This is a genomic window from Bradyrhizobium sp. 62, from assembly GCF_023073035.1.
Lineage (GTDB): Bacteria > Pseudomonadota > Alphaproteobacteria > Rhizobiales > Xanthobacteraceae > Bradyrhizobium.
In genome coordinates, this window is record NZ_JADPIT010000013.1 from 1 (window position 1) to 56,633 (window position 56,633).

The following is a 56,633-nucleotide window of genomic DNA, read 5'->3' on the forward strand; positions in this document are numbered from 1 at the left end:
AATCAGGCGGCCTTCGTCGTATGCGTACTGTCTTTCCGATTTGGCTCGAGGAGTAACGTCAGGTTCTCAACTTCCGTGTTCACACGAATTGAAAATCGTTAGCCGTCAAGTTGACCTTCGACACGTGGTTGAGGGTAATTGTGTCGTTGGCATCATAGGTGATGACCGTATTGCCGTGGCCATCGTCAGCAGTATGGGAGAGCACGCTCGCAAAGTTCGCGAACAGCGCGTGATCGAACTGGATCACGTCGCCGACAGCCGGGCCAGCCTGGAAATCGGTAATGGTATCCTTGCCGAAGTTGGCACTAAACACAAACGTATCGTTACCGGCTCCGTCGCCTGAGCCGGCGCCTTTGCCCCAGGCGGCATACGGAGCGAAGGACGTGCCGTTGGAAAGCCACACGTAAGAGGTGTCGCCCGAGAACTGAATAATGTCGGTTTTGCCGTCCCCATTGAAGTCGCCAAACTTGTCATTGGGCGAGAAACCGCTCCCCCAGAGGGCGTAGTTGTTGAACCCCGCGCCGTTTGAGATCCAAACATAGGCGTTGCCGCCAGAGAACTGAAGGACATCGGTTTTACCGTCGCCATTGAAGTCGCCAAACTTGTCATTGGGCGAGAAACCGCTCCCCCAGAGGGCGTAGTTGTTGAACCCTGCACCGTTGGAGACCCAGACATAGGCGTTGCCGCCTGAGAACTGAATGGCATCGGCTTTATGGTCGCCGTTAAAGTCGGCGAACTGGTCGTTGGGCGAGAACCCGCTGCCCCAGAGGGCGTAGTTGTTGAACCCCGCACCGTTGGAGATCCAGACATAGGCGTTGCCCCCAGAGAATTGAAGGACATCGGTTTTACCGTCGCCATTGAAGTCGCCAAACTTGTCATTGGGCGAGAAACCGCTCCCCCAGAGGGCGTAGTTGTTGAACCCTGCACCGTTGGAGACCCAGACATAGGCGTTGCCGCCCGAGAACTGAAGGACATCTGTGTTACCGTCGCCATTAAAGTCGCCAAGTTTGTCGGACGGTTGAGACCCGTTGCCCCATTGAGCATAGTTGTCCAGCCCACTCCCGGTCGATAACCACACGTCCAGCATTCCGTTCTGGTTGAGTTGTATGACATCGGCCTTGTTATCGCCATTAAAGTCGGCAATCCGATCGACTGCGCCGTTTGAGCCGAATGAGAGGACCGAGACATCGCCAGATAGGATGTCGTTGCCGCCGCCGCCGGTCAGCGTATCGTTGCCGGAACCGCCGTTCAGTGCGTTGGCGATAGCATTGCCGACGATCGTGTCGTTGCCGGAGCCGCCGATGGCGTTGTCGATGTAGGAACGCGCGTCGTTGTTGTAGAGATAGGAATTGTAGACGTTACCCGACGCGTAGTGACCGTTTCCGAGATTGGCGAGTTGAACCGACGAGAACACGGACGACGCACCTGGATTGAGATTGATGCTCAGGTTCGTCGTGTAGTTCGAAAGGTCATAGGTATCGACGCCGCCCCCATCCCAGATCGTCTCGTAGATGCGATTGGCCGAGCCACCGGCACCGCCATTGTCGGCCGGCTGGCCAGCGCCGTTGATGAACTCCTGCCCGGTGGTGGAGCTCCATGAATAGACGGTGGTCCCGCTCTGGGTGGCGTAGTCCGCGCCGTACATCGTCTGCAGCGCGAGGATATCGTTGGCCATATAGGTCTGCGAATATCCATAGGCCTCGTTGGTGTAGCCGCTCGAGGTCGAAGCACCGACATAGCTGCGATAGCTCATGACGGTGTATTCGCTGTCGTCATGCGCGCTCGGCACGGCGACGTTGGCGGGACCGCCCGCTTCCTGACTGTGCTTCAGGCCAAGGGCGTGTCCGAGCTCGTGCAACGCAGTCGTGAAATAGTAATTGCCGAGCGCAGCCAGCGAATAGTTGTAGGCGGTTCCGAACCACACGTCGCCGCCGGACGCGTAGTTGCCGGGGTAATAGGCGTAGGAGGTCGGATTGGCCGAGGGCGACTGCGCGACCATGATGTCGGCGCCGTTCGTCCCGGCGTACTGGATGTTGGCGTTGGTGTAGCCGAGGATCAGTCCGATCGCGTAATTGATCCCCGCCTGCATCTGACTCGGCGCCGGGGCAAAACCCGAGGTCGTCGGCTCACCGCTGCCGCCGCTGTAGGGACTGGCGTAGTCGCTTGCAGCGTCCGGAAAGCTGTAGGTGATCGCGCCGGTCCATTTGTAGCCCGACAGCAGGCCGTCGATCTCGGCATTGTTGGTGGCACTGACGTTGACAGCGGTAGCCAAGGGAATCTCCGAAGCAGCAAACCCCGTTCGATTCGGGGCGCGACAGGTGATTCTAGCTTGAGAGTTGAACGTTTGGTTTAATTTTGGCGAACCGGTCCAGACTCCTTCCGTAAGGCCGTGTTAGCCATCAAATCCCGTAGTCATACGGGCCAGACCAAGGGATGTCAGTTCCGGCGACTTACTTGTTGCGAGTGAAATCATGAAACGAGGTCTACTCTCGGCCGGTCTGTTCGGCGCCCTGATGGCGCTCGCCGGGCCGGGCCATCTACCCTTCGGAGGACTGCCTGTCATGGTCGGCAAAGCCAATGCGGATGAGAGCGGCAAACAAGGCGGCACCGCGGGGCGCGCGCCCTCCGTTCCGATGGCCCGCGACCCGTCGGCTGCGGTCGCGGAGGAGTACGAGTCCGCCCGGCGCAAGGGAACGCGCGAGGCGTTCGAGCTGTTCATTGCGCGCCACGGCGATGACCCGCTGGCCGAGCAGGCGCGTGCCGAGCTGAAAAGGCTGGCGCGCTGAACCCCTCGCGGAACCGCTCAAGCATTGCATTTCGACAGGCGGCATCCGCGCGGCCCTGACCTGCCGCGCGACGTCTTGCTGCATGGTCTTTCGGCACTATGGTAGGCCCGCAATCTGTCCCGGAGCCCATCAAGATGCCCTTTCCGCATGCCTCGGAAGCCCTGTCACGCTTTACCGTGCTCGATTTGACCCGCGTCCGGTCCGGGCCCACCTGCGTGCGGCAGCTCGCGGACTGGGGCGCCAACGTGATCAAGATCGACGCGCTCACCGAGGATGCCGGCGGCGAGCAGCCGGGCGGCCCGCGGCGCGGCTCCGATTTCCAGAATTTGCATCGCAACAAGCGCGCGATGACGCTGAACCTGAAGGACGAGCGCGGGCTCGCCGTGTTCAAGCGCCTCGCCGCCAAGGCCGACGTTGTGGTGGAGAATTTCCGCCCCGACGTGAAGAAGAAGCTCGGCATCGACTATGAGGGCCTCGCCAGGATCAATCCGCGCATCGTCTACGGCAGCATCTCCGGCTTCGGCCAGGACGGCCCCTATCACAAGCGGCCGGGCTTCGATCAGATCGCGCAAGGCATGGGCGGGCTGATGTCGATCACCGGCGCGCCGGGCGAAGGCCCGATGCGGGTCGGCATCCCCGTCGCCGACCTCACCGCCGGTCTGTTCTGTGCCATGGGCATCCTCACCGCGCTGCTGGAGCGCGAGGTCTCGGGCAAGGGCCAGTGGGTACAGACCTCGCTGCTGCAGGCCCAGATCTTCATGCTCGACTTCCAGGCCGCACGCTGGCTCATGGAGAAGGAAGTGGCAAAGCAGGCCGGCAACAACCACCCGACCAGCATTCCGACCGGCGTGTTCAAGACCTCGGACGGCCACATCAACATCGCCACCACGGGCGGCCGGATCTGGGAGCGCTGCGCACAGGCGATCGGCGCGCCGGAACTCTACAGCCATCCCGACTATCTGACCGCGCCGGCCCGCTCCAAGAACCGCGATGCGCTCAATGCCGAGATCGAGAAGCGTACCTTGACGAAGTCCACCGAGACCTGGGTTCGTGAACTCAATGAGGCCGGCGTGCCCTGCGGGCCGATCTACGCCATCGACCGGATGTTCGAAGACGAACAGGTCAAGCATCTCGGCATCGCGCAGGAGGTACCGAATGACGAGGATCGCGACATCCGCCTGGTCGGCCAGCCCGTGACGCTGTCGCGCACGCCGAGCAGGATGGTGGCGCGACCGCCGGAGTTCGGCGAGCAGACCGACGAAGTGCTGAAGGAGTTCGGCTTCGGCACGGACGAGATTGCCAAGCTCAGGGACGCAAGGGTGGTGTGACCACTGGGCGCCGCGCCACACAAAGAAGAAGCCCGGCGTGCGCCGGGCTTCCACAGACTGAAGTTTCAGAAGGTCTTAGTACTTGGCGACGACGGGGCCGCCGAACTTGTAGTTCACGCCAGCCCGGAGGATGTTGTCCGTGATCCGCGAACTGTAGTTCGTTGTAAGCACGCCGCCGCCAAGCGCGCCAGTCGTCGTCGTGAACCCACCGGAGGTGCGGCCGAGATCGACCCAGAGATACTCAAGCTTCGCGGTCCAGTTTCCGCTGATGACACCTTCGACGCCGGCACCAACCGTGTAACCGAGGCGCGTATCGCTCCTGGAGAACACAGCGGCGGCCGCACCGACAGTCTCCGTCGTCTTCACCTCACCATATGCGAGACCGCCGGTACCGTAGAACAGCACCGTTGGGGTCGCCAAGATTCCGACGCGACCGCGTACAGTACCGAACCACTCCAACTTCTGATCGATGGTAGCGGGCACCGCGGGCCCCGGAAATACTGCAATAATGCCGAATGGCGGGGTGCAGACACCCGTCGGGCAGGTGAAGCTGCGGCTGCCCTTCTGATCGCTCCCCTGGAGATCGGCCTCAAGGCCCCAGACCCAGTTCTGCATCTGCCAGTTGTAGCCAATCTGGCCGCCGCCAATCACGCCGTCCATGTTGGCACGATCACTGCTGCCAAACAGCACGACACCGGCGGGCGTGGTCAACGTCGAGTCGTCCCGCGAGCGGCCCCAGCTGTAGCCGATGTTACCGCCGATATAGAAGCCAGTCCAATTGTAGGCTGCAGCAACCATCGGCGGGGCCTTGACGTAGGGCCGCGCTGCCAAGTCGGCAGCCATTACGTTCGTCCCAAGCAGCGAGATCGCCGCTGCCATTCCCATCACAATCCGCTTCATGGAAATTTCCTCCGCACCAAAAATCATGGTCAAAGCATATGCTACGCTTCGCCCAAAAACTGTGCCGCACCAGCAACAGGCTGAAAGAATCGACCCATAGCTTGGCCAGGAGCTCTATCCACCCCCGCTATATGTTTGATCTAAAAAGACAAACTGCCCTAGTTCTGAGTCAATTTGGTGCCTGGCCTCGATTCCGGTGGCGCAGCAAGCCGTCGATCACAGGCCAAAACAGCAGCACGATCGCCAAGGTCGTGATCGAGCCTACCAGGCCATTCGACCAAAACACCTTGAGGTCGCCGCCGGCGCCGATCATCGACAGACGGAAGGCATCCTCGGCGCGGTTGCCCAGCACGAGCGCCAGCGTGAACGGAGCGAGCGGAATGCCGATCTTCTTGAAGACGTAGCCGACGACGCCGAAGCCGAGCATCAGCCAGATATCGAACATCGCATTCTGGATCGCATAGGCGCCGATCGCGCATGACACCACGATCATCGGCGCCACCGCGGCGAACGGCACGCGCAGGATCGAGGCGAAGATCGGCACCGTCGTCAGCACCAGCACGAGGCCGACGACATTGCCGAGATACATCGAGGCGATCAGGCCCCAGACGAAGTCCTTGTGCTCGACGAACAGCAGCGGTCCCGGATTGAGCCCCCACACCATCAACCCGCCGAGCAGGATCGCGGCGGTGCCCGAGCCGGGAATGCCGAGCGCCAGCATCGGCAGCAGCGCCGCGGTGCCGGAGGCATGCGCCGCCGTCTCGGGCGCGAACACGCCCTCGATGCGGCCCTTGCCGAAGCTCTCGGGATCCTTGGAGAAACGCTTGGCGAGATTGTAGCCCATGAAAGAGGCCGCGATCGCGCCGCCCGGCGTAATGCCGAGCCAGCAGCCGATGAAGGAGGAGCGCAGCAGCGTCACCCAGTATTTCGGCAGGTCCTTCCACACAGCAAGCACGACGCGCAGCGAAATGCTCGCCGCGTGTCCGCGCAACGCGAGGCGCTCCTCCATCGTCAGCAGGATCTCGCTGATGCCGAACAGGCCGATGACGGCGACGAGGAAGTTGATGCCGCGCAAAAGCTCGGACGAGCCGAAGGTCATGCGCAGATTGCCTGACACCGTGTCCATGCCGATGCCGGCGAGCAACAGCCCCAGCGACATCGAGATGACGGTCTTGTGCTTGGCCTCGCGCCCCAGCCCGACGAAGGAGCAAAAGGTCAGCAGATACACCGCGAAGAACTCCGGCGGGCCGAACTTCAACGCAAAGGACGAGATCATCGGGGCGAGGAAGGTGATCAGGAGCACCGCCACCAGCGAGCCGATGAAAGAGGACGTGAACGCGGCGGTCAGCGCTTCCGCCGCCCTGCCCTGCTGCGCCATTGGATAGCCGTCGAAAGTGGTCGCGACCGACCAGGCTTCGCCCGGGATGTTGAACAGGATCGAGGTGATCGCGCCGCCGAACAGCGCGCCCCAATAGATGCAGGACAGCATCACGATCGCCGAGGTCGGATCCATCGTGAAGGTGAGCGGCAGCAGGATCGCAACGCCGTTGGGCCCGCCGAGGCCGGGTAGCACGCCGACGAAAATGCCGAGCACCAGCCCGACCATCATCAGCGCGAGCGTCTTCCACGTCAGCAGGACGGCGAAGCCGTGAAGCAAGAGACCGAGAGCTTCCATCGCGGGTCCGCCTAGTAGCCGAAGGCCGCTTCGAGCGGCCCTTTCGGCATGATGACGTCGAAGGCGATGTCGAAGGTGACGAACATGATCGCCGTGAACACGACAGCGGTGAGCAGCGACTTCCACAGCGCGATCTTGCCGACGAGGCGCATGAAGCCCGCGATCAGCAGGAAGCTCGCGACATAGAGGCCGAGGAACTGCGTGGCCAGGCAGAACAACAGCGTCGGCACGAACACCGCCATCACGCGGCGGGCTTGCGCGCATGTGACGAAGGTCTCAGCCGCCTTGCGGTGCGCGACCAGCGCCACGATCAGGCCGTAGAGGCTGCCGCCGCCGAGAATGACGCAGAGATAGAACGGGAAATAGCCAGGCTCCGGCCCGGTCGAATCCCACGAGGCGCCGGTGCGCCAATTGTCGTAGCCGAGCGTGGCGGCGAGCGCGAGCAACAGGAGACAGACGAATATCTCGACCGTGCCGGAGGAGACGACGGAAGGCGAGTCGTCTTCGGGCGCGGTCGGATCGTCGACGACGATTTCAAGATCGGTTTGGGACATGAGCTCCGCAAGATCAGATTGCGTTGTCATCATCCGCGAATGCGGATGATCCAGTACGCCATGCAGAAGCCGTCTTTCGTCGAGCTCTGTGCAATACTGAATGCCCCGCCTTCGCGGGGCATGACATCGAGGGTGGCTACTTCGCGACGAAACCGGCTTCTGTCATCAGCGACTTGTTGACTGCATCGTCCTCCTCGAGGAACTGCACCATGTCCTTGCCGGTGAGGAAGATCGGCTTCAGTGCCTGCTTTTCCATGTAGTCCTTGTATTCCGCGGTCTGCGTCACCTTGTGGAACAGCTCGACGTAGAACGCCTGCTGTTCCGCCGTGACCTTGCCGGGCAGGAACATCGCGCGCAGCATCAGATACTGCACATCGACGCCCTCCTCCTTGCAGGTCGGGATGTCGGCCCAGGACTGCGTCTCCGTCACCTTGCTCGTGTAGGAGATCCGCTCCTTGTCGAACACGCAGAGCGGACGCACCTGGCCCGCGCGCCAGACTTCGAGATTCTCGGATGGGTTGTTGACGTTGGATTCGGTGTGGTTGCCGACGAGCTGGGTCGCGGCCTCGCCGCCGGACTTATAAGGCAGATAGGAGAATTTCGCGCCGGTCTTCTGCTCGAGGAACACGGTCAACACGTGATCCTCGCGCTTGGAGCCGGTGCCGCCCATCTTGAACGGCGCGGCTGCCGCCTTCGCGGCCGCGACGAACTCCTTCACCGTCTTGGGACCCGCGCTGTTGTCCCACAGCACGAACTGGTCGAGCGCGATCACCGAAACCGGGGTCAGCTCACGCCAGTTGAACGGGATCTTTGCCGACAGCGGCAGCATATAGATCAGCGAATAGGCGATCAGCACCTTGTTGGGGTCGCCCTCGCTGGATTTCATGTACATCAGCGCTTCGGCGCCGGAAGCCCCGCCCTTGAGCGAGACCACAATCGGTTGCTTCATCAGATTGTTCTTCTGGATGGCGGCTTGCATCATCCGCGCCATCTGGTCGGAGGCGCCGCCCGCGCCTGCCGCGACCACGATCTCGACCGGTTTGGTCGGCTCCCAGCCGGCAAAGGCCGGCGTGCTCAACGATAGCGCTGCTGCGACGCCAACAGCTTGCATTAGAATTCGCACGAGTTTCGTCCCCTGGATTATTGGCTTTGTTTGCCAGGAATTTATCGACACATTGTGCGGACTATTGCGAGCGAGTTCAAGCAGGCGAGGATGCCGCTACCTATGACTTTAGGACGAAGCCAGCCTAGCTCGCGCTACCTGCCCTTCCAGTTCGGCGTGCGCTTGTTGAGGAAGGCGTCCATTCCCTCGCGGAAATCTTCGCTCATATAGGCCTTGAGGATCAGATCCTCGCCCTCTTCGCGCGACAGCGTGCGGCGGATGCGGCGGACTGCCTCCTTGGTCGCTTCAAGCGTCAGCGGGGCGTGGCTCGCCACGAGCCTGGCGGTCTCGTCGGCGCGGCGCTGCAGCGTCTCGACGTCGGGAACGATCTCGTTGAGAAGGCCGAGCGCCAGTGCTTCCGGCGCTTCGACGAGGCGTGCCTTGAAGATCAGATCCTTGGTGCGGGCGGGGCCGACCAGCGAGACGACGCGGCTGATGTTCGACATCGACAGGCAGTTGCCGAGCGTGCGCGCGATCGGAAACCCGATGCGCGTCGTTTCAGTCCCGATGCGCAGGTCGCAGCAAGCCGCAATTCCGGCGCCGCCGCCGGTGCATGCCCCCGCGATCGCCGCGATCACGGGCACGCGGCACTGCTCCAGCGTGCCGAGCACGCGGTCGATGCGGGCCTCATAGTCGAGCGCATCCTGCGCGGTTTTGAACGCACGGAATTGAGAAATGTCGGTGCCGGAGGCAAACGCCTTGTCGCCGGTGCCGGTCAGGATCAGCGCCTTGATCGAGCGGTCGGCGTTAATCTCCTGGCAGATCTCCGCCATGCGCTCGTACATGGCGAAGGTCAGTGCGTTGCGCGCCTGCGGGCGGTTGAAGGTGATCCGCGCGATGCCGTCCGTGACGGAGTAGAGCAGGTCTTCGTTGGCGGTCGTTGGTGCGTTCATCGCGCGCTCTCTCTTCTCGAAGTCAGTTCAGGCTACCTGAGCCTTCAGGCCACCTGAGCTTTGGCCATCGGCACCGCATCGCGTCCCTTCAGGACGTCCATGGCCGCCAACACGCCGCCGCTCCGGTGCGGAATCTTTGCAAGATCGAGGCCCATCTCGACGCCGGCGAGCGTGCCCATCAGCATCAGATCGTTGAAATGGCCGATGTGGCCGATGCGGAAGACTTTGCCCTTGACCTTGTTCAGGCCGGTGCCGAGCGACATGTCGAAGTTTTCCAGCACCACCTTGCGGAAGGCATCGGCGTCATGGCCATCAGGCACGCGCACGCCTGTCAGCGCCGGCGAATGCGCGGCAGGATCGGCGCATTGCGTCTCCAGGCCCCAGACCTTGATCGCGGCGCGCGTCGCCGCGCTATGGCGCTTGTGGCGGGTCCAGACGTTCTCGAGCCCCTCCTCTTCCAGCATCTTGATCGCCTCGCGCAGGCCGTAGAGCAAATTGGTGGCGGGCGTATAGGGGAAGGTGCCGAGCTTGTTGAAGGAGATGACCTCCTGCCAGTCCCAATAGGAGCGCATGCCGGGGTTGGCCTTGGCCACCGCGAGCGCTTTCTCCGAGACGGCGTTGAAGCCGAGGCCCGGCGGCAGCATCAGGCCCTTCTGCGAGCCGGCGACCGAGACGTCGATGCCCCAGGCATCGTGCTCGTACTCGATCGAGCCGAGGCCGGAGATGGTGTCGACCATCAGCAGCGCGGGATGCTCGACCGGGTCAAGCAGCTTGCGCACTTCGAGCGGCGGCGTCACGCAGCCGGTCGAGGTCTCGTTGTGGACGACGCAGACCGCCTTGATGGTGTGCTGCTTGTCGGCGGCAAGGCGCTTCTCCATCTCGGCGAGGTCGGCACCATGGCGCCAGTCGCTCGGGATGAAGTCGACGTCGAGCTTGAACTTGTCGGCGATGCCGCGCCACAGCACGGCGAACTGGCCGGTCTCGCACATCAGGACCTTGTCGCCGGGCGCGAGCACGTTGACCATCGCAGCTTCCCAGGCGCCGGTGCCGGACGAGGGGAAGATGATCACGGGCTGCTTGGTGCGGAACACCCGCTGCATGCCGGCGAGGACTGCGAAACCGAGCTCGGCGAACTCCGGACCGCGATGGTCCAGCGTCGGCATGTCCATCGCCCGCAGCACCCGATCGGGCACGTTGGTCGGTCCTGGAATCTGTAGGAAATGCCTTCCAGTATGCACGGTCATCGGCGTCCTTCCCGGTCTTGCCTTGATTTTGATGGCCGCCGAATAGCACCATTTGACCGGCTTGTCCCCTCTCCTTAGGGCGACTCCATGCATAACGGCCGGCGACCGCCCCTACTCGGCGGCCACCACCTTGCCGGACGGCAGACGCCCCTCGGCCTCCGTGAACGGACGCTCCGGATGCATCAGGAAGGCGGAAAAGCCGCCGAGCAGCAACAGGCCCATCGACATCAGGAACGGCAGGTACCAATTGCCGGTCGCGTCGATCACGAAGCCCGCGACCAGCGGGGATACGATGGCGGCAAAGGCCGAGCCTGTGTTCATGAGTCCCGAGGCGGTCCCGGAATGTTTCGGGGCGATGTCCATCGGAATCGACCACATCGGGCCGATCACCAGCTCAGCACAGAAGAAGCCGGCCGACAGGCACAGCGCGACGATCGTGACGTCGTGGACGAACAGGATCGGAAACAGCGAGAGCAGCGCCCCCGCAAATCCCGCGACGGTGACGCTCAGCCGCGCCAGCCGGACATTGCCGGTGCGGTCGAGGATCTTGTCCGACAGCACGCCGCCGACGCTGTCGCCGATCACGCCGGCGAAAAACACGCCCGAGGCAAACAGTGCCGAATTCTTGATGTCGAGATTGTAGTTGTTCTTGAAGAACAGCGGCAGCCAGTTGAGATAGAGCCACAGGCACCACCCGTAGCAGAAATAGGTCAGCGTCACCGGCCACATCCGTCCCAATAGCTGGCCCCAGGGCACGCTCGGCCGCTCGCCGGTTGCGCGCGGCGGCAGCGCGGCGAGCTCGGCCTCCGTGATGGAGGCGTGCTCCTTCGGCTCGTTGCGGAAGTACCAGACCCAGATGACGCCCCAGACGAGACTGACGAAGCCCAGCACGACGAAGGCGCCGCGCCAGGTCAGCCAGAGGATCAGCAGCGCCACCACCGGCGGCGTCACCGCATTGCCGAGCCGGGCGAAGGAGTGGGTCAGCCCTTGCGCAAAACCGCGGCGGTTCGCCGGCGTCCAGTATTGCATCGCACGCGTCGCGGTCGGAAAGGTCGCGCCTTCACCGAAGCCGAGCGCAAAGCGGACGATGAACAGCGCGGCGAGGCCATGCACGAAGCCGGTCGAGATGGTCGCCACCGCCCAGATCATGCCGCACCAGAACAGCGTCTTGCGCGGTCCGAAGCGATCGCCGACCCAGCCCCCGATCACCTGGAACAGCAGATAGGGATAGGCGAAAGCGGAGAAGACGAGGCCGAGCTGGGTGTTCGACAGACCGAGCTCCTTCTGGATCTCGCTCGCCGCGGTGCCGATGTTCACCCGGTCGACATAGGTGATGAAATACATCGCGCAGAGCATCGCCAGCACGACATGCGTCGCCTTGAACCGAACTCCCATCGCCATCCCACCCTGAATATCTTTTGTGGTTGTCGTCCGCGTGTCCCGCGCGGTTAAGTGCCGACCACTTTCAGGTGCGGCGATGCATTGCCCTGCGGGCGCTGCTCCAGCAGCTTCATCGCGGCGTCGACGCCACCGGAGCGGTGGGGCACGCCCGCGACCGACAACCCCATCTCCACACCGGTGACCGCGCCGAGCAGCGTCAGCGCATTGCATTCGCCGAGATGGCCGATGCGGAAGACTCTGCCGGCGACCTTCGACAGGCCCGAGCCGAGCGACATGTTGTAATTGTCCAACACGATCTTGCGAAACTGATCGGCATCATGTCCCGGCGGCATCAGCACTGCCGTGAGCACCGGCGAGAACTCGGCGGGCTCCTGGCAGAGGATCTCGAGGCCCCAATGATTGACGGCCGCACGGGTCGCAGCAGCCAACCGCTGATGCCGCGCAAAAACGTTGTCGAGCCCCTCTTCGAGCAGCATCGCGATCGCCTCGCGCAGGCCGTAGAGCAGATTGGTCGCCGGCGTGTAGGGGAAAAAGCCGTTGGCGTTGGGCTTGAGCATCTCCTCCCAGTCGAAATAGGAGCGCGGCATCCTGTTGGTCTTCGCAGCAGTGCGCGCCTTCTCCGAGATCGCGTTGAAGCCGAGGCCGGGTGGCAGCATGAAACCCTTCTGCGAGCAGCTGACGCTGACATCGACCTTCCACTCGTCATGCCGATAGTCGACCGAGCCGAGCGAGGAGATGGTGTCGACCATCAGCAGCGCCGGATGGCCCGTGCGATCGATCGCGGCGCGGATCTCGGCGATGCGGCTGGTCGCCCCGGTGGAGGTCTCGTTGTGCACGACCATCACGGCCTTGATCGCGCGCGCGGTGTCGTCAATGAGTCTTGCCTCGATGATGGCCGGATCGGCGCCGCGGCGCCAATCGCCAGGAACGAAATCGACCTCGATGCCGAAGCGCCGCGCCATCTGACGCCACAGGGTGGCGAAATGGCCGGTCTCGACCATCAGCACCTTGTCACCAGGCGACAGCGTGTTGACGATCGCGGCCTCCCAAGCGCCGGTCCCCGACGAGGGGAAGATCACCACCGGGCCGGCGGTCTGGAAGATTTTCTGGCTGCCCTCCAGCACGGCCCGGCCGAGCTCGCCGAATTCCGCGCTCCGATGATCGATGACAGGCATGTCCATGGCGCGCAGGACGCGCTCGGGGACCGGGCTCGGGCCGGGAATCTGAAGGAAATGGCGTCCCTGATGCATGAAAACCTCCCTGTCGGCGGATCTTGGCCGGCTCTGAAACCTATTTTGCATTCATTTTTTGCACTTTCAACCGATTTTTGGTATTCGATTGCGGACATCGACGCGACCAGACAGGCAAACTACTGTGCTGCAAATGAAATCCACGATTCCCGACACCGGGGTTCCGATTGCCCCGCCCGCCGCAAATGGCGGCGACCGCCAGGAGGCGTCGCTTCACGGCGAAATCCTGCTGCGGCTGCGCGACTACGTGGTCGAGGGCAACATTCCCGACGGCGCGCGCGTCCCCGAGCGTCAGCTCTGCGAGATGTTCGGCATCTCCCGCACGCCGCTGCGCGAGGCCTTGAAAGTGCTCGCCGCGGAGGGGCTGATCGAGCTGCTGCCCAACCGCGGCGCGCGGGTCCGCCAGCTGAGCCAGCGCGACCTCGAGGAGCTGTTCGACGTGATGGCGGGGCTGGAGAGCCTTGCCGGGCGCCTGGCCTGCGAAGCCATTACGGATGCGGAAATCACCGCGATCGAGCAGCTGCATTACGAGATGTACGGCCACTATCTGCATCGCGACATGCACGGCTATTTCCAGATCAACCAGCGCATCCACGAAAGCATCGTCGCGGCCGCGCGCAACGAGACGCTGAAGACCGCCTACGCCAACTTTGCCGGCCGCATCCGCCGCGTCCGCTTCTCCGCCAATTTCGCCCGCAAGCGGCAGCGCTGGGCGGAAGCGATGCGAGAGCACGAGGCCATTCTCGATGCGCTGCGCCGCCGTGCCGCGAGCGAGCTCAGCGACATCCTGTTCCAGCACCTGCGCAACAAGCGGACGGCCGCGATCGAGCACCTCACCGAGCCCCAAGAGGACGCCCCGGCCTCCCCTTGAGGGCAGCTGGCTTGCTCATTTTGAATTCATAATATAATCGATCAGAAACAAGAGTGAATACTCCAGCCCGGCCGAGCGCCTCGCTGGATCAGTCCGGGACCAGGGATGACAAACGCCTCCTCGCTCGAACGGCGCCTGCGCGCGGAAATGACCGGCGACGTCCTGTTCGATCGCTTCAGCCGCGGCCGCTACGCCACCGACGCCTCGTTCTATCAGATCGTACCCGCGGGCGTGGTCGTGCCCAAGACCATGGACGAGGCCTTGCGCGCACTGGCAATCGCCCGGGACGACGGACGGAAGGTCACGCCGCGCGGCGGTGGCACCTCGCAATGCGGCCAGACCGTCAATGACGGTCTCGTGGTCGATCTCTCGAAGCACCTGAACCGGATCCTGTCGCTCGACGTCGAAGGACGCACCTGCGTGGTCGAGCCGGGCATCGTGCTCGACGACCTCAACCGCCAGCTGAAGAAACACGGCCTCTGGTTTCCGGTCGACGTCTCTACGGCCTCGCGCGCCACAATCGGCGGCATGGCCGGCAACAATTCCTGCGGCGGCCGTAGCCTGCGCTACGGCACCATGCGCGACAACACACTGTCGATGGAGGCGGCCCTTGCCGACGGCACACTGAACCGTTACGGCGAGGTATCGCGCGATCTCTCGGATCTCGATGCCAACGATAGCGCGCGCGCCCTGTTCCGCGACATGCTTGATCTCGGCGCCCGCGAAGCCGGGGAGATCGCCGCGCGCTTCCCAAAGGTGCAACGCCGTGTCGGCGGCTACAATCTCGATGCGCTGGTGCCGCGCAATGCGCGCAACAACATGGCGCACCTTCTCGTCGGCTCCGAGGGCACCCTCGCTTTCACCACCAAGGTCGAGCTGAAGCTGTGGCCTGTCATCCGCAACAAGGTGCTCGGCATCTGCCATTTCGGCAGTTTTTACGAGGCGATGGACGCGGCCCAGCATCTGGTCAAGCTCAAGCCGATCGCGGTCGAGCTGGTCGACCGCACCATGCTGGCGCTCGGCCGCGACATCGCGATGTTCCGACCCATCATCTCCGCCGCGATCAAGGGTGATCCGGATGCGGTGCTCGTGGTCGAGTTCGCCGAGGAGGATCTGGCGGATAATCTCGTGCGCCTGAAGCAGCTCGGCGAGCTGATGGGCGATCTCGGCTTCGGCTGGAACAACGACAAGCGCAAATGGGGCGGCGTGGTGGAAATCACCGAGCCCGCGCTGCAGAGCGGGATCGCCGATTTCCGCGCGGCCGGCCTCAACGTCATGATGTCGATGAAGCAGGAGGGAAAGCCGGTCTCCTTTGTCGAGGACTGCGCCGTGCCGCTGCCGCATCTCGCGGACTACACCGCGCGGCTGAGCGAGGTGTTTGCCAGGCACGGCACCAGCGGCACGATGTATGCTCACGCCTCCGAAGGTTGCCTGCATGTGCGGCCCGTGCTGAATTTGAAGCTGGAGAAGGACGTCAAGGCGATGCGGGCCATCGCCGAGGAAGCCTTCGAACTGGTGCGCGAATACAAGGGCTCGCATTCCGGCGAGCACGGCGATGGCCTGGTGCGCTCCGAATTCCACGAAACGATGTTCGGCGAGCGCCTGGTCGCCGACTTCCGGGACGTGAAGCAGCGCTTTGATCCCGAGGGCGTGCTCAACCCCGGCAAGATCGTCGACGCACCGAAGATGGACGATCGTTCGCTATTCCGCTTCAAGCCTGAGTATCGCGTCGCTGAGCTGAAGACAAAACTCGACTGGTCCGCTTATCCCGGAGCCGGCGGTGGTTTTCAGGGCGCGGTCGAGATGTGCAACAACAACGGCGCCTGCCGCAAGCTCGAGGGCGGCGTGATGTGCCCGTCCTACCGCGCGACGCGCAACGAGAAGGACGTGACGCGAGGCCGCGCCAACACGCTGCGCCTCGCCATCTCCGGCCAGCTCGGCGCGGGCGCACTCTCCTCCGACGAGATGATGGAGACGTTGAAGCTCTGCGTGTCCTGCAAGGCTTGCCGCCACGAATGCCCGACCGGCGTCGATATGGCCAAGATGAAGATCGAGGTGCTCGCCGCGCGCGCGGCCTCGCATGGCCTGACCTTGCGCGATCGCCTGGTCGGCTACCTCCCGCGCTATGCCGGCCTCGCATCGCGCTTCGCGCTGCTGGCGAATTTGCGCAACCGCAGCCCGCTGCTGCGAAAGCTGTTCGAGCGCTTTGCCGGCATCAGCGCGCGCCGCGCCCTGCCCGCCTTCCGCAGCGATGTGTTCGTGCCGCCGGCCGAAACGGTCGGGCCGGAAACCGGCCGCGAGGTCGTGCTGTTCGCTGACACCTTCAACCGCATCTATGAGCGCGAAAACGTCGAGGCCGCGTTGCGCGTGCTCGCGGCCGGCGGCTATCGCGTGCATCTGCCGAAACCTCCAAGCGGCGGCCGTCCGCTGTGCTGCGGCCGCACCTTCCTGTCCGCCGGTCTCGTTGACGAAGCCAAGGTCGAACTCGATCGTCTCGTCGCCGCATTCGCGCCCTTCGCCGCGCGCGACGTCCCGATCGTCGGCCTCGAGCCAAGCTGCCTTTTGACCCTGCGCGACGAGCTCGCCGCGCTGCGCCAGGACGATGACGCCAAGGCCGTCGGCGCCCACGCGCTGACCTTCGAGGAATTCCTGGTGCGGGAGGCCGAGGCCGGCCGACTGCAACTGTCGCTCGGCACCGTCGCCGACAAGGCCGTGGTGCACGGCCATTGCCATCAAAAATCCTTCGGTGCGTTTAAGCCGGTCGAGCAGGTGCTGCGCCTCGTTCCGGGCCTGAAGGTCGAGACCATCGAGTCGAGCTGCTGCGGCATGGCCGGCGCCTTCGGTTATGGCGCGGACACCTACGATGCCTCGATCGAGATGGCCGAGCTCTCGCTGCTACCCGCCGTGCGGCGCGCGGACCAGAATACGCTCGTTGTGGCCGACGGCACCTCCTGCCGGCACCAGATCCACGACGGCGCCCAGCGCGAGGCGCTTCACGTTGCACGCGTGCTGGCGATGAGCCTTGATCGCGCCGAGACCCAATCCACAACCACTCCCATTGCAAAGGAAACCAGCCATGGCTGACCTCACGCTCGACACCGCCCGCAAGATCCTCGATGCCGCCTTCGCGAAATCCGCGGAGCTGAAGCTGAAGCCGCTCGTCGTCACCATCCTGGACGCCCGCGGGGTGCTCAAGATCGCCGCGGCGCAGGACGGCACCAGCCTGATGCGCGCCGAGATCGCGCACGGCAAGGCCTATGGCGCGCTCGCATTGGGCATGGGCTCGCGCGCCCTATTCCAGCGCGCGCAGGAGCAGGCCTATTTCATCGACGCCGTGAACACCATGGCCAAGGGCGCGCTGGTGCCGGTCCCCGGCGGCGTGCTGATCATGGACGGCACGACGCTGCTCGGCGCCGTCGGCGTCTCCGGCGACACGTCGGACAATGACGAGGCGTGTGCGATGGCCGGCATCCAGGCAGCGGGGTTGAAGGCCAACGCGGGGTAGTGATCGTCCACGCACCCAGAGCTCCTGCGCTTGACAAGACGTTATGGATTGCGCCGCGAAGGATCGCTTGTCGGGGGTTCGAGTCCCTAGATCGCTACATGGCTAAACCCACTACTGTGGCGACGCTGTTCTCTTATCGGAGGGCAGCTCGTTCGAGGCCAAACCCCGACGGGCCGCCCTGCCTGTATCCGAGTCTGGCGACACGACATGCGCCAGCATGACGTTGACCGAGAGTTCTCTTGAATATTCGGCCGCCATTACCCGTTTAAGGTTCTTCACGATGCTCGCAAGGGCGCTGCCGTGGTTGTCGAACTGCTCTGCGCAGTAGCGGACCCCTTCGCGACGCTGGATCCGAAGACCACTTCGGCCTTCGTCCGCATAAGTGCAAACTATCATGAGATCATGCTGCGCGGCAGAGACAGCAATGGCGGCAGCCTGGTTCTGAGTGGAGAAATGCTGGTGGTCCGTTGACATCCGGACGTATTGGGCCGCCTGCCCCGCATTTGACGGCGATAGCAGATCGGACCCGGGGCGAATGATCAAGGAGTTGGACATGCCCCCCTTCGCTGCAAAGCCGCTCTCCTTCTGTTGGCGCGATCACCAGGGGAATGAAAGGCCGTGCTTGCTCACCCAACCTAGCACGGCTGAGCAGACGAGGGAGAAAAGTCCGCCCCACAGCCAAGAACGCCCGCGCGCGGCACTGATGGAGCGGAGATATAGAAACGCTCCAAGCAAGGTTCCGTAGTTTCTCCTGAAGTCACCGTTGAGCTTAGCAATTTTCGACAGATCGCAAGAAGTCTCGACCTCGTCAGCCATCACGCTGGCCTCCCAATGATTAGAGCCAGCACTCTATAAACTCCTGTTTTGCCCGACGGAGCAAGTCAAATTTCGGGTAAATCAAAACTCAAAAACGTCACCGATAGACAAGCATCCGTTGTGCCAGACATATTTGACGGCGAGTTCCGGCACCCAAAACGATGAAAATCACCCCTCCTGCTGTTGGCTCTTCTACTTGTTGCCAGCACGCTCGGCTGAGGTAAAGGTGTTGCTCAGCACGCCAGTCTCCGTCCGGCTGGAGGTTTCCTGCAAGAACGACGAAGCTTGCGACCAGCTCGCGGCCGATCAAGCTCAAGATTATCTGCCAAATCGGGCCACAACGCCCAGCTTGCCTCTGGGGGAAAAGATCGTACTGAGCACTGGCCGTTCAGCGACAAATATGAGTTTCAGTTCAATTGCATTCGTTAGAAACGTCACTGCCACCCAGTCGCTTCCGTAAACCACTTTCGCTCGGTCGGAAACACGATTAGAGCGTGTCGTCTTGGCTGAGAACGGCGTCGGCGCGAACCCGACGGTGCATCTTATGAACTCTCACGCGTTTTTCCTAAGTAGGAACCGCCAGCCGCTCAGTAGTCGCACCGCAGGCGTTCCGGACTTCGAGGGCGGCCGCAGTTTGCAGCGTGGGTAATACCGAACCGTGTGACAGTGGGCCAGCAGCGCTGGCGCGTCCGTTCCCTACGCTGCTCGCGCCGAAGTCCCGGACGCCGTCCGCCAAGTCGGCGCCGCGCGCGACCTCAAGGCCACGCACCTCGTCGCGGCTCGAGTGCCATTCTGAAAGCGCCAGCGTCAACTACACAAGCGGAACGATGGCCTTCGCTGCGCATGGAAGAAACGCTAACCGACGTGGATGACGACTCCGCCAAGGTATTAAGGACCTATTCGGCAAACCGCTGTTGGCAAATGTCGGGCATAAAGGCGCCTAAAAGGCGGGCCCGGTACTCGACCGGGCCCGCAGTTAGGCGTCGCTCAATCGACCGGGCGGGAGGTTGCCGGCCGCTCACTTGCGAGAGATGTGTGCGCGTCGCCGAGAAGGCACCCCGACAAGAGTCTTCAATCGAGGCGCTCGTTAGGAGCTCGCCGCGCCGCCGTTCTGAACCTTCGCCTCAAGCATGGCGCGGTTGTTGGCTGAATGTGATGCGTCCGCCCGCGGCCTAACGACGATAAGCGCAGCAAATGAGGCCGCGATTGAAATTGCGGCAAGTACGTACAGACCCATATCGAAGCTGCCAGACTTCTCGCGTACCCAGCCCACGATAGTTGGCCCTAAGAATCCCCCGAGGTTGCCGATAGAATTGATCAAGGCGATGCCACCTGCAGCCGCACTCCCTGTAAGGAATGTCGACGGCAAAGCCCAGAAGGGAGCTTTGGTGCCGTAAATGCCAATGGCTGCGAGAGAGATAAACGCGACCGCTGCTTCCGACCTCCCCATATACGCAGCTCCGGCCAGTCCGGTGCCAGCCAGAGCAAGTGCTGCGAATAGGCTCCAGCGCCGTTCGCTGAAGCGGTCCGAAAAGTAGCCCCATACCAAAATCCCAAGCGTGCCGAAGATGTATGGAATGGAAGTTACCAGTCCGGTATGCAGATCGGAAAGGCCCAAGCCTTTGATGATTTGCGGTAGAAAGAAAGCGAGCCCAAGGTTGGCGGTCGTGTTAGCGACATAGATCATTGCCAGCCCAAGAACTCGCGGATCGAGAACGATTCTCCAGACCGACGTCCCGTGAGTGGCCTGGACAGATTGACGCTCTCGTTCGATCGTTGCCTGTAGCCAAGCCCGTTCGCCCTCCAAAAGCCATTTGGCGTCGAGAGGACGATCAGGAAGCACCATTAGAACGATGAAGCCGACAACCGCGGTGGGCAATCCCTCAAGCAAGAACAGCCACTGCCAACCATGTATCCCTCCCACGCCTTCGAGGAGCATGATACTCGTGGAAAGCGGCGCGCCAATCCCGAGAGACAGCGGGATAGCAACTGAGAACACGGCGACCACGCGCGCCTGATATATTGAGGGAAACCAGTAGGTCAGATACAGGATAATGCCAGGGAAGAAGCCAGCTTCGGCTGCGCCGAGTAGAAAGCGCATGACAAGAAAGCTTGTCTCCCCTGTTACGAACACCATTCCGGCTGATACGAGCCCCCACGTCACCATGATGCGGGAGATCCATCGCCGGGCACCCAGCTTTTCGAGAATCAAGTTGCTCGGCACTTCGAAAAAGAAATAGCCCCAAAAGAACAAGCCGGCTCCGAGCCCATATGTATAAGCAGAAAGCCCAATGTCCTTATTCATAGTCAACGCGGCGAAGCCGATATTCACCCGGTCAATATAGGCGAGGAAGTAGCACAAGAGCAGTAGAGGCATCAGCCTCAGAAATGCTTTGCGAATGGTCGTCTTTTCGATGTCGCCCGTCATGGCTTTCCTCCTTTAAGCGTCTTTTTTTCATTGAGAACTGCGGCGGCTCTACCGGCCGCTTGAACATACTGCGTGAGAGCGTCATGTAGACTTGCTCGTGATCTGCTCCTACGAGAAGGCGGTCAGTGAGATCTGCGTCGTTGGGCTCGGCTCATCTCGAAGCGAGCCTTGTTTTCGGCATTTGGAGGATAGAGCCCGGGCAGCGGTGCGCCGCTGTGCACTTCATCCATAATCCAGGCCTCCAGGGCCTCCTGATCAGGGGCTTCCCGCGCGATCTCCGCCACCAGATCCTTCGGCACCACGACCGCGCCGTCGCGATCAGCCACGATGAGATCGCTCGGGAAGATGGCGACGCCTCCGCAAGAAATCGGCTCCTGCCAGCCCACAAAAGTTAGGCCAGCCACAGAGGGCGGTGCAGCCACGCCGCTGGCAAAGACCGGAAGGCCTGTGCCAAGGACACCAGCGACATCGCGCATCACTCCGTCTGTTATCAGAGCCGCGACGCCGCGCTTCACCATTCGCGCGCATAGAATGTCGCCGAAAATTCCCGCATCACGCACGCCCATGGCATCGACCACAGCTATTGCGCCGACCGGCATGTCTTCGATCGCCGCCCGCGTCGATAGCGGAGATGCCCAGGAGGCCGGCGTCGCGAGATCCTCACGCGCAGGAACGAAGCGCAAAGTGAAGGCCTTTCCGACATATCTTTGGTCGACGGCTTGCAGCGGCTGCGGTCCGCGCATCCAGACGTTTCGCAGGCCCTTCTTCAGCAAAACGGTTGTGATCGTGGCTGTCGACAAAGCCCGGAAGATCTCGAAAATCTCCGTGTCGCTCATAGGTATTCCTCGTTCTGGTGTTAGATGTTAGCCAGCAGCCCGCCGTCAACGCGGATGACCGAGCCAGTGATGTAGGATGCTCGTTCGCTAGCGAGAAAGGCGACGGCGTCTGCGTACTCTTCCGGCCTGCCGTAGCGTTTCAACGGTATCGATCTCGCGCTTTCGGCCGCGACGTCTTCAATGGATTTTCCTTGGCGGCGCGCCTTCTGCTCGTCAAGAAACATGGTCCGCGCGGTTGCGATACGGCCGGGCACCAGGACGTTGGCCGTGACGCCATCGGCCGCAACCTCAGCCGCAAGTGTTTTCGACCAGCCGAGAAGCGTGGATCGAAGGACGTTGGAAAATGCGAGATTTGGGATCGGCGCAACAACTCCCGACGACGTCGAGGTAATGATGCGACCGAAGCCTCGCGCGCGCATGCCGGGAAGCACGTAATCGGCGGTCGTTACGACCGAGAGAACCATCATCTCGAACGCGCGCTGCCACGCCGCAGAATCCTGACCACTTGCAGTCGCAGGCGGCGGTCCTCCGGTGTTATTTACGAGGATATCGACAGGTGCGAGTTCGCGCTCGATTCGGGCGAGATGCCGCCCAATGCTTGGCGTATCAGCAAGATCGAACACGACTGACAGCACGCGGGGGGCCTGACGGCCTCCCAATGTCTCGATTGCCTGAGCCGTTTCGACAAGGGCCTGCGCGCTGATATCGGCGATTGCAACACCAGCACCTTCCCGCGCGAGTGCCACAGCAATCGCGCGTCCTAGTCCGCCACCGGCTCCGAGCACGAGGGCCGTGCGGTTTGCCAATCCTAGATCCATGATGCTGTTCCCATCTTGATCACGGTCAGGACCAGACGTCAGCGTCACAGCCGCCGATCGCGGCCTCGTCGAATCGGTAGCCAAGGCCTGGCGCGGTCGGAAGCTTGAGACCTGCTCCTTCAATTTCCAGCTGGCGATCCACAATCCGCCGGAAGTTCAGCACTTTGTCGTCGGCAAAAAATTCGACGAAACGAGCGTTCGGCGAAGAAGCGACGAGATGCACATGAACATCGTGAAACCAATGCGGGCACATCGTGGCGCCGTAGGCGTCGGCGAGCGCCGCGATCTTGCGGAATTCACTAACGCCGCCACAAACCAGTGCGTCAGTCTGCAGAATCAACGCAGCTTTCTTGTCCAGCAGCTCTTTGAAGCGCCACCTGCCAGCCTCGATCTCGCCAGTAGCAACTGGCACGCGTGTTCGGGCAGCCAGATCAGCGTGTGCATCGATTTGATCCGGACTAAACGGCTCCTCGATCCAATAGGGGTCGTAGCTTTCGTAGCGTTGCATATACCGGAGCGCGGTTGGTACGTCGGACCACGCATTGTTTGCATCGAGCATCAGAAGCACGTCAGGGCCGATTGCTTTGCGGGCTGCAGCGATCCTGGCCTCTTCATCGGCTGGGGAGAGCCGCCCGACCTTCATCTTCACTGCTTTGAAGCCGAGCGCGACGTAGGACGCCAACTCCTCACCCAGCTTGTCCGGGGTCTTGCCTTCGAGGTAATAACCACCGCTGGCGTATGCTGGGACATTGTCGCGCGCTGCCGAGCCGAGATATTTGTACAGCGGCAACTTTGCGGACCGCGCGTTGCAGTCCCACAGAGCTGTATCCACGATGCTGATGGCACGCATCACGGAGCCTGCCCGACCGTGCAGTAGGGCTTCCTGATACATTTCCTGCCAAAGGATTTCGGTTTCGCAAGAATCGCGCCCCATAAGAAGGGGGCGGAGCAGTTGGCGCACAGCTTCGCTCACGAGCGCCGCGGCGGCATGACCGCCATAGCAGTGCCCGATGCCTTCGATCCCCTCTTGGGTCCGGATCCGGACAAGCGCGTATTACGCTGGGTGACCTGACGACGGGCAAAAGCAGTGGCCTGATCCAAGGGGATCTTGACGGTACGGGCCTCGACAGAAGCAATCCTGGTCATTTCCTCGACTTTCTTCGTAAAGTAAACGATTACTTCTGCGATCCGTATTGCAAGCTGGCGGTGGAGTCAATAACGAGGATTCAGCGGATTTTAGTGAAAGATTGGTGATGGAGCAGGGAACCGGGCCAAGAAAGCGATTTCGTACGCCTCCAGAAGGCGCGCAGGTCAGCGTCATTGACGTGGCGCGCGCGGCGGGGGTCTCCACCGCCACGGTCTCTCGCGTGCTGAATGGGGTGACCACGGTTGCAGAAGATGCCGTGCAGCGGGTTCGGCGGGCTTGCCGCGACTTGAACTACATTCCAAACGGAGCGGCGCGTGCTCTTTCCTCGCGACGGACCCGGACCATTGGAGCCGTTGTCCCTTCGATCGAAAACTCGGGGTTTGCCGTGGCGATCGGTGCCTTGCAACGGTGGCTCGACGCAGCTGGCTACACCTTGTTTGTGGCGAGTTCTGACTATGATCCCATAGCGGAGCTACGAGAGTGCTCGCTCTTAATGGCTCGCGGCATTGACGGGTTGCTCCTCGTAGGTGGGGAGCATCATCCCGAACTCGTTCCCATGCTTGAGCACCAGGAGCTCCCGTTCGTGGAGACCTGGACGCTCAGCGATACCCATCCATGTGTTGGATTCGACAACGTTGAGGCGGCGCGTCGGCTCACCGAATATCTGCTTGATCTCGGTCACGTTGATATCGGAGTGATTGCGGGCCGGATGCTACACAATGACCGTGCAGCGAATCGCGTGGCTGGAGTTCGTCAAGCGCTCGAAGCGCGAGGCCTCAAGCTCCCAGCTGAGTGGATGATCGAGCGACCCTATCGCATTCTTGAAGGGCGGCTTGCCATGCGGAGTCTTTTAGCCCGAGCAACTCGGCCCACTGCGGTCATATGCGGCAACGATCAGCTTGCCTTCGGAGCGCTCATCGAAGCCAAAGAAAGCGGGCTTTCTGTTCCGGAAGACATTTCCGTCACCGGATTCAACGATCTCGATTTCGCGGCTTACCTCGATCCCCCTCTTACGACCATATCCGTACCTGCGGACAACATTGGCGTTACCGCAGGCGAATATCTCGTCAATCGCTCGAATGGCAAAGCAGTACTGCGAGTGAACGAGATCCAAACCCGGCTGGTCGTCAGATCAAGTACCGGCCGCGTACGAAGTATTCAATAGTACTCATTTGCCTCGCGGTTCGCCGCAGCTCAGGTGATAAAAGGCCGCTGACATTTTCTACCTGAGGTCGATCTTCCTGACCAAACATCCAACAGGACAAGCCGCAGACGTCGGAATTGAACATGAAGAGAGCTGAGCAAGATTGCGCTAAGACAGGAGCATCAAGGATTGAGCTGTTTCATCTTCGCTGCGCCATTGCTGCTGCTGACTACGGCAGCTTTCGCCGCGCCGCCGATGCGCTCTCAACGCGTCATTCGGCCCTGAGTAGGTCGGTAAAGCGTTTAGAGGAACTGCTCGGCATAAGCCTTTTTACTCGCTCCAGCGCCGGTCTAAGTCTTACAGCGGAGGGGCGCAGCGTCCTCCGCATCGCACGTTTAATACTGGAACAGGTTGAAGTCCTTGCGGCTGCTGGCAGGCGGAGGATCGGACTTGCCCGCGAGCACCTCTCCGTTGGGTTCTACACCTCGATGTCATCGGGCAATCTGAGGGCCAGTCTGCTCGAATTCAAAAGGCGCTTTCCCGAAACGGAACTCGCGACCGTCGAGAGGTCCCGATCTCGCCTACTTCATAGCCTCAAGACCGGTACACTCGACCTCGTCTTTATGACCGGGGCGGCTTCAATTTCTGAGGATGGTGCAATTCCTCTGTGGAGTGAGCGGATCCTCCTTTCGCTGCCGAAGGGCCACCGTTTGACGAATGAAGAGTCGATTTTCTGGACCGATCTGCGCGGCGAAAAGCTCTTGCTGAGTCAGTACGATCCAGGCTCGGAATTTGAGGACCTGCTCATTTCCAAGCTGGTATCACCGACTGATCGACCTTTGGTTGAATGGCACGACGTCAGCCGCGGAATAGTGAAGAGCCTGGTCAGCATGGGCTTTGGTATCAGCCTGGTCACGGAATCAGACATCGGGGCCAGCTTCGCCGGGCTCGTCTATCGAGAGGTGCGAGACGGTACAGGACCCAGCCAGATCGCATTCTCTGCGCACTGGCGACCCGATAACGAAAACCCAGCTCTTGAAAAGCTGATCGGATTGCTCGCGGAGCTTTATCCGTCCTTGTCGGATCGCTGAGCCTGCCGACGTGACTTGGAAAAAGCGCGATCGGTAGCCATAAACCTCGTGAGCATCGGAGCGATGAGCTTCGCTGGATCAGCCGGTTGTCCACTCTGTTGAGCAATCAGATCCGCATAGGCGAGCAGATCTCGATGGACACTCGCAGGCAGTTCCGTACTAATCTTTACCGGCTTGTTGTCTGGGAGCGTGGTAATCTTCAACTTCGACACAACGTTTACCTCGCATAAGGCTGCAGGACCAGATCGCGATTTACGATCACACGGACGGGAAATCCCGGACGGATCGTGAGCGTCGGCTGAATATTGAGACTGCGCCGAACTACCTGCTGTCCAGTTTGGTTTAGTGAGTCGGAGGCGCCATGCCGCAACGCCTGAATGACGGCGCTGTCGTTGCTATTGGTGTCGGAGCCGGCGCCTAGTTCCGTCCCGACAGCTAAGAACGTCGATAACGCAGCCGCCTTGAATAGCTCACCCCAATGATTATCGATCTGGTCTTCGAGCCCTGCGTAGCCTGCGCTGTCGGCGCCGGGCTGCCGCTCCAAAACAATTGAGCGGCCGTTCGGCATGATAAGCCTGGTCCAGACCAGCAGCACTCGAGACTGGCCGAACGAAACCTGACTGTCATAGCTGCCGATCAGCTTCGCTCCCTGGGGCACGAGCAAAAAAAGACCGGTTGGAGTGTCGTATAAGTTCTCTGTCACCTGTGCCGTGACTTGGCCGGGAAGGTCTGACCTGATCCCAGTGATCAGTGCTCCCGGAATCACCGTCCCAGCCTGCACGATATACGGTGAAGCAGGCCTAGTGACTCGGTCAGGGCTCACCGTGCGGCGATCCACAGAAGCGTTCACAAAGGCAAGCTTTCGGTCTTGCGCGTTCTGCGCAGATCCATCGTTGCTGACGCTCATTGCGTTCGGCGGCACGACGCGCTCGCCTCCAGCTGCCGTAGCGGCAGGCGGGCGCACTTCTCGCCCGTTGGTCGAAGCGAACAGATGGCTGATACGGGCCGCCTCGCTCTCTTGATCCCGGCGTTGCTGTTCCGTATCTCCGCCGGTCGTCGGCGACTGGCCTTGAGCGGCCAGGATCGGTCGACCGAGGTCGCCTGGGAGCGGTGGACCAAGCTGCGGCACGGTTTGGCGTGAGACCCCACCGTAATCCTTCGGGAGCGCCTCGATGCCATCGGCGAGATTGTGATGATCGGTGCTATAGAGCTCGTCGATCGTCTGGTTGCGTGGGCGATTGCTTTGCAATGACCACAAGACGGCTCCGCCGATAACCAGCAGAGCAACCGCGCTCCCTCCCGCCAGTACCTTGCGAGACAATCGAGTGACCCGCGGCGGTTCGGCTCGGAGGCGGAAGCTCCTGGATTGCTCCTCCGGCGTTTGCGGCGGAATCGCCTCCGGATGATGTTCGTTCTGCGTGTTCATGACGACGGCCTCCCGTCGGTCCGGACAATTCTGACCTTCTGCTGGTGCTCACCGCCCAGCCGCAGTTCCGCGGCTGCAAACAGCCGGTCCACGATCAACACACTGCCGTGGGCGCGATAGTTGACGAGCTCGGTCTTGCCGTCAGGACCGATGACGAACAGCGGTGGCATCTCCCCCTGGGCGATCCCTTGCGGGAATTCAATATAAACCTTCCGCCCGTCATCATACGCAGCGAGTGGCCGCCAGGGTGGGCTGTCGCCCTCGATAGCGTAACGAAAGACACGCTGCGCCGGTGCTGGAATTGCAGGTCTGAGGGCGACTGAGCGCGATCGTTCGCGAACGGTTTCCGGATAGTACCAGGCAACAGATGGCATGTACGGCCGTTCGCGAGAGCGGAGCTCGATCAGGTAGGTGCGCCGGTCGGTATTGACGACAAGATTGGTTTCGATCGAAGCCCGGGTCGGCTTCACCAGGATATGGACGCGACGCGTGTCCCCGCTCCCGCTCTCCGTATCTCCCACGACCCAGCGCACGGTATCTCCGGCCGCGATCGGTCCAGATCCCGTCAATTGCTCTCCTTCTTCCAGCGCAATGTCCGTGATCTGTCCGGGAGCGGCGTAGACCTGGTAAAGTGCCCCGGGGCTAAAGGCGTAAATCTGCGCGGCATTGAAATACCCCTTTTTGCGCGGCTCGACCCGCGCCGCACTATTTGCCGTCTCAACCCGGCTCACGGGTTCAGCCTCTTCCTTCGCCCCCGACTTGCCGCCGAGAACCGGTTTCCAGAGCGGTGGAACGTGAAGCGGGCGAGCTCGGTCGCTAAGAGACGCTGGAGGTGCTGGCAATGGCGGGACCTCGGCGTCATAGCTGATTTCCGGCGGAATGTAGGTGGCGCATCCAGCTAGGGCGGATGTGCTAAGCAACAGAGCAGTAAAAAGGGCTCGCCTCAAAGCCGCGAGCTTGCTCGAGCTGAACCTGCGGTATTGGATCGGACCTTTTGAACACATGTTACGCATCGTCTTGATCACTGCCCCAGCTCCTTTGACCAGTTGATGGCGCGGACGTAGACGCCAAGCGGATTCTTGCGCAGCCGTTCGGCATCTCGCGGCGTTTCGATTGCGACAGTGAGAATTGCGGTCCAGCGCTCGGTCGCGCTCAATGAGCCGTTCTCGTAAAGGCGTTGGGTCCACGCCACCCGGAAGCTTTCCGACGACGCACGGATGACGCTCGACACCTCGACGGAGATCTGCGCCTTGCCCAACTTGGCGAAGGGATCGTTGTTGCGCGCAAAATCGTTGAGCGCGGCGGCGCCACGATCGGTCGTAAAGTCATAGGCCCTAAGCCAGTTCTGGCGCAGAACGATGCCGTCGGCCGGCAGGCCTCTGACGTCCTCGATAAAGCGCGCCAAATGATAGGCGATCTGAGCATCTGTAGGCTGATAATCGATATTGGCTGGCGCAACCCGCTGGGCCTGGCCCAGGCGATCGACCTCGACCACCCATGGCGTGATTGATCCCTGTGCTGACTGCCAAACAACTCCAGCGGCCAGGCCGCCCGAGAGCATGAGGCAACCGAAGGCCATCAAGCGCCAATTCTTGGCCTGCACGCGCGCAGATCCAATGCGTTCGTCCCAGACTTGCGCTGCCTTTTGGTAGGGCGTGACCGGCTCGGGCATGCGCCCGTAGTGAACGGAAGGTCGTCTGAACATGGAGAGTTGCCCTTGAGATCGAGTGATTGGTTTCGTGTCGCGGTGTCCGGTTTGACGCCGCTGCTGGCGCCCGGCGAACCGGCAGGTTGGCTCCCTGTCAGCGCTCTCCTTCCGAGAGATCGACAGAAGAGCCGCTGCCCCCATGATCGCCGGAGCGCACCGCTTGGCCGGCCGCCGACGCACCATGCCGAATGGTCTGGGCGCGTTTCATGCGCCGCGCCCAATCGGGTTGCCCCTCTGTCGCCGTGTTCGCAGCTGGCTCACTCGCTTGACCGCTGCCGGCGAATGTGGCCGCGACTCGACGCAACGGGCTCATCGCAGCCGAGCCACCTGCCTCCGCGACGCCAGCAAGGCCACCACTTCGATACGCCGCGGATGTGCCACTCACCATGGCAGCCCCACCGCGCCCCGCACCTGCGAGCGCACCACCAGCAAGACCAGCGCCACCGGCGGCAAGGCCGGCACCCGCCGCAACAACGCCGCCGGCAGCAAGGCCCGTCCCAATTGCGGCGCCGGCGCCGAGCTGGGGTCCGCCCGATACCAGGCCGTTTGCGATTCCGGGACCGAAGATACCGAGCCCCAGCAAGGAGAGGGCCGCGAGCACCAGGGTCATCGCATCTTCGATTGTAGGCTGCCCGCCGCCAAAACCGGCCGTGAACTGTGAGAACAGGGTTGAGCCAATGCCCACGATGACGGCTATGACCAAAACCTTGATCCCGGACGATATGACGTTGCCGAGGACCCGCTCCGCCGCGAAGGCCGTCTTTCCAAACAGGCCAAAGGGAATTAGCACAAAGCCGGCCAACGTCGTCAGCTTGAACTCGATCAATGTGACGAAGAGCTGGATCGCCAAAATGAAGAAGGCGAGCAGCACCACGACCCACGCGAACAGGAGAACGACGATCTGCACGAAATTCTCGAAGAAGCTGATGTAGCCCATCAGGTTCGAGATCGAATCCAGCATCGGCCTTCCGGCATCGAGCCCCACCTGGGCGATCTTTCCCGGCCGCAAGAAGTCTGACGCGGAAAGGCTTGAACCGGACGCTCTCAGACCAAGCCCGGCAAAGCTCTCGAAGACGATCCGTGCGAGGTTGTTCCAATTGCCGATCAGATAGGCAAAGACCCCAACGAACAGCGTTTTCTTGATGAGACGCGCGATGATGTCCTCGTCCGTGCCCCAACTCCAGAATAGCGCGGCAAGCGTGAGGTCGATGGCAGCCAGCGTAGTCGCGAGATACCCGACCTCGCCACCCAAAAGCCCGAAGCCGTTGTCGATGTAGCGGGTGAATGTCTCAAGGAATTGGTCGATGATGCCGGTGCCGGTCATGGCTTAGCTTCCTCCGGCACCCCGGCGGCCGAATATCCCTGCGGCACCCGGCTCTGATCTTTTGGTACGGGCGTCAGGCCCGTTGGTGTAGCGGCAGCACCGTCCCGCCTGACAAAGAACCGTCGACGATTTTCGGCCCAGACCTTCTGGCAATGCTGATAGTCCGCTGCATCTTCGGAAGAAACGGTGCGGCAGCGCGCAAGCTCGGAACGGTCAACGTCTTTGATCTGCTCTGCCTTTGACGCCACAGACGTATCTTCTGTCCCACGGAGCTGGATCACGCAGCCTGCTACGACCAGAACCCCGACTGACACGAGTAGCGATAGCGCTTTGAATGGGCCTGTATCGGTCATCAGTGGAACATCCGCACGTCATGGGATTGATAGCCCTGCCCTGGCGTCAGAAATCGCCGCAGCTGTTCGCGACCGTGGTCCTGGGCTGCGGCGCGCTGCGCCGCTTCAAGGCTCTGTGCCCTGCCCTGCGCAGCCACAGTGGCGGTAAGATCGGCGAGTTGCTGCGCCTGAAGCGCGAGGATCTGGTTGCCGGCCTGGGTCGCCTGCAGGGCGCCGCTGGCACCCTGGCTTGAGGTCACGAGCGCCGATGTTTGGACGCGATTGGTGTCGAGGTTCCCAACAACGCCAGCCTGAACCCGGAGCGCGTCCTGCAACGCGGCGACAGAATTCTGCCAACGTAATTGAGCATTGGTGATCAGCAGCTGGCTGGATTGGCTGCCGTTGGCTGGCGCATAGCTGGTCGAGAACGCGCGATCGATCTGCTGGACGTCGTAGGCGATGCGTTGGGCTTGGCTCAGCAGCTGCTGGGTCCGCTGGATCGATGATTGCAGTTGTTGGAGGGACGAATACGGCAGGCTCGCCAGATTCCTGGCCTGATTGATTAGCATCTGCGCTTCGTTCTGCAACGAGGTGATCTGGTTGCTGATCTGCTGCAGCTCGCGCGCCGCGGTCAGCACGTTCTGGACGTAATTGTTGGGATCAAAGACGATCCACTGCGCTCGTGCGGGCGCCGTGACGCAAAGCGTCAGGGCGATCGTGGCGGCGGCGGCAAATAGACCAAGGCGCCTCATTGCGATTTCTCCAGATTGACGAGACTGGGAATCAGGTCCGTGGCCCAGGCGACGCCGCGATGTTGCAACCAGGTCGGGACGAAGCCGTCGGGTCCATGTTCGGAGAGGAGCTGCGCGATGGCAGCCTGGTCGGTCTTGGAAGAGGCTGTGGTGAAAGCGAGCGCGACCTCACCAAGGCCGAGCTCGAACATTCGGTTGCCGCGCCGGGACTGACAGTAGTAGTCACGCTTGGGCGTTGCCCGGCTCAGAAGCTCGATCTGGCGATCATTCAGGCCGAAACGACGATAGATAACCGTAATCTGCGGTTCAATCGCCCGCTCGTTCGGCAGCAACAAGCGGGTTGGGCAGCTTTCGATGATCGCCGGCGCGAGGGCGGAGTCGTCGATATCGGATAGCGACTGGGTGGCGAAGATGACGGAGGCGTTCTTCTTCCGAAGCGTCTTCAGCCATTCCCGGAGCTGGCCGGCAAAATCCTCATCGTCAAGGGCAAGCCAACCTTCATCGACGATGAGAAGCGTGGGACGGCCGTCGAGACGGTCTCCGATGCGATGGAACAGATAAGTCAGCACTGCAGGCGCCGCACTCGTTCCGATCAACCCTTCGGTCTCGAACGCCTGGACGGAGGATTCCCCAAGGCGCTCGAATTCAGCATCAAGCAGGCGCCCGGACGAGCCACCGAGGCAATAGGGTTGCAAGGCGCGTTTTAGGGCATTCGATTGCAGCAGGACCGACAGCCCCGTCAGGGTGCGTTCCTGCGTCGGCGCGGAAGCGAGAGACGTCAGCGCCGACCACAGATGATCCTTGACCTCCGGAGTGATCTCGACCTTTTCGTGTGCCAGGATTGCACCGACCCATTCGGCGGCCCATCCGCGCTCCGAGGGATCGTCGATCCAGGCTAGCGGCTGCAAGGCCACGGTTTGATCGCCGCCGTCAGACAAGGCACCACCGAGATCATGCCAGTCGCCGCCCATGGCGAGCGCGGCCGCCCGGATCGAACCACCGAAGTCAAACGCAAATACCTGGGAGTTCGCGTAGCGGCGGAATTGCATTGCCATGAGGGCAAGCAGGACCGACTTGCCAGCTCCCGTAGGCCCCACCACCAGGGTATGGCCAACGTCACCGACGTGAAGCGAAAACCGGAACGGTGTCGAACCCTCGGTCTTGCCGAACAGGAGCGGCGGACCGCCCAAATGCAGATCCCTCGCCTCGCCCGCCCAAACGGCCGACATCGGAATCATATGAGCAAGGTTGAGGGTCGAAACCGGCGGCTGCCGCACATTGGCATAGACATGCCCGGGCAGGCTGCCGAGCCAGGCTTCAACGGCGTTCACCGTCTCGATCATGCAGGTGAAATCGCGACCCTGAATGACCTTCTCGACGAGCCGAAGCTTTTCGTCGGCAGCATTGGGATCGCGGTCCCACACCGTAATGGTTGCCGTGACAAAGGCCTGTCCGATCTGGTCCGAACCCAGTTCCTGCAGGGCGGCGTCGGCATCAAGTGCCTTGTTGTTGGCGTCGGTATCGAGCAACGTCGACGCCTCGTTAGTCATGACCTCCTTGAGGATGGCGCCAATGGATTTTCGTTTGGCGAACCACTGCCTGCGGATCTTGGTCAAGAGCTTGGTGGCATCGGTCTTGTGGAGCATGATCGCGCGCGTCGACCAGCGGTACGAGAACGGCAGGCGATTGAGATCATCCAGGATCCCCGGAGTGGTCGCTCCCGGGAAGCCGACGATCGTGAGAACACGCAGATTGGCTGGGCCCAACATCGGCTCGAGCCCGCCGGTCAGCGGCTGATCTGCGAGCAGCGCATCGATGTACATCGGAATCTCGGGCACACGCACGCGATGACGCTTGGTCGAAATCGTCGAGTGCAGATAGGTCAGCGTGGCCTGATCATCGAGCCATGCGCATTCCGGCATGAAGCCTTCAAGAAGCCCGAGCACGCGGCTGGTTTGGTCAACGAAACCGCGCAGCACCTCGCGAGCATCTGCGCCAACGGTGCGATCGCGCCCTTCATAGAGCAGTCGCTCTGCCTTGGCTGCGCCCTCCTCCGGCGGCAGATAGAGGAAGGTCAGGAAATAGCTGGACTCATAGTTCGCGCCGGCTTCCTCGAACTGAGCTCTGCGCTCGGCGTCGACCAATGCAGATGCGACATCTGGGAAGGTGCTCGGGGGATAGCTGCCGGCAAAATGACGCTGCGCCTCGACGAATACGGCCCAGCCAGAACCCAGGCGGCGAAGGGCGTTGTTCAGACGACCTGCGATACCGACAAGTTCAGCCGGCACCGCACTGTCAAGGTCGGGTCCCCGGAACTTTGCAGTCCGTTGGAACGAACCATCCTTGTTCAGGATGATTCCCATGTCGACCAGTGCTGCCCATGGCAGGAAGTCGGCGAGGCGCGTATTGGAATGACGATATTCCGCAAGGTTCATCATGATCGAGGGCTCAGATGTTGAGATGACCGGGAATGCGCACATGGCGGCGCACCACACCGACGAAGGCGGGATCGCGCCTGGCGGCCCAGACGGCGGCCATGTGGCCGATGAACCAGAGGACAAGACCTGCGATCCAGAGCCGCAGACCGAGTCCAAGGGCAGCCGCCAACGTGCCGTTGACGATCGCGACCGAACGCGGCGCGCCACCCATCAGGATCGGCTCGGTGAGTGCGCGGTGAACGGGCACGACAAAACCTGCGACCACATCGTCCATCAGATCACCACGCCGCCGCCGAAGGAGAAGAACGACAGGAAGAAGCTCGACGCGGCAAACGCGATGGACAAACCGAACACGATCTGGATCAGCCTGCGAAAACCGCCGGATGAATCGCCGAACGCGAGGGTAAGCCCGGTCACGATGATGATGATGACGGCGATGATCTTGGCGACGGGGCCTTCGACCGATTGCAGGATCTGATTGAGCGGCTGCTCCCAGGGCATGTTCGAGCCGGCCGCCCATGCGGGCGCTGTCGTCAGAGCCACCGGGCTGGCGATCGCCAGCAGAGCAGCTTCTCGAAGAATACGAAATCGTGGACGCATGTCAGTCTCCTGCTGGTGAAAGGCTGTAGTCGCCGGCGGCGCCAAGCCCCGTCACGAGAGCGAGTTCGGTGAGGCGACGATCGGTGCCGCGACCTGCGAGCACGGCGACGAGGTTGATGGTCTCGGCGACCAGGGTGCGCGGAACCGTAATGACGGCTTCCTGGATAAGCTGCTCAAGCCGCCGCAAGGCACCGAGCGCGGTGCCCGCGTGAATCGTGCTGATGCCACCAGGATGGCCGGTGCCCCAGGCCTTGAGCAGATCGAGCGCTTCGGCACCGCGAACCTCGCCAACCGGGATACGATCGGGACGCAGTCGCAGCGAGGACCGAACGAGATCCGATAGCGTCGCCACGCCATCTTTGGTCCGCAATGCTACAAGGTTGGGCGCCTTGCACTGAAGTTCGCGCGTGTCTTCAATCAGAACGATTCGATCGGAACTCTTTGCCACCTCGGCCAGGAGCGCATTCGTCAACGTTGTCTTGCCAGTCGATGTCCCACCGGCGACCAGGATGTTCTTACGAGCGGCGACCGCACCCCTCAGTATCCTGGCCTGCTCCGAGGACATGATCTCTCTGGCGACGTAGTCGTCGAGCGTAAAGACGGCGACAGCGGGTTTACGGATCGCGAACGCCGGAGCTGCCACGACGGGAGGCAAGAGACCTTCGAAGCGCTCGCCGGTCTCGGGTAATTCGGCCGAGACCCGAGGCGCGCCGGCATGTACCTCCGCGCCGACGTGATGCGCCACCAAGCGAACAATGCGCTCGCCATCCGCTGCGGACAGTGTTTCGCCTGTATCGATCAGGCCACTCGACAACCGATCAATCCACAACCGCCCGTCCGGGTTGAGCATCACCTCGATGATCGCTTCATCCTCGAGGTAGCCCGCAATCGCCGCGCCAAGCGCGCTACGCAGCATTCGCGCACCGCGCGAATTCGCTTCCGATTGAAAGGAATGGATTGCCATCGACGCCCCCACCCAATGAGGACCTCCACAGCGGGCCTCAGGTGGGGATGATTAGAAAAGGCACCAATGGGCTTAGCGCAACAAGCGCTTTCGGTGATCGTAGACTGGCGTAGAAAAAGAAAGACTGAGAACCGACGTTTGAGGCTTACTCAATCGCATCGGGTCGCGGCGAGTTGCTGTTCACTACTGTGCCTCATCGTCCGCGGTCATGAGTATTACCGTGGCGCCGGGGCTATTCATTCAATCATGCCGCCTGCCGGTGTGATCGGGCTAAATCGATATACGCGATTGCGTATATTGGATTAGTATACGCGATATCGTATATTTTTATGTATACGCCTCCGCGTATATGGACATTTTATACGCTTTTGCGTATTCTATCCCAATGGATACGATCGCCCGCACCCCGCAGCAGCTTGGCGCCGCCATTAAGCGGCACCGCCGGCAAAAAAAACTCACCCAAGGCAGCTTGGGCGACAAGATGCACGCGCGCCAAGCGACTGTCTCGAAGCTGGAGGCCGGCGAACCAGCGACGCAACTGCGCATCCTCATGGATGCGCTGGCCGCGCTCGACCTGGAACTGGTCCTCCGGCCACGCACGAAGGTGTCGGCCAAAGCTATCGAGGATTTGTTCTGATGGGACGCCGTCCTCTCCGAACGCCTCTCAACGTCTACCTGAACGCTCGTTTGGTCGGGCGGCTGCGGCGGGAGGGCAGCGGCGCTATCGACTTCCAATACGACGAAGCTTGGCTGGGATGGGAGAACGCCATCCCGGTCTCGGTATCGATGCCTCTACGCGAAGACCGCTATATCGGTGACCCCGTCATCGCGGTCTTCGATAACCTGCTTCCCGATAACGACGACATCCGCCGGCGTGTCGCCGAACGCGCGCATGCCGGCGGAGCCGATGCTTACAGCCTGCTTTCCGCGATCGGCCGCGACTGTATCGGCGCCCTGCAATTCCTTCCGGATGGAACGGCACCCGGAGCGGCGGGCGCAATTGACGCTCGCGTCGCGAGCGATCAGGACATCGCGGCGATCCTTGCCAATCTCGCCAACAATCCGCTCGGCATCGGTCCCGATCAGGAGTTTCGTATCTCTCTTGCTGGAGCCCAGGAAAAAACCGCCCTTCTCTACTGGGAGGACAAGTGGCATGTGCCGCACGGCACGACCGCCACCACGCACATCATCAAACCGCAGATCGGCAGGTTACCGAACGGCGTCGACCTGACCCACAGCGTTGAAAACGAGCATCTTTGCCTGAAGCTCGTCGCCGCACTCGACTTGCCCGTCGCCAAGTCGCGCATCGTTGATTTCGCGGGCCGGCGCGTGCTCGCCATTGAACGCTTTGACCGCACATGGACGCGCGACGGACGGCTTTTGCGCCTGCCACAGGAAGATTGCTGTCAGGCGCTTTCCGTCCCGCCCGGGCGCAAATACGAATCGGACGGCGGCCCGGGCATCCGAAATATCTCTGATCTCCTCAAAGGCAGCGATACGCCGGCGACCGACCAAGCGACCTTCTTCAAGGCACAAATTGTCTTTTGGTTTCTGGCGGCCACTGACGGCCACGCCAAGAACTTCAGCATCCGCCTCTCGCCCGGCGGACGGTTCGTCCTCGCGCCGCTGTACGACATCATCTCGACGCAACCGAGCCTCGATGCCAAGCAGATCACACAAAACCAAATGAAGCTCGCCATGGCGATCGGCAATAGTCGCCACTATGTGGTGCACACGGTTCTCGGTCGGCATTTCATGCAAACCGCAAAGACTTGCGGCCTGCCCGACAGCGTGGTTCGCGGTATCATCGAAGAGCTCGCGGATACAGCTGGCACGAAGATCGACACAACGATTGCGAAGCTGCCGAAGGATTTCCCGCAGGCGATGGCAGAATCCATCGCGACCGGCGCCAAGCGACGCCTCAAAAGCCTCGTCACGACGGAGAGCGGCGCTTAGGTCGCGCGGGTCACCACTCCACCTCGCCGTCCGATCGCTCGCAAAAAATGCTTGCTTCAACCACGTCGAAAGCACTGACCGGCACGGTGGAAGCGACTGAATTCATCCAGGAAGCAAAGGATTGGATCCAAGGTAGCGCGAACCAAACCAAAGCCGCGATCTGTAGTGCTACGTTGAGACTGAACGCGACTTGATAAGCCGTGATCGACCTATGGTCATCGTTCGAAGACCATTGCTCCAGGATCAGGCCGGTCGCATATTGTGCCAGAAATGCCCAACCAAAGTGCAAGACGTTCAAGGCGCCATTGGCACGGCCGGCAAGCTCCGACGGAAAGTAATCAGCCATCACGGCAAAGCTGACCACAGTTGCCGTTCCGATGATTGCGACAACCGACCAGGGCAAGATGGACGGCAGAGGTACTCGCAGGATCAGGGCTAGCTCGGCTGCGATAAACAGCACGGCCACCATCGCGAATATCGTCTCAGCCGTGAGGCTTGTTCGCTTGACGTGATGAATCGTCATACCGAACAACCAGCCACCGCCGCTGAGAACGATCGACATGATGAACAGCTGTCTGACGAGGCCTGCGCGATCGAGCCCCTCCACGTCTGCAAGCCACGGTGATGCCCACAATCCCTGCAGCGACCAAGCTGAACCAACGCAAGTCGCCGACAACGGAGCTATCCGCCAGAAGCGCCTGTCGCTGAAAACGGATCCCAGGGTGGCGGAGACTGTTGCTTTCGATGGAATAACGCGTTTTTCTGGAACTACGACATAGATGAGGATCGCTGTGGCACCGGTCGCAACCGCCAGGACCTCAAAGAGCTGCCGCCAGCCCATCCAAGCGAGCAAGTGTTCGACGGGAACTGTGGCGGTCACCGCTCCTAGTGATCCCAGCGTGATCATATAGCCGTTCAGCAAGGCGACTCGTTCCCTGGGGAACCAAAGTATGATGGACTTAAGTCCTGCCGTCAGCGCCCCCGCCACGCCAAGCCCGATCATCGCACGCGCGATCAAAAATGACAGGAAGCCGGTCGATACGGCGAACAGTCCGGCGCCCAGTGCTGCGAACCAGAGCAGCGCGCTCTGGACCCGACGCGGACCAAAGCGGTCCAACAATATACCGACCGGGATCTGAGCGGCCGCGAAGACCAGGAAATAGACTGACGTAAGTAGTCCGAGGTTCGCTGACCCAGGCCCGGCATCCGAGCTGAGATGACTCACGATCAAAGCGTTGATCGTCCGAAACAGATACGAAAGATAGTAGCCAGCAGCAAACGGTAGAAATACGCGCACGGTGAGACGCCACGTCCTTGTAAGTTGCATGCCGACCTTCTTGCTCATCAACTCATTCGAGCTGATAGCGCGTGCAGATTTTTATAGGCTCGGCTGAATTGCTGTGGTCGTAGGCTGGCGTAGAAAAAGAAGGGTCCGCGCGATGGCGCATTGAGAGCGATCAGTCAGGTTCGTCGGCGGGCTCCTGACGGATGATATCTTCCGGTATCTCACGCAGAAAGCTCTGCCCCTTTTGCAAACGACGCCCTAGCGCCTCGACAAATCCTTCAAACCGCTCCCGGCCTTTCGCCTGCGCAGCCGCCTGCGCGTCGTTGGGTAGCGGTGGCGTAACCGTCAGCCAGAAACGGACGAAGAGGGCCAGGGTCTCGGCTGTCAAACCAACGTCACGCTCCAGTCTCTGCATCTGACGCGACAGCCGATCCAGGCGACGGGTAAACGCCGCCTCCCGCCTGTCCGATCCATCCGGCGACAGAAACGAAGCAACCGCCGCCTCCACGATCGCAGACCGGGAGAGCTTCTGGCGATCGGCCAGATCCGAGATCCGCTTCAGAAGCTCAGGCGGGAAATACACGTTCATGCGGTCGCGCATATTGCTTCAGAGCTCCATGCCGTCATTCGGGTCCATGGCGGCTTGACGGGCAACGCCACGCATTTGCTGACGGAGAAGCCGGGACTGGCGGATCGCGTCCTCGTCGTCATCAAGAACGGCGGCAAATTCCTCGACCGGCGTCGGTTCGGCTGCCTCCTTGACGATCGCGACATGATCGGGGAGTTCGGGCTCACGACGAAGGCCACTGTTCGCCGCGTCTTCCTCCGCTTGCCCCCTTTCGGTTGGAAGCGACGCCGGCTTGGGCGTGCCCAATGTAGACCATCCGTCCGTTCGCGATGACCGGCCGGATGCCGCTGGGTCGGGCGGCGGCAAGACCCGCTCGGCAAACCGCCGGTCTTCATAATAGCGAGCCTTCTGAGCTCGAATCGGCGGCGTACCCGCCACCATGACGATCTCGTCCGTCGGCGGAAGTTGCATGACTTCACCTGGAGTCAGAAGCGCGCGCGCCGTCTCCTGCCGCGAGACCATCAGATGCCCGAGCCACGGGTTTAGCCTGTGCCCAGCATAGTTCTTCATCGCCCTCATCTCGGTCGCCGTACCAAGCGCATCGGATACTCGCCTCGCGGTCCGCTCGTCATTGGTCGCAAAGCTGACCCGGACGTGGCAGTTGTCGAGGATGGCGTTGTTGGGCCCATAGGCCTTCTCGATCTGATTGAGCGACTGCGCGATCAGGAAACTCTTGATCCCGTACCCCGCCATGAAAGCGAGCGCGGATTCGAAGAAATCAAGCCGCCCAAGCGCCGGAAATTCGTCGAGCATCATCAGGATGCGATGCCGGCGGTCGCGGGCGTGCAGATCCTCGGTCAGGCGACGACCAATCTGGTTCAACACCAAACGGATCAGCGGCTTCGTCCGTGAGATATCGGAGGGCGGCACCACGAGATAAAGCGTCGTCGGGAATTGATCAGCGATCAGATCGGCGATCCGCCAGTCGCAACGGCAAGTGACCCGGGCCACGACGGGATCGCGGTAGAGCCCGAGGAACGACATCGCGGTGGACAGGACACCTGAGCGCTCATTCTCGGATTTGTTGAGGAGCTCACGCGCGATCGAGGCGACAACGGGATGGGCCCCCTTCACGCCAAGGTGCGGCGTGGTCATCATCGCCTTCAATGTTGCCTCGATCGGCCACTTCGGGTTGGACAGGAAGGCGGCCACGCCGGCCAGAGTCTTGTCTGCCTCGGCATAGAGGACGTGGAGAATGGCTCCGACCAGGAGTGAATGGCCGGTCTTTTCCCAGTGGTTCCGCTTGTCGAGCGAGCCTTCGGGGTCGACCAGGACATCGGCCACATTCTGAACGTCGCGAACCTCCCATTCTCCGCGCCGGACCTCAAGCAGCGGATTGTAGGGTGAGGACTTCGGGTTGGTCGGATCGAACAACAGGACGCGGCCATGCCGCGAGCGGAAGCCTGCGGTCAGTTGCCAGTTCTCGCCCTTGATGTCGTGCACGATGGCCGAGCCGGGCCAAGCCAATAGCGAAGGGACGACAAGTCCGACGCCCTTGCCCGACCGGGTGGGTGCAAAACACAACACGTGCTCCGGCCCGTCATGGCGGAGGTAGTCGCGATCGACCTTGCCCAGCACCACGCCATCCGGACCAAGAAGTCCGGCCGCACGAACTTCTTCTGCATCAGCCCAACGCGCCGAACCATAGGTCTCGACGTTCTTGGCCTCGTGCGCCCGCCAAACCGACATGCCGATCGCCGCCGCGATCGAGATGAAGGTCCCAGACGCCGCGATGAAGGCGCCCTCGACAAAGACCTGGGGCGCATAGGCATCAAAGACGAACCACCACCAGAAGAAGACCGGCGGATAGTAGATCTTGAAGCCCGCCAGCTCGAACCAGGGCCGCCCAAGCTCAGGCTGCCAGGCGAGCCGCCAGGCCGTCCACTCAGTCGCGCCCCAGATGGCCAGCAAAACGATCAGGCCGACAACGATCACCTGTCCCCAGAGGATCTTGGTTCCAGACATCCCAAACGCCCTTCCGCAACTGAATTGGAGAGATTGCTAGAGACCCAGGTCGCGCTTGCGGCCAAAGCCCCATTCGATGCCTCCGCCGTCCTTCACGACGCCGGTGACGTGTTGGCCGAGCTTCTTCTCGAGTTCGCGAGACCAGGGTACGAGCTGAAAGCCGAGTCCATTATCGATCATGGCGAAACGCCCCGACGCCAGCGTCAGCCGCTGGCGATACGTGCCTGCCACGTGCTCCCCGGAGGCAGCCTTCACGTGAGGCAGGCCGGTATCGGCCGACACTCTTGCCCCCACCTCGTCTAGCTCACGTCGGCGCAGCGTGTTCAGTAGGCCCCGCTGCATGATGACGCGCTGACCCTGCCGCAGGGCGAGCCCCTCGCCTGCGAGATGTTCGGCACGGGCCCGCATGGCGTCGCGCGCCTCGCGACCAAACCCGCCCATGGAGAGCGGCATGAGATCGCTCTCAACGAGGCGATGGTCGATCCAGGTCGCGCCAGGAGCGGTGATCTGCTGGTTGAGGTCGAGATCGGAGCGGTTGGCGAGCACCAACGTCGGGCGCCGGTCGTCCGGCCCCCCAAAGCGGCGGACCTCGACGATCCCTCCGATCGGCGGGGCGTGATCGAATGCCTCGATGCCTCGGAAGCGAACGTGGTGAACGCGTCCGTCCGTGCCATCGATCACGGCATAGGCCTCGCCCGTCAGTTCATCATGAAGTCCTTTATCGACCAGCCGGCCGATAATCGGCGACCCCGGCTTCTCACCATCGATCACATAATCGGTGACGCCACGCGCCTCTCCGCGGTCGGTGAAGACGCGGTGCATAGTCTTGATGACGTCGCCGCGCATGCCGAGGTCGCGAAGGTTGCGCTCGGCCTCCAGCCCGACCATCCATTCGCCAGGGCCCGCAGACGCAGCGAAGCCCATCTTCTCCAGGTGCTGGAGCCGTCCGATCATTAAACGACGGATTTCCGGATCGGCCGCACCGGGATTTTCGGGACGCAGGTCGATGGCCCCGGTTTCATCGGCGGCCATGCGGATCTCGACGTCGAGCCGCGTCCAGCGTTCGGTGGCGATCTCCTTTTCCAGGGTATTGCGGATCTCGTGCTCGGGCTTTGGACCAAGTTCGATCGAGGCCAACTCCTCGGCGCGCGAGCGCAGGCCCCGGCTGATATAGTCTCGCGAGATCACGAGGTCGGCGCCCGTCTGATCGATGCCGCGCACGAGCAGATGGACATGCGGATTGTCCGTGTTCCAGTGATCGACGGCGAGCCAATCGAGCCGAGTACCGAGATCGACTTCCATTTGCCTGGCGAGATCGCGCGCAAGAGCTCTGAGATCGGTCATCTCAGCGGCATCCTCGGGCGAGACGATGAAACGGAAATGATGCCGGTCGTCCTTGCAGCGATCCGCGAAGGCTGCGTCGTCGGTGCGGTCGCTGCCGGCATCGAACATCACCGCCTTCTCGCTGTCACGCGTGACGCCGTCGCGCTTCAGATAGGAGAGATGGGCCGTCAGCGGCGCGGAACGGAAGGATCGTCCCTGGTGACGAACGACGCGCGCCTTCACCACTACGCGCCGCGCCGGGCTGAACAGGCGGTTGCGGCTAAAGCTGATCCGGCCGCGCCCGAAGGTCGAGCGTCCGTAGCTCGAGGAGCGCTTAGCCGCAGCCGCGTGCGAAGGGCTGTGACCGGCCTTCTTCGCCGCACGCAGCACCTGGTTAATGAAGCTCTTGGGCTTTGGCGCTCGCGTACCGCGGATGCGGCCAGGCCGGATGCGTAAATCGCTGTCGCCTACGCTCACGGCAACGGCTCCAGGGACATGAAATCGCGGACAGTGCCGAAAGCACCGTTGAATTCATTGGCTAAAGCATCCGGCGCGGCACGCGCCCCGACCGAGGGGCACGGTAGCACCCAAGCCATGTCAATGGCTTGTGGTTCGACGGGCGAGCCGCTTTTATCTCGCCGTCCTGATGTCGTACCTGCCCATTGCGCTCGCCTTTCCGCCCTTTCATCTCCAACGTACGCCACTGCATGCCAGCTTGCGCATTCGCTCATCGCGAGCCCCCTGCATCGGATCTCGCTACGAACAACCCTGTTGCCGGTGCCACGATGGCCGAGATGTCGTGAACGGAGGTCGTCGCCGGAGCCCGATTTGACGAGCGCCCGAACTGCTGCGGGTCAGCGGTGTTCGTACTTTCAAATCGAGCAACAAAGAGCGCCGCTGCTGGTGGCCGCAGACCCGCGACGGCACTAGAAGCTGAGATGTCGCTACCGATGAGAGGCACAAGTTTCTGCAAATAGGCCTGGGTCTCGGCCGGCAATGGGCGGCCGGCGAGATGCTCTTCGTAGCGACCAGGTCCCGCGTTGTAGGCTGCAAGGAAGCCCGGAGAGCCGTACCGGTCGTGCAGGTCCCGAAGGTACGCAGTCCCCGCAAGAATGTTATCGCGGGGATCGTAGAGATTATTGCCGAGGTGGTACCGCAGGCGTAACTCTGCCCACGTCTCCGGCATGATCTGCATCAGCCCCATGGCGCCTTTCGGTGACCTGGCACGCACGTCTCCGGCACTTTCGACGTCTATGACTGTGCGTATCCAACGCTCCGGCACGCCGAAGCGACGTGAGGCTTGCTCGACGAAATCCGCAAATGGACCGCCGGTTGCATACCTTGCTATGGGGTCCGCGGCTTGCGTCTCGGCGACAGCAGAAACGTTGCTCACGGTCAGCGCAGCGAACAACGGTACAGCCAGCAGGCTCCTCTCGAACAAACGCAAGCGTGCCACAGTGCTCGCGCCCGTCCAGGGTAAAGTCGCTTCGCGCCGGCCTTTCGGCCGCCCTGGACCGCCGCTGCGCGCGCCGGCCTTGCAAGCTTTGGTCGGGACGGAGGAATGGTCCTGCACTTGATCGAACAGAGGAATGGCAGGACGGAAACTCGGAACACGCACGATCATTCCTCCCACGTCCACACCGGGAAGGCACGGCCGATCACGGCCGACGCCGCAAGGAGTCCAAAATATCGGCCGTCTAGGGAGTCGTCCGACTGCCAGTTCATGAGGAACAGCTCGCCGCCGCCGACCACGCGACAACCGTGCCATTTCGGCAGCGGCCGGCCCCGCCCATCGCGATCTCGCGCCTCGCCCACTACAATTTCATCGACGGAAATCGTGAGCGCGTTTCTGCAGACCGTCTGCCCTGGCAGTGCCAACACCCGCTTGAGCATGGGGACGCCGAGCGGCAGATAGCCGTCCAGGTCGAGAAAGGTCGCAAGCGGCCCCGGCGGTTGAACGGCGACCAGCTCGGTGACATGCAAGTGTTCGACTGGTTGCAAGCTATAGAGACCGATTGGCACGCTTGCCGATGCATTCCAAATGTAGCGTGGAAGCGGCTCCAAGGCGATTGTGGAGACGAGCGCAGCAGAAACCGCAAACGTGGTTATCAGCATTATCAGGCGGCTTGTCATCGCGTCACCCTTTGACGATGAAGCCAGGCCTGGTGGCGCGCTTTGGTATATGGACGGGGGTTCTCGTTGACGGACAGACGGTTGTGGACGTGATGCCAATGATCAGGCGCGACGTCCGCGGGATTGATGCCAAGCGCCTCTATGGCATCAACCATTTGCAGCACCCGTTCGACCTTCGGCCAACCGGAGAGCCGCAGCAAAATCTCTCCGCCGGGTGTCACATAAGGTACGGTCGAGCAGCGCTGTCCAGGCGCGACCGCGCGCAGGATGTCGATCCGCGAAATGACCGTTCCAAAATCGTTGGAGGTCCAACGGACAAAGGCAAAGATGCTGCCTGGCGCGAAAGACAGGACACGCCGGTGACGATCAAGCTTCCGTTCCTTGACGATGCGACCGAACCGAATGCGGTTTTCGATGCGGTTTTCGAGCCACAGGACTTCCACTTCGGTGAGATCGCTCATGCCGAAGCTCCCGAAGACGGGAATGAGGAGCCGTAAGCGGCGGTGAAGCACCTGTACGGCTTTTGCCGACAAGGAGAATTGACGGCGCGCGGTTGCCAGTCGCCTGCGATGCGGCTTTCGGCTTGGTCCATTAGAAGAAATCCAAAGGATTTCTGGTTAGTAAAGCTAGAGCGGCTGGAAAGCGCAGAGAAACAAGCTCTTAAGCTCGATTCCGGTGCCCGGTTGCATGAAGATTGGGTCCTCGATAGCACGAGGGTTGCGGTTCCCGATAGCACGAGTTGATTCACAGGTTGTCCTCCGATTTGGAATGAGACCGCGGCGGCGCAGGCGGTGCCGTTAGGGATCAACAGGCGTTGGTGCGAAGTTCAGCCGCTCGGTGCCGTTCGGATCGCGTGTGAGCACGAGCTGATAGCCGGGCAATGTCTGACGCTGAACGATCTGCCGCACGTCGCATAAGCGGCGAGAGGATGCCGGACTTGGCATGCATGTGCACAAGGTCAAAGCTCCAGCCGCCGTCCTGACGCCCGCCATGCTTGCGCACGAGCCGGTAGAGCCAGCGCTCAAGTCCGCCCGTCAGATCGAAGTAGGCATGATCGATCGTGAGCACGAGCGCGTCATCGATGGCGCCCGCATAGAACCAATCCGGCAGAATCAACTTGAGGCGAAACGGGCGACCATTAGCGTCGGCAGTCTCCTTCCACTCGTTGATCCAGGAGAAGCGATGCCGCCGCCGTTCTGCCGGCTGACGGATCGACGTCAGCACGGTCGTTGACTGCAACCTGTCGAAACCCGCCTTCAGCCGGTCATAGTCACGCGCGCTGGCGCCACGGCCAACAAACGTCAAGATTTCGTAAGGCGTTGCAGCCATCAGGCGCGACGTCTTCAAGCCGGCGTCACGGGCTTCGACGATCTGGGACGCGGCCCAGATCAAAACGTCTGCATCCCAGATGGTCGCCATGCCGTGTTCCGGCACGGCTTCGACACGAACTGCGATCGCACCCGCGCGGAAATCGATTGGTACAATCCGTTTTGTTTTGGCGAGCGAGAAGAACGGATAAGCCATCAGATCCTGCGCGTCACGGGGCGGCGCAAGATCGCCGGGCAACGCCCGAAAAAGCTCAAGCTGGTCGCGCTCGGAATGGTGTCTGCGCCGCATGGTCACTGCTCTCGCGCGACGATCAGCGACGTTCCTGGCCCGCATACGGGCGCAGGACCGGATGCTTCTTGGCGGGCAGCACAGTGCCCTTGCCGGGATCCGAGGTTGACGTCTTGGCGCCGAGATCAGCCCATGCTTTCAGGTCATCCAGAGCGTAGACGACACGTCCGCCGATCTTCCGATACGTGGGCCCGGTGCCGTACGTGCGGTGCTTCTCAAGCGTGCGTCCCGAGAGACCAAGATACCGCGCGGCCTCCGGTGTACGCAGGAAGCGCTGGGGCAGTCCGGTCATTGCATCGGGCATTTGAGCACTCCAAGGTGACGGCGCACCGCGTATGGCGGCGCCGGCGTGTGTGCGGTCATCATGGAGAAGCAAGTTCTCGGAGGGGGATGCCGAATATTGGGGGGTCGATTTTCGATACCCCTCGGCCGAAGGGCTACTTGTCCCTGCGGCCGGGCCGCAGAAATTTGCGGTAGCCTCCGCGGACCAACGCGAGGCCGCCTTGCACCAGGCGGACCGTTCGATTGCGCAAATCGTGTGTCTTCCAGGCGCGATCAGGGATGCGCTTTTTGCCGAACAGCGCTTCGGCGGTCATGCGATAGCTGCCACCGGCAGTATGCGCATCGAGCGCGCGGATGGCGGCGCTCAGGCGTTCGCGCCGCTGCCTAGATAACTTGTGAAAGGCAGGACCTGGCGCGCGTCCATTCATTGCGCGCCACAGCCGCCGCGCTGCATAGGCGCGCGCTTCCAAATCACCGTTAAACGACAATTCGACTGCGTATGACGCGCCGAGCACGGGGGGCTCTTTGGACCAGACACGGTGATCCGTCGCCCCGATGCGCAGCACAGCATGCCAGCCGTCGGCGGCGCGGCGCACCTGACCGGCTGTAAGGTCGAGCAATGGCTGAGACGCCGAGCTGCGATCGGCGGACGAGGCAACCGTGACTGGAACGACCGTCGCTAGAACCTCAGGCGCCCAAAAGATCGTCTGCTCGTCGAAGGACCTCTGCGGGTCATGGGCGAAAGCAGATGCCCCATTTCCTCCTGAATTCCGCGGTCACTTCGCCAGTTGGGCTATTGGCGATCAGCGCTTCGTATTCGCGTCGATAGTCCGCGTTGCGGCGAAGACATTCCCAGGCAATGTCGGTGATTTCAGCGTCTTGTAGGCCCCTGTAGGAATCCGGCGACCGCCAGTCGATTTCAGGCATTGCTTCCGTCCCATTGCACTCAGCTAACAACGATTGCGGCGCAATAGGTATGAACGAAACGGTTGTAGGAAGCCCCTAGTTTGGCACCACGTGGTGCACTGGAATGACCACCGGATAACGGAAGAAAATTGTTCTGCCTACAAGTCGCCGGTCGGCGGCTCTCTTCTATTTTGAGCCAGTACCGCGTAACAGACGCGCCTGCTCAGTCACCCATTTGGCGCGCGCAAGATGGCTCTGGTATGCGCTCCGCGCACGGTCTGGCTCTCGCTCTGGGTCAATATGCAGCACCACACGAGCGACTTCCATCCAGTCCGCGCCCTCGCCCTCCGCCTGCAGAAGGCGAACGTACGTGACGACATGCTGTTCGTCATAGGCTGTCAGCGCCGGCTCGTTCGGCGCAACATCCGCGACGTCAGGATCTAGCTGCGGCTTCGTCATGACCATCCCAACAAACAGCGAATGATTCTGACCTCTCTGAACGGTCCAGATTGTCTAAGCGTCTCATTTTAGCCCCATTCCGCGTCCAACGGCCAGCGGGGAATACATACTATAGGAGATAAACCTCATAGTATGTAAAAACGCAACTTGCGCAGATGGACATGCGCAAGTTGGTCGGTCGGAATTTCGCAAGAATGCGGAAGCAGAAGCGCTTCACGCAGGAGAGATTCGCCGAGATGTCTGGCTTCACCCAGCAGTATATCAGTGACTTGGAGCGCGGCCGCCGTAATCCCACGGTCGTGACATTATTCGAACTCGCCAGCACGTTGGGCGTCAGTCACGTCGATCTCGTCCTTCCAGATGAAGAGGCACGAGACGAGCGATCAAAACCTGCCAAGCGGAAGTGATGGGGTTGGGCGAGTTAAATTTGAACAATCATAAACTGTGACACTCGCGAATCGGCCTTGATAGCAACCGCATCCGGCAACGATGAATGCCGTGTCGCGCCAGAAATACGGCATCGAACTGATGCAAAAGTGCAACGCGAAGGTCCGTGCCGGGACCGAGGCGGCAATTTAACGAGGCCCCGCCCGGCGAGCCGGACGGGGCTTGGTGGAGCGATCTTACTCGCCGCTCTTGCGCGGCCGCGACCAGAGCAGCGTGTAGCCCTCGCCGCCTTCGTCGTCGAACAGGTTCGCGTAGATCGGTGCGTTGAACGAGGGATCATCGAGCTTGAGCGAGAGGTAATCCCGGCCCTCTTCGGAGCGCTTCGACCAGGCTGCCCCAATCTCGGCCCGGCCCACGTAGATGCGGTGGCTGGGCGCGTTGTCGTTGGATCGGTTGGTCTCGGCGACGATACGGACGCCCTTGGCTTGCAGGCTCAGGGTGACGATCTCGCCCTGGAAGTCGTTGCCGACCTTCTTGAAAGAACCGATGTTAGCCATGTCACTTCTCCTGTTGTGTTTCGAGCCCGCGACCACCGCGGCCTCGATGGCGATCTAGAGGCCGAGGACGATCGGCGACGCACCCGCTCGCGGGCCGGAGCGCAGCGGAGGACGTCGTTGGAACGACTTTCTTGTCTCGCGAGGAATGGGCGCAAGCCCAGGGGAAGAAAGTCGCATCAACGGCGTTGCGGCTCAGACGATCGAGGCGAAGCCGGTCTTCGGCCAGATCAAGCCATCAAAGAGGCCAAGTGCGTCCGCGTGCTGAACCGCAATCTTAAGGAGAAGACTTGGCGAAGCTCGGTTGAACTGCACAAGTGGTCGATACGGTTCGGCGCAGAAAGAGAAACAATCTGCCGCAAAGGGCGATATCGTCCCGGAAGGAATGATCGAGCGCGGCGCGGCGACCCACAGCAGCTATGTGGGTCAGACAGAGATTGCTAAGGCTTGCTTAAAGCGCTTCGAGGAGAAGTGCGGTTACCTCTCGCTCAAGCTGGAGGCCCCTCGATCAACGTAAGGCACCGTGTGACCTTGCTCGACCGATGATCTCGACGAAGCCTCATCGCTCGTGCGTGGCGGCTGTGAGAGCTGGTTGAGGCATATTCTCCACCGCCCCGGCCGGCACCGACGGGCGGGTTTCTGCGAAAACGGTCAAACGCGCCCATGCCGGGCCGCCGATGCAAACCGCACCTACGCAAGCGAAGGCGTCGCGCCAAGCCAGCGAGGGTACCCCGATCTGCGACAGGGCAAACACCACATGATAGCCAGCGACAGCCGCAGGGACGGCGAATGCGGCTGCGATCGCGATGCGCAAGATCCGGACCCGACTGACCGTGACTGCGACCTGACCGACAGCAAGCGTAAGTGCGCCGGCGGCCAATCCGACCAGCAGTGCGCCGACGACACCCGCGCCATCTCGAAAGCCATCATCCCGACGGTGAGGGCAATGAAGAACGGCAGGGCATACACAGCGAGCACAAAGATCGCCCAGCAGAACAAGCCAATGCCTAGTGTGTTGAGAACAAGCCCAAGGGCGAGCATGGTGGTGGCTCCATGTGCATAGATGTACCCGTCGCGCCTTCCACCACCACCGCGGCGCGGCTTCGGACGTAAAATCGAAACGAGGCGAAGTTGCGGCGTGCAACTCCGCCTTGGCGTTTTCGAGGTGACGGCGCTTACGCGCTGCCGAACTTCCAGACGGGAATGCCGAGCCGCTTTGCCTTGTCGGCAAGGTTGTCCTGAATTCCCGTGCCCGGAAAGTGCATAACGCCGATCGGCAGGATTTCGAGCATTGCGTCGTTGCGCTTGAAGGGTGCCGCCTTGGCGTGCTTGGTCCAGTCGGGCTTGAAGGCGATCTGGGGGACCTTGCGATTGGCCGCCCATTTGGAGGCGATCAGTTCGGCGCCTTTCGGCGAGCCGCCATGCAGCAGCACCATGTCGGGATGCTTGGCATGCACCTTGTCGAGGCGATCCCAGATGAGGTGATGGTCGTTGAAGTCGAGCCCACCGGTGAGTGCGATCTTCGGTCCTGATGGCAGCATGACCTCGGTCTCGGCGCGACGTTTTGCGGCGATGAAGTCGCGGGAGTCGATCATCGCTGCGGTGAGCGCTCGGTGGTTGACCAATGATCCCGATCGAGGACGCCAGAACGAGCCGGTGCGGACCTCAAATCGCTCGATAGCCTGGTCGCGGAAGAGTTCCAGGCAGTTGCGGCGCTCGATCAGCGTGATGCCTTCAGCCGTGAGGCGCTCGAGTTCGACCGATCGCACCTCGGAGCCGTTCTGCTCGCGCTGGCTCTTGTGCTGCGCCTGCTCGTTGTCGTCGAGCTGGCGTTCGATGCGATCGACGGCACGATGGAACAGACTGACAGTCGACCAGAGCAGATCGTCCAGGTCCGGCTCGAGCCGCGTGTCGTTCAGGGTCGCAACCAGGGCGTCGAAGATATCGGCCACGGCAGCGGAGATCATCTTGCCTTCCGGAAGCGGTCTCGGATCAGGCTGGTCGTCGAAGGGACGGTAACCGAAGAGCTGTAGTTCCGTGAGGACGTGGTCGGTCGGAGAAGAGGCATGCGGCGGCTCGACGTCGTCATGGTCGGTCATGGAAGGAGGTCCTTTGCCGGGTTTGGCCGCGCCCTTCGCGGCCTTCGTGGCGATCAGTCAGACGGCGGGCGGAACGGGCCAGAACCCGAAGGACCGAAGCGGCAGCGGAGGATGGCGGAGGCCGGCTATTTTGCTTCGCGATGCAAAGCGCGCTGGCTAGAATATGATGTGTGTTTCAAGTGCCTGCGCGCGGCGGAAAATAGCCGGACGCAGCCATTGCCGGCCCGGGCCGCTTGCCGTCCGATCGCCCTCTAGAAGGCGCAAGGTCGCGTCCTCTTCCGGTATTGGCCTCGCCTATGACCGACCTGTCACGATCGATCGAACCGTCGTGACCTATTCCGCGGGCACTGTCGACGAATGCAGGAAGCGGACGCCGTCCTCTGGCACGAGTTGAATCGGCAACGCTGCTCGGAGGGCTCCGATACCGAAGATGTGCAGGTCTTCGTTGAAGTCGCCCAGCCGAGGCGATAGCTTGATCGCTTCAATGCCGGCGTCTGCTGCGCGCTGGGTCAGAATGGTCTGCGCCATATCTCCGGCGGCATCGGCGTCGCAGGCGATATAGAGCCGGCGCAAGCCCGGCGGTAGCACCATCGCTGATAGGTGATTGGCCGACAGTGCAGCGGCCATCGGCATCGTCGGCAGCACGCAGCGCAGCGACAGCATGGTTTCGATACCCTCGCCGGCTGCGAGCACGTCATCCATTACGCCGAACCGAACGGCGTTGCCGAGCAGATCGCCCATCGCGCGCCGTGGGGTATCGATCGGAGCCTTGCCGAGCCGCACGCGATCAAAGCCGTCCGGATCGAGCCAAGTCCGGTGCACGCCGGTGATCCGACCATCGAGATCCGTGACGCCGGCAATCATTGCCGGCCAGGTTTCGGTCGGCAGATGGTCGTCCGGCCGATAGTAGCAGCGTGGATGGAAGCGCAGACTGCCGCCATGGTGAATGCGGGTTATGCCGCGGCCCTGCAAATAAGTCTCGGCAATGGTCCCCTTGATCGGGCTAGATATCGCAAAGAGCCGGCGGGCGGGTTCCTGCGATCCGGGCGGTACGACTGAAGGAATAGGTCTTGGGGCCGGCTTCTGCTCAGAGCGAGGCAGGTTCAAAAAGCGCCTCGCCTCCTCGACGACCTCACGAAAGTCTCGCAAAGCCAGCGTTTCGCGAATGATGTCGAGGAGATCACCATGCGCGCCGGTTGCGGCATCGGTCCATTTGCCCGCCGCTCCCTTCGACGATTCCTGGAGCCGCACAAACAATGAGCGGCCGGGCGTGTTGTGGACGTCGCCGACCACCCAATAACGCCCCGCCCGCTTGCCATTGGAGAGATAGCGTCGGCATACCGCCTCCGGCTCTCGCGCAAGGCGGCGTGCCAGTTCGCAAGGTTGGCGGGACATCAGGCCGCCTCCTGCCAAAGGACACCTTCGACTGGATACCGGTTGAGCACCTTCGACAGCATCTCTATGCCGCTCGCGTGCATCCGCACGAACATGCGGAGCTTACAAAAGGTGATCTCGCCAAAGAGGCCGTAGCCTCGCAAGCTCTTGCGCATCTTGGCATGGGATCCCGACACTTCGATGCGCTTTCCACGGATCACTCCGACATCGGCCGACGTGATCTTTTGGACAGCTTTTGGCATGCTGATTCTCCACGACAGGCAGCCGGGAGCCTCTCTCTCGGCCTCCAACCCGTCACGGAAACGACCCTGCCCCTCTTACTCTTGTGCCCGCGGCCCACCGAGCAGAGCCTTACGCCGCCTGCTGGTCCTCCCTCGGCATGTCGCCGACGGACTCTGGGAGAAAGCCAAGCAGATAATCGGCAACCTTGCTGGCCTTGGAAGCAGCCCGGATAATGGCGCGATTGTCTTCGCGCAAGACTTCAAGCCATGAGCCGATATAGTCAGCATGCCGCACCGTCGGCACGATGCCGAGCGAGGCACAACTGAACGCAGACGAGATTTCCGCAACCAGCTCCTCAAAGGCATACTTCTTGGTACCGTAGCTGCCTGACAGGTCGCGATTGAGACGCGATGGATGGCCACTGGCATGCGCCAGCTCGTGGAGGGCCGTTCGATGCCAATTGATTGGTTCAAAATAGGCCTGCGGAGGCGGCACCTGCACATAGTCTTCCGTCGGCATAAAGAAGGCTCGGTCGCCGCCGATGCGGAAGTCGATGCCGGTCGCCTTGATCAGGTATTCGACCTGCGGCCGGATCAGACCCGGCGGCGGGGGCGGCGCCGTTGTCGCGATCTCTGGAGGCAGGCCGTTGCACTGATCACAGTTGAAGACCGTGAACTGCTTGAGGAACGGAATGGCCTGCGCTTCCTCACCGGTCTCATGTGCGCGGCGCTTTTCGCAGGCGGGCACAAAGCGGTCGGCATAGACGACGGTGGTGCCGCGCTCGCCCTTGCGAACGTGACCACCGAGCGACAGCGCCTGGCGGAAGGTAAGCCAGCTCTGCCCTGTAAATCCCTGTTCGGTAGCAGCACCCCATAGAACTAAAATGTTTATGCCGTTGTATTGGCGGCCGGACGCCGCACTCTTCGGCAAGGCCAGAGGCCACTTCGCCGCCGCGGTGCCCCAAGGCTGCACCCACGGCACTCGGCCAGCCTCTAACTCGACTATAATCTTGTTGGTGATGTCGTCGTAAAGGTTGGCCCGGTCCTTACCGATGCGCGCGTTAGGATAATGTCTGGACATCGCGGGTCTCCGCGACGGGGACCGCGAGCCTCTCTCGCAGCCTGTAACCCGTCATGGCAAAACCCGGCCGACACTCTGACTCTCTCCTCCTACTTGAGAGAATGCGAAATCTGTGACGCAGCCCGTCTTGCATCGTATCTTCATGGGAATTGAGTTGAGCTACCGGGCCGCAGGCCCCACGAGGCGTGCGCCAGGGCGTATCGCCCTATGGAAAATGGCACCCGGAGAGCGTGAGCATAGCGACCCGAAGGGGCACGCGGGTCCGAGTGCAGCGACGAGACCGGTTCAATAGCGGCACCCGGGAACGGGGCAGTGATAGCGATCGCCGCAAGGCGAGCCCCTTTTCCGAGTGCCCCCGGCGAGGAGCTCCGCTATCCCTGCGCGAGGGATCGAAGCCGGATGGCCGAGACGCAGCGCGGCTCGGTTCACAAGAGCCCGTTGCGGCGCAGCCGCACGCGCGCAAGCGGGAGAACTCGCCAGGGCTTGACCAGAGGACCTCGTTTCGTCGCTTGAATTCGTCGGCGCGCAGAAAAGTCTCTTAGTCCCTATTTACCGATCCCGGCGCAGTTCGGGTTGCATTCCCGCCTTGCATCGTCCATCCGGCTCAAGCGCATCACGAGGGGCCTGCAGCTCACGGATATCTGCAACTATTCAGTCCTAATACGTGAGTGACAATTGAACCATTTGAACAATGGCCGGCCGAGCAGTGCTCAGCCCAGCAACCATAGCCTGCTTAGTCCAACCCACACGTTCAAATTCCGACGTTCGAAAGCGATCCGAAGGCTTCGATACAAGTCTCCCATCGGACCTGTCGGATTGACTATTGACCTATCATCCAAAGCAGCTGCCTGCCGGATACCGGCCCCTGCCAACGGAGCGCCGCAACTGTTCCCATTTTCTTTCGCGGTCGACATTGGCTTTCTTGGAGAACTACACACCAAAGGCTTCCTTTTTGCGCGCCAATCCAGCCTTTTCCCGCCCGGCCGCGCTTCGCAGTAGAGGTGCAAACTCTTTGGCCGTAACACTCCGCTTAATCCGCAATCCGAACTCTCGCTCCCCCGACCAGGGGCGAAGAGCAATCTGGATCGACCAGATCCCGTCTCGTTCGTCAGTGAAATCAGCACATGTTACACCACGGGCATTCAGCAGTGAGATCAAACCGCTTAGTCTCGCCGCGCACCGCACTACCTGCCCGCTACCCTCTCGCTGGAACCTGGCCCACGATGATGAGAGCGGACATGGCCGCCGCTTACCTTGACTTTGGAGACACAAGCGAACTCATGCGGGCGATCAGCCGACGAGACGCCCCCCCGCCAATCGGCTTTCGCGGAACAGGGCGTTTGCGCCAGCCAGTTTGGTCGAAGGCGACTATGGATCACTTCGCAGCGTCGACCGGAAAAAGAGATCTTAAGCAGGGGGAGAATCTTTTATGCCTGGTGTAATTTCGCTTGAAAAGGCACCGCATCTGCCCCGTTATTGTCGCCGCAAAATATTAGCGAAGAATAGAATAGCCTACTATTTTGCACCCCCAACCTGGGCTCGTCGACAGGGCTGCGATTTAAACCCTGAAGCTCTAGGCTGCGATTACGCAACTGCCGTCGAGCGGGTAGAGAAAGTCCTTTTGCCGGCGTTCGACAGTTGGCACTCACGGGGTCTAAGCGACATCATGCCGGCGACTATCGAACCCGGCACGTTCGACTGGCTCGTCGGCGTCTTCCAAGCTCACCAGAAGTGGACCGAAATCGAAAGCGCTACGCAGCGGCACTATACAAAAAGTCTCGCACTGTTCGCCAATCACGAGCTGAAAGATGGAAGTCGCGTTGGGTCTAAACAGTTGTCCGATTTCACCAAAGCGTTCGTCGACGCGGTTTATCGAAAATTATTGTTCGTGACGAAAGTCAATAACAGTGGAGAGGTCGTCGTTCGCGAGCGTCGTCGCTATATAACTATGGCCATGGCGGCCTGTCGCCGTGCTTGGTTCGTTGGTCAGCGTGCTCAAGAAAGGATCGTACCAGCGACCAATCCGTTTTCCCGGATGGGACTAAAATCTCATCCGCCTGGGCGACCGATACGGCCCACACCGACCGCAACTTGGGACGAACTCGTCGCGTTCAGAGCTGCCGCGAGAAAGCTTGATTACCGCTCGATCGCAACAGCTGCTTTATTGTCGTGGGAGTGGCTGCAACGAGAGCAGCACGTGTTTGGCGCCTTCGACATTTCGCATTATCGACCCAGCGAGCGGCCAAATAGCGTCAGAATCGTGCATCCGAAGAATGGAGAGGAGGCCTGGTGGCCACTATCAGACGAAACGGGCACCCCTCTCTTTCCTGAGCTTATGGAGGAACTCGACGAGATCAAGAGGACCACCCTCTCCGGCCTGGTATTCCGTCGTGATCATGCGCATCGTCAGTCGGCTATCCCGCTCCCATGGATTACCCCACGCAAGGATCTCCGCTATCTACGTAGTGTGGTAAAAACCATCATCACAGAGGCTGGCCTACGTCAGGAGCTTTCTTTTAGGTCCTTCCGACACGGAGGATTTACCGAGGGCGCCGACAGCGATCTCACGGATGCAGAGTTGCGCGCGGCTGGTCGTCATAGATCAAGTCGCCAACTGCCAACCTACGCCAAGCGTACGTCCAGGCAGTTGATCATTGCCACAAAAAAGCGTCGCGAAGAGCGGACAAGATCTCTCCTTATTCGGCTAAACGCCAATCTCTCCTCGGAATAAAGGTACGTCGGCCGATGGCAGCACGATCAATGCGCTGAAAGGATCGCCTATTTTCCCGTCCATACCGGCTTACGCTTCTCACTGAACGCTTTCAGCCCTTCCTTGGCGTCCTCGGTCATCGCGAGCAGCGCGATCTGGCTTTCGGTGTAGGCGATGCTCTCGTCGAACGACATCGAGGCGATGGCGCGCATCGCGTATTTGCCGCGGCGAATTGCGGT

54 protein-coding genes and 1 pseudogene (1 of these 55 running past the window's edge) are annotated in these 56,633 nt (G+C 61.5%); 11 read left to right on the plus strand and 44 right to left on the minus strand.

Annotated features, from left to right (window positions below; translation table 11 throughout):
• Nucleotides 1-79 precede the first annotated feature (79 nt).
• Complete coding sequence (locus tag IVB47_RS07615; RefSeq protein ID WP_247460809.1) at nt 80-2,272, minus strand: FG-GAP-like repeat-containing protein; 2,193 nt, start codon at nt 2,270-2,272, stop codon at nt 80-82.
• Nucleotides 2,273-2,471: 199 nt separating this feature from the next.
• Here IVB47_RS07615 and IVB47_RS07620 point away from each other — a divergent pair, with 199 nt between their 5' ends.
• Together IVB47_RS07620 and IVB47_RS07625 are read left to right on the plus strand one after the other, a co-directional pair.
• The gene (locus IVB47_RS07620; RefSeq protein WP_247460810.1) at nt 2,472-2,786 is read left to right on the plus strand and encodes a hypothetical protein; all 315 of its coding nucleotides are present in this window, start codon (nt 2,472-2,474) and stop codon (nt 2,784-2,786) included.
• 134 nt (nt 2,787-2,920) lie between these two features.
• Entirely contained in the window at nt 2,921-4,114 is a 1,194-nt protein-coding gene (locus IVB47_RS07625) for a CoA transferase (protein ID WP_247460811.1), read from the plus strand.
• Between the two features lie 75 nt (nt 4,115-4,189).
• On the opposite strand, the gene IVB47_RS07630 is transcribed toward IVB47_RS07625, so the two are convergent.
• The 8 genes from IVB47_RS07630 to IVB47_RS07665 form a co-directional block, all read right to left on the minus strand.
• Nucleotides 4,190-5,014, minus strand: a complete 825-nt coding sequence (locus IVB47_RS07630; protein ID WP_247460812.1) for an outer membrane protein — start codon at nt 5,012-5,014, stop codon at nt 4,190-4,192.
• Nucleotides 5,015-5,183: 169 nt separating this feature from the next.
• Entirely contained in the window at nt 5,184-6,689 is a 1,506-nt protein-coding gene (locus tag IVB47_RS07635; protein WP_247460813.1) for a tripartite tricarboxylate transporter permease, read from the minus strand.
• An 11-nt stretch (nt 6,690-6,700) separates the two neighbouring features.
• Complete coding sequence (locus tag IVB47_RS07640; RefSeq protein ID WP_247460814.1) at nt 6,701-7,243, minus strand: tripartite tricarboxylate transporter TctB family protein; 543 nt, start codon at nt 7,241-7,243, stop codon at nt 6,701-6,703.
• Between the two features lie 136 nt (nt 7,244-7,379).
• Nucleotides 7,380-8,354, minus strand: a complete 975-nt coding sequence (locus IVB47_RS07645) for a tripartite tricarboxylate transporter substrate-binding protein (protein ID WP_247460815.1) — start codon at nt 8,352-8,354, stop codon at nt 7,380-7,382.
• Nucleotides 8,355-8,500: 146 nt separating this feature from the next.
• The gene (locus tag IVB47_RS07650; RefSeq protein ID WP_027566726.1) at nt 8,501-9,298 is read right to left on the minus strand and encodes an enoyl-CoA hydratase/isomerase family protein; all 798 of its coding nucleotides are present in this window, start codon (nt 9,296-9,298) and stop codon (nt 8,501-8,503) included.
• Between the two features lie 44 nt (nt 9,299-9,342).
• Entirely contained in the window at nt 9,343-10,542 is a 1,200-nt protein-coding gene (locus IVB47_RS07655) for an aminotransferase class V-fold PLP-dependent enzyme (protein WP_247460816.1), read from the minus strand.
• Between the two features lie 111 nt (nt 10,543-10,653).
• Nucleotides 10,654-11,937 (minus strand): MFS transporter, encoded by a 1,284-nt coding sequence (locus tag IVB47_RS07660; RefSeq protein WP_247460817.1) that lies wholly within the window; start codon nt 11,935-11,937, stop codon nt 10,654-10,656.
• 53 nt (nt 11,938-11,990) lie between these two features.
• Nucleotides 11,991-13,244, minus strand: coding sequence for an alanine--glyoxylate aminotransferase family protein (locus tag IVB47_RS07665; RefSeq protein ID WP_247460818.1), 1,254 nt, complete (start codon nt 13,242-13,244; stop codon nt 11,991-11,993).
• An 82-nt stretch (nt 13,245-13,326) separates the two neighbouring features.
• Here IVB47_RS07665 and IVB47_RS07670 point away from each other — a divergent pair, with 82 nt between their 5' ends.
• The 3 genes from IVB47_RS07670 (at nt 13,327) to IVB47_RS07680 (ending at nt 17,569) form a co-directional block, all read left to right on the plus strand.
• A complete protein-coding gene (locus IVB47_RS07670) occupies nt 13,327-14,064 on the plus strand; it encodes a GntR family transcriptional regulator (protein ID WP_247460819.1) in 738 nt (245 codons plus the stop codon).
• Nucleotides 14,065-14,169: 105 nt separating this feature from the next.
• Nucleotides 14,170-17,148, plus strand: a complete 2,979-nt coding sequence (locus tag IVB47_RS07675) for an FAD-binding and (Fe-S)-binding domain-containing protein (protein WP_247460820.1) — start codon at nt 14,170-14,172, stop codon at nt 17,146-17,148.
• A complete protein-coding gene (locus IVB47_RS07680; protein ID WP_247460821.1) occupies nt 17,141-17,569 on the plus strand; it encodes a heme-binding protein in 429 nt (142 codons plus the stop codon). The genes IVB47_RS07675 and IVB47_RS07680 overlap by 8 nt, the downstream gene beginning before the upstream one ends.
• Nucleotides 17,570-17,680: 111 nt before the next feature.
• Here IVB47_RS07680 and IVB47_RS07685 read toward each other — a convergent pair whose 3' ends face one another.
• The 6 genes from IVB47_RS07685 to IVB47_RS35515 form a co-directional block, all read right to left on the minus strand.
• Complete coding sequence (locus IVB47_RS07685; protein WP_346730784.1) at nt 17,681-18,124, minus strand: recombinase family protein; 444 nt, start codon at nt 18,122-18,124, stop codon at nt 17,681-17,683.
• Nucleotides 18,125-18,166: 42 nt separating this feature from the next.
• Entirely contained in the window at nt 18,167-18,385 is a 219-nt protein-coding gene (locus IVB47_RS07690; protein WP_247460822.1) for a hypothetical protein, read from the minus strand.
• A 1,087-nt stretch (nt 18,386-19,472) separates the two neighbouring features.
• The gene (locus tag IVB47_RS07695) at nt 19,473-20,813 is read right to left on the minus strand and encodes an MFS transporter (protein ID WP_247460823.1); all 1,341 of its coding nucleotides are present in this window, start codon (nt 20,811-20,813) and stop codon (nt 19,473-19,475) included.
• Nucleotides 20,814-20,935: 122 nt separating this feature from the next.
• On the minus strand, nt 20,936-21,649 hold the full coding sequence (locus tag IVB47_RS07700; RefSeq protein WP_247460824.1) for a ribonuclease activity regulator RraA: 714 nt from the start codon (nt 21,647-21,649) through the stop codon (nt 20,936-20,938).
• A gap of 20 nt (nt 21,650-21,669) precedes the next feature.
• Nucleotides 21,670-22,467, minus strand: coding sequence for an SDR family oxidoreductase (locus IVB47_RS07705; protein WP_247460825.1), 798 nt, complete (start codon nt 22,465-22,467; stop codon nt 21,670-21,672).
• A 25-nt stretch (nt 22,468-22,492) separates the two neighbouring features.
• Nucleotides 22,493-23,506 carry a mandelate racemase/muconate lactonizing enzyme family protein gene (locus tag IVB47_RS35515; protein ID WP_346730786.1) on the minus strand — a complete coding sequence of 338 codons (1,014 nt, stop codon included), beginning with the start codon at nt 23,504-23,506 and terminating at the stop codon, nt 22,493-22,495.
• Between the two features lie 214 nt (nt 23,507-23,720).
• Here IVB47_RS35515 and IVB47_RS07715 point away from each other — a divergent pair, with 214 nt between their 5' ends.
• Nucleotides 23,721-24,779: a LacI family DNA-binding transcriptional regulator gene (locus tag IVB47_RS07715; RefSeq protein WP_247460826.1), complete on the plus strand. Its 1,059-nt coding sequence runs from the start codon at nt 23,721-23,723 to the stop codon at nt 24,777-24,779.
• A gap of 122 nt (nt 24,780-24,901) precedes the next feature.
• Nucleotides 24,902-25,849: a LysR family transcriptional regulator gene (locus IVB47_RS07720; RefSeq protein WP_247460828.1), complete on the plus strand. Its 948-nt coding sequence runs from the start codon at nt 24,902-24,904 to the stop codon at nt 25,847-25,849.
• Here IVB47_RS07720 and IVB47_RS07725 read toward each other — a convergent pair.
• From IVB47_RS07725 to trbB, 11 genes are all read right to left on the minus strand, one after another.
• A complete protein-coding gene (locus tag IVB47_RS07725; protein ID WP_247460829.1) occupies nt 25,825-26,061 on the minus strand; it encodes a DUF2274 domain-containing protein in 237 nt (78 codons plus the stop codon). The two genes, IVB47_RS07720 and IVB47_RS07725, sit on opposite strands and share 25 nt — an antisense overlap.
• 5 nt (nt 26,062-26,066) lie before the next feature.
• Nucleotides 26,067-27,275, minus strand: a complete 1,209-nt coding sequence (locus tag IVB47_RS07730; RefSeq protein ID WP_247460830.1) for a TrbI/VirB10 family protein — start codon at nt 27,273-27,275, stop codon at nt 26,067-26,069.
• Nucleotides 27,272-28,279 (minus strand): P-type conjugative transfer protein TrbG, encoded by a 1,008-nt coding sequence (gene trbG, locus IVB47_RS07735; protein WP_247460985.1) that lies wholly within the window; start codon nt 28,277-28,279, stop codon nt 27,272-27,274. Before trbG ends, IVB47_RS07730 begins: the two co-directional genes overlap by 4 nt.
• 17 nt (nt 28,280-28,296) lie before the next feature.
• Nucleotides 28,297-28,980, minus strand: a complete 684-nt coding sequence (gene trbF, locus IVB47_RS07740; protein ID WP_247460987.1) for a conjugal transfer protein TrbF — start codon at nt 28,978-28,980, stop codon at nt 28,297-28,299.
• 97 nt (nt 28,981-29,077) lie between these two features.
• Nucleotides 29,078-30,307, minus strand: a complete 1,230-nt coding sequence (gene trbL / locus IVB47_RS07745) for a P-type conjugative transfer protein TrbL (protein WP_247460832.1) — start codon at nt 30,305-30,307, stop codon at nt 29,078-29,080.
• Entirely contained in the window at nt 30,304-30,660 is a 357-nt protein-coding gene (trbK-alt, locus tag IVB47_RS07750) for a putative entry exclusion protein TrbK-alt (protein ID WP_247460834.1), read from the minus strand. The genes trbL and trbK-alt overlap by 4 nt, the downstream gene beginning before the upstream one ends.
• Nucleotides 30,660-31,391, minus strand: coding sequence for a P-type conjugative transfer protein TrbJ (trbJ, locus tag IVB47_RS07755; protein WP_247460836.1), 732 nt, complete (start codon nt 31,389-31,391; stop codon nt 30,660-30,662). Before trbJ ends, trbK-alt begins: the two co-directional genes overlap by 1 nt.
• Nucleotides 31,388-33,829 carry a conjugal transfer protein TrbE gene (gene trbE / locus IVB47_RS07760; RefSeq protein ID WP_247460838.1) on the minus strand — a complete coding sequence of 814 codons (2,442 nt, stop codon included), beginning with the start codon at nt 33,827-33,829 and terminating at the stop codon, nt 31,388-31,390. The genes trbJ and trbE overlap by 4 nt, the downstream gene beginning before the upstream one ends.
• A gap of 10 nt (nt 33,830-33,839) precedes the next feature.
• Nucleotides 33,840-34,103: a VirB3 family type IV secretion system protein gene (locus IVB47_RS07765; RefSeq protein WP_247460840.1), complete on the minus strand. Its 264-nt coding sequence runs from the start codon at nt 34,101-34,103 to the stop codon at nt 33,840-33,842.
• A complete protein-coding gene (locus tag IVB47_RS07770) occupies nt 34,103-34,429 on the minus strand; it encodes a TrbC/VirB2 family protein (RefSeq protein WP_247460842.1) in 327 nt (108 codons plus the stop codon). The genes IVB47_RS07765 and IVB47_RS07770 overlap by 1 nt, the downstream gene beginning before the upstream one ends.
• Nucleotide 34,430: 1 nt before the next feature.
• The gene (trbB, locus tag IVB47_RS07775) at nt 34,431-35,393 is read right to left on the minus strand and encodes a P-type conjugative transfer ATPase TrbB (protein WP_247460844.1); all 963 of its coding nucleotides are present in this window, start codon (nt 35,391-35,393) and stop codon (nt 34,431-34,433) included.
• Between the two features lie 385 nt (nt 35,394-35,778).
• Here trbB and IVB47_RS07780 point away from each other — a divergent pair, with 385 nt between their 5' ends.
• Both IVB47_RS07780 and IVB47_RS07785 read left to right on the plus strand, forming a co-directional pair.
• Entirely contained in the window at nt 35,779-36,030 is a 252-nt protein-coding gene (locus IVB47_RS07780) for a helix-turn-helix domain-containing protein (protein ID WP_247460846.1), read from the plus strand.
• Nucleotides 36,030-37,349 (plus strand): type II toxin-antitoxin system HipA family toxin, encoded by a 1,320-nt coding sequence (locus tag IVB47_RS07785; protein WP_247460848.1) that lies wholly within the window; start codon nt 36,030-36,032, stop codon nt 37,347-37,349. Before IVB47_RS07780 ends, IVB47_RS07785 begins: the two co-directional genes overlap by 1 nt.
• A gap of 10 nt (nt 37,350-37,359) precedes the next feature.
• Here the strand turns inward: IVB47_RS07785 and IVB47_RS07790 are convergent, their stop codons facing one another.
• The 12 genes and pseudogenes from IVB47_RS07790 to IVB47_RS07845 form a co-directional block, all read right to left on the minus strand.
• The gene (locus tag IVB47_RS07790; protein WP_247460850.1) at nt 37,360-38,694 is read right to left on the minus strand and encodes an MFS transporter; all 1,335 of its coding nucleotides are present in this window, start codon (nt 38,692-38,694) and stop codon (nt 37,360-37,362) included.
• A 112-nt stretch (nt 38,695-38,806) separates the two neighbouring features.
• Entirely contained in the window at nt 38,807-39,235 is a 429-nt protein-coding gene (locus tag IVB47_RS07795) for a CopG family transcriptional regulator (protein WP_247460853.1), read from the minus strand.
• Between the two features lie 6 nt (nt 39,236-39,241).
• Nucleotides 39,242-41,227, minus strand: a complete 1,986-nt coding sequence (locus tag IVB47_RS07800; protein ID WP_247460855.1) for a conjugal transfer protein TraG — start codon at nt 41,225-41,227, stop codon at nt 39,242-39,244.
• A gap of 36 nt (nt 41,228-41,263) precedes the next feature.
• Nucleotides 41,264-43,027, minus strand: a complete 1,764-nt coding sequence (locus IVB47_RS07805; RefSeq protein WP_247460857.1) for a DUF3363 domain-containing protein — start codon at nt 43,025-43,027, stop codon at nt 41,264-41,266.
• A 250-nt stretch (nt 43,028-43,277) separates the two neighbouring features.
• Nucleotides 43,278-44,174, minus strand: coding sequence for a lytic transglycosylase domain-containing protein (locus IVB47_RS07810; RefSeq protein ID WP_247460858.1), 897 nt, complete (start codon nt 44,172-44,174; stop codon nt 43,278-43,280).
• Complete coding sequence (locus tag IVB47_RS07815; protein ID WP_247460860.1) at nt 44,171-44,683, minus strand: S26 family signal peptidase; 513 nt, start codon at nt 44,681-44,683, stop codon at nt 44,171-44,173. The genes IVB47_RS07810 and IVB47_RS07815 overlap by 4 nt, the downstream gene beginning before the upstream one ends.
• Nucleotides 44,680-45,144 (minus strand): DUF2840 domain-containing protein, encoded by a 465-nt coding sequence (locus tag IVB47_RS07820; RefSeq protein WP_247460863.1) that lies wholly within the window; start codon nt 45,142-45,144, stop codon nt 44,680-44,682. Before IVB47_RS07820 ends, IVB47_RS07815 begins: the two co-directional genes overlap by 4 nt.
• A 336-nt stretch (nt 45,145-45,480) precedes the next feature.
• Nucleotides 45,481-46,300: pseudogene (locus IVB47_RS07825) on the minus strand (replication initiator protein A).
• A gap of 22 nt (nt 46,301-46,322) precedes the next feature.
• Entirely contained in the window at nt 46,323-46,604 is a 282-nt protein-coding gene (locus IVB47_RS07830; RefSeq protein WP_247460865.1) for a helix-turn-helix domain-containing protein, read from the minus strand.
• Nucleotides 46,605-46,737: 133 nt separating this feature from the next.
• Nucleotides 46,738-47,202, minus strand: a complete 465-nt coding sequence (locus IVB47_RS07835) for a DUF2285 domain-containing protein (RefSeq protein WP_247460867.1) — start codon at nt 47,200-47,202, stop codon at nt 46,738-46,740.
• Nucleotides 47,203-47,314: 112 nt separating this feature from the next.
• Nucleotides 47,315-47,509 carry a DUF6499 domain-containing protein gene (locus tag IVB47_RS07840; protein ID WP_247460869.1) on the minus strand — a complete coding sequence of 65 codons (195 nt, stop codon included), beginning with the start codon at nt 47,507-47,509 and terminating at the stop codon, nt 47,315-47,317.
• Between the two features lie 165 nt (nt 47,510-47,674).
• A complete protein-coding gene (locus tag IVB47_RS07845; protein WP_247460871.1) occupies nt 47,675-47,947 on the minus strand; it encodes a DUF2285 domain-containing protein in 273 nt (90 codons plus the stop codon).
• A 155-nt stretch (nt 47,948-48,102) separates the two neighbouring features.
• Here IVB47_RS07845 and IVB47_RS07850 point away from each other — a divergent pair, with 155 nt between their 5' ends.
• The gene (locus IVB47_RS07850) at nt 48,103-48,354 is read left to right on the plus strand and encodes a helix-turn-helix transcriptional regulator (protein WP_346730785.1); all 252 of its coding nucleotides are present in this window, start codon (nt 48,103-48,105) and stop codon (nt 48,352-48,354) included.
• A 216-nt stretch (nt 48,355-48,570) separates the two neighbouring features.
• On the opposite strand, the gene IVB47_RS07855 is transcribed toward IVB47_RS07850, so the two are convergent.
• The 5 genes from IVB47_RS07855 to IVB47_RS07880 all read right to left on the minus strand — a co-directional run bounded on the left by IVB47_RS07855 (nt 48,571) and on the right by IVB47_RS07880 (nt 53,684).
• Nucleotides 48,571-48,891: a DUF736 domain-containing protein gene (locus IVB47_RS07855; RefSeq protein WP_027562526.1), complete on the minus strand. Its 321-nt coding sequence runs from the start codon at nt 48,889-48,891 to the stop codon at nt 48,571-48,573.
• A gap of 1,172 nt (nt 48,892-50,063) precedes the next feature.
• On the minus strand, nt 50,064-50,987 hold the full coding sequence (locus IVB47_RS07865) for a DUF2493 domain-containing protein (protein ID WP_247460875.1): 924 nt from the start codon (nt 50,985-50,987) through the stop codon (nt 50,064-50,066).
• A 333-nt stretch (nt 50,988-51,320) separates the two neighbouring features.
• On the minus strand, nt 51,321-52,382 hold the full coding sequence (locus IVB47_RS07870; protein ID WP_247460989.1) for a toprim domain-containing protein: 1,062 nt from the start codon (nt 52,380-52,382) through the stop codon (nt 51,321-51,323).
• A complete protein-coding gene (locus tag IVB47_RS07875) occupies nt 52,382-52,624 on the minus strand; it encodes a hypothetical protein (protein WP_247460877.1) in 243 nt (80 codons plus the stop codon). The genes IVB47_RS07870 and IVB47_RS07875 overlap by 1 nt, the downstream gene beginning before the upstream one ends.
• A 109-nt stretch (nt 52,625-52,733) precedes the next feature.
• Nucleotides 52,734-53,684, minus strand: a complete 951-nt coding sequence (locus IVB47_RS07880; protein WP_247460879.1) for a zincin-like metallopeptidase domain-containing protein — start codon at nt 53,682-53,684, stop codon at nt 52,734-52,736.
• Between the two features lie 1,666 nt (nt 53,685-55,350).
• Here IVB47_RS07880 and IVB47_RS07885 point away from each other — a divergent pair.
• Nucleotides 55,351-56,415, plus strand: coding sequence for a hypothetical protein (locus IVB47_RS07885; RefSeq protein WP_247460880.1), 1,065 nt, complete (start codon nt 55,351-55,353; stop codon nt 56,413-56,415).
• A 47-nt stretch (nt 56,416-56,462) separates the two neighbouring features.
• On the opposite strand, the gene IVB47_RS07890 is transcribed toward IVB47_RS07885, so the two are convergent.
• Nucleotides 56,463-56,633 carry the end of an enoyl-CoA hydratase/isomerase family protein gene (locus tag IVB47_RS07890; protein WP_247460882.1) on the minus strand. Its footprint extends 612 nt past the window's final position, so only the last 171 of its 783 coding nucleotides appear in the window; the start codon falls outside the window, past its right edge; it ends in the stop codon at nt 56,463-56,465.

Excerpts from the sequence above, each read along its gene's own strand:
- trbF (WP_247460987.1), bottom strand. The coding sequence starts at position 28,980 with ATGTTCAGACGACCTTCCGTTCACTACGGGCGCATGCCCGAGCCGGTC.
- IVB47_RS07830 (WP_247460865.1), bottom strand. The coding sequence starts at position 46,604 with ATGCCCGATGCAATGACCGGACTGCCCCAGCGCTTCCTGCGTACACCG.
- IVB47_RS07785 (WP_247460848.1), top strand. The coding sequence starts at position 36,030 with ATGGGACGCCGTCCTCTCCGAACGCCTCTCAACGTCTACCTGAACGCT.
- IVB47_RS07790 (WP_247460850.1), bottom strand. The coding sequence starts at position 38,694 with ATGAGCAAGAAGGTCGGCATGCAACTTACAAGGACGTGGCGTCTCACC.
- trbL (WP_247460832.1), bottom strand. The coding sequence starts at position 30,307 with ATGACCGGCACCGGCATCATCGACCAATTCCTTGAGACATTCACCCGC.
- IVB47_RS07705 (WP_247460825.1), bottom strand. The coding sequence starts at position 22,467 with ATGGATCTAGGATTGGCAAACCGCACGGCCCTCGTGCTCGGAGCCGGT.
- trbE (WP_247460838.1), bottom strand. The coding sequence starts at position 33,829 with ATGATGAACCTTGCGGAATATCGTCATTCCAATACGCGCCTCGCCGAC.
- IVB47_RS07840 (WP_247460869.1), bottom strand. The coding sequence starts at position 47,509 with ATGCCTGAAATCGACTGGCGGTCGCCGGATTCCTACAGGGGCCTACAA.
- IVB47_RS07875 (WP_247460877.1), bottom strand. The coding sequence starts at position 52,624 with ATGCCAAAAGCTGTCCAAAAGATCACGTCGGCCGATGTCGGAGTGATC.
- IVB47_RS07680 (WP_247460821.1), top strand. The coding sequence starts at position 17,141 with ATGGCTGACCTCACGCTCGACACCGCCCGCAAGATCCTCGATGCCGCC.
- IVB47_RS07730 (WP_247460830.1), bottom strand. The coding sequence starts at position 27,275 with ATGAACACGCAGAACGAACATCATCCGGAGGCGATTCCGCCGCAAACG.
- IVB47_RS07620 (WP_247460810.1), top strand. The coding sequence starts at position 2,472 with ATGAAACGAGGTCTACTCTCGGCCGGTCTGTTCGGCGCCCTGATGGCG.
- IVB47_RS07765 (WP_247460840.1), bottom strand. The coding sequence starts at position 34,103 with ATGGACGATGTGGTCGCAGGTTTTGTCGTGCCCGTTCACCGCGCACTC.
- IVB47_RS07885 (WP_247460880.1), top strand. The coding sequence starts at position 55,351 with ATGCCGGCGACTATCGAACCCGGCACGTTCGACTGGCTCGTCGGCGTC.
- IVB47_RS07720 (WP_247460828.1), top strand. The coding sequence starts at position 24,902 with ATGAAGAGAGCTGAGCAAGATTGCGCTAAGACAGGAGCATCAAGGATT.
- trbG (WP_247460985.1), bottom strand. The coding sequence starts at position 28,279 with ATGTGTTCAAAAGGTCCGATCCAATACCGCAGGTTCAGCTCGAGCAAG.
- IVB47_RS07795 (WP_247460853.1), bottom strand. The coding sequence starts at position 39,235 with ATGCGCGACCGCATGAACGTGTATTTCCCGCCTGAGCTTCTGAAGCGG.
- IVB47_RS07810 (WP_247460858.1), bottom strand. The coding sequence starts at position 44,174 with ATGATCGTGCGTGTTCCGAGTTTCCGTCCTGCCATTCCTCTGTTCGAT.
- trbK-alt (WP_247460834.1), bottom strand. The coding sequence starts at position 30,660 with ATGACCGATACAGGCCCATTCAAAGCGCTATCGCTACTCGTGTCAGTC.
- IVB47_RS07820 (WP_247460863.1), bottom strand. The coding sequence starts at position 45,144 with ATGAGCGATCTCACCGAAGTGGAAGTCCTGTGGCTCGAAAACCGCATC.
- IVB47_RS07845 (WP_247460871.1), bottom strand. The coding sequence starts at position 47,947 with ATGACGAAGCCGCAGCTAGATCCTGACGTCGCGGATGTTGCGCCGAAC.
- IVB47_RS07675 (WP_247460820.1), top strand. The coding sequence starts at position 14,170 with ATGACAAACGCCTCCTCGCTCGAACGGCGCCTGCGCGCGGAAATGACC.
- IVB47_RS07660 (WP_247460817.1), bottom strand. The coding sequence starts at position 11,937 with ATGGGAGTTCGGTTCAAGGCGACGCATGTCGTGCTGGCGATGCTCTGC.
- IVB47_RS07635 (WP_247460813.1), bottom strand. The coding sequence starts at position 6,689 with ATGGAAGCTCTCGGTCTCTTGCTTCACGGCTTCGCCGTCCTGCTGACG.
- IVB47_RS07770 (WP_247460842.1), bottom strand. The coding sequence starts at position 34,429 with ATGCGTCCACGATTTCGTATTCTTCGAGAAGCTGCTCTGCTGGCGATC.
- IVB47_RS07855 (WP_027562526.1), bottom strand. The coding sequence starts at position 48,891 with ATGGCTAACATCGGTTCTTTCAAGAAGGTCGGCAACGACTTCCAGGGC.
- IVB47_RS07850 (WP_346730785.1), top strand. The coding sequence starts at position 48,103 with ATGGACATGCGCAAGTTGGTCGGTCGGAATTTCGCAAGAATGCGGAAG.
- IVB47_RS07715 (WP_247460826.1), top strand. The coding sequence starts at position 23,721 with ATGGAGCAGGGAACCGGGCCAAGAAAGCGATTTCGTACGCCTCCAGAA.
- IVB47_RS07870 (WP_247460989.1), bottom strand. The coding sequence starts at position 52,382 with ATGTCCCGCCAACCTTGCGAACTGGCACGCCGCCTTGCGCGAGAGCCG.
- IVB47_RS07670 (WP_247460819.1), top strand. The coding sequence starts at position 13,327 with ATGAAATCCACGATTCCCGACACCGGGGTTCCGATTGCCCCGCCCGCC.
- IVB47_RS07880 (WP_247460879.1), bottom strand. The coding sequence starts at position 53,684 with ATGTCCAGACATTATCCTAACGCGCGCATCGGTAAGGACCGGGCCAAC.
- IVB47_RS07685 (WP_346730784.1), bottom strand. The coding sequence starts at position 18,124 with ATGTCCAACTCCTTGATCATTCGCCCCGGGTCCGATCTGCTATCGCCG.
- IVB47_RS07695 (WP_247460823.1), bottom strand. The coding sequence starts at position 20,813 with ATGACGGGCGACATCGAAAAGACGACCATTCGCAAAGCATTTCTGAGG.
- IVB47_RS07700 (WP_247460824.1), bottom strand. The coding sequence starts at position 21,649 with ATGAGCGACACGGAGATTTTCGAGATCTTCCGGGCTTTGTCGACAGCC.
- IVB47_RS07630 (WP_247460812.1), bottom strand. The coding sequence starts at position 5,014 with ATGAAGCGGATTGTGATGGGAATGGCAGCGGCGATCTCGCTGCTTGGG.
- trbB (WP_247460844.1), bottom strand. The coding sequence starts at position 35,393 with ATGGCAATCCATTCCTTTCAATCGGAAGCGAATTCGCGCGGTGCGCGA.
- IVB47_RS07625 (WP_247460811.1), top strand. The coding sequence starts at position 2,921 with ATGCCCTTTCCGCATGCCTCGGAAGCCCTGTCACGCTTTACCGTGCTC.
- trbJ (WP_247460836.1), bottom strand. The coding sequence starts at position 31,391 with ATGAGGCGCCTTGGTCTATTTGCCGCCGCCGCCACGATCGCCCTGACG.
- IVB47_RS07800 (WP_247460855.1), bottom strand. The coding sequence starts at position 41,227 with ATGTCTGGAACCAAGATCCTCTGGGGACAGGTGATCGTTGTCGGCCTG.
- IVB47_RS07640 (WP_247460814.1), bottom strand. The coding sequence starts at position 7,243 with ATGTCCCAAACCGATCTTGAAATCGTCGTCGACGATCCGACCGCGCCC.
- IVB47_RS07665 (WP_247460818.1), bottom strand. The coding sequence starts at position 13,244 with ATGCAAAATAGGTTTCAGAGCCGGCCAAGATCCGCCGACAGGGAGGTT.
- IVB47_RS07815 (WP_247460860.1), bottom strand. The coding sequence starts at position 44,683 with ATGACAAGCCGCCTGATAATGCTGATAACCACGTTTGCGGTTTCTGCT.
- IVB47_RS07655 (WP_247460816.1), bottom strand. The coding sequence starts at position 10,542 with ATGACCGTGCATACTGGAAGGCATTTCCTACAGATTCCAGGACCGACC.
- IVB47_RS07650 (WP_027566726.1), bottom strand. The coding sequence starts at position 9,298 with ATGAACGCACCAACGACCGCCAACGAAGACCTGCTCTACTCCGTCACG.
- IVB47_RS07780 (WP_247460846.1), top strand. The coding sequence starts at position 35,779 with ATGGATACGATCGCCCGCACCCCGCAGCAGCTTGGCGCCGCCATTAAG.
- IVB47_RS07645 (WP_247460815.1), bottom strand. The coding sequence starts at position 8,354 with ATGCAAGCTGTTGGCGTCGCAGCAGCGCTATCGTTGAGCACGCCGGCC.
- IVB47_RS07690 (WP_247460822.1), bottom strand. The coding sequence starts at position 18,385 with ATGGCTGACGAGGTCGAGACTTCTTGCGATCTGTCGAAAATTGCTAAG.
- IVB47_RS07865 (WP_247460875.1), bottom strand. The coding sequence starts at position 50,987 with ATGACCGACCATGACGACGTCGAGCCGCCGCATGCCTCTTCTCCGACC.